Below are 54,371 nucleotides of genomic sequence, written 5' to 3'. Positions count from 1 at the left end.
AGGAGGACATCCAGCCCCTCAGGGTCGGGGGGCGCGACAGAATCGCTACACACTCCCACTCGGCTTAGCGACTACCGACCGGCCGTGGCTGATCTAGAGGGGTGGCTGCGATGGGGGCTGATCTAGAGGAGTGGCTGTGATGGGTTTGCCGGGAGTTCGAAGACGAGGTCGATTCCGTCGGTCTCGTTTCCCCGCTCGGCGACGCGGGTGAAGCCGAAGCCCGCGAGGGTGGCCAGGGAGGCGGTGTTGTCGGATCGGATCGTGGCCCGGACGGTCCTGACATCGGGCTCTTCGGCGGCCCTGGCCAGCAGGGCGGTCAGCATGGCGCGGGCGTAGCCCTGGCGGCGGTAGGTGGAGACGACGCTGTAGCCGATCTCGACCACGCCTGCTTCGTCCGGCGGGCCGTGGAAGCCGGCGTCGCCGATGACCGTTCCGTCCGGCTCTGACACTGCGGCCCGAGTGGTCCAGGGCGCGGCGGACGGGTCCTTGGTGAGCTGGTCGGCGCGGTAGCCGAAGATCCAGCGGGCACGGTCGGATACGAAGTATTCGTCGAGGGCGATCCCGGCCTCGGCGCTGCCGCCTGCGAGGTCACCGTCGGCAAGAGCCCGTAGGGCCTTTGCGTTGAGCTTGACGAAGCGGACGCGTTTGGGGAGAAGTTCATTGCTCATCGCGGAGATGCTCACCCAGCGGGCGAGGGCTGTCCACCGCTTTACGGACCGCCGATCACGCCACCTTCGCGTCGTTCTTCCGGCGTACCAGCTCGGTGATCCAGGTGGGCGCGTACGGAGAGGTGCAGCCGGGGGGTGTCGGGTAGTCCTTCAGGACCTCCAGGCGCTCGCCGATGGCGAGTGCGCGGGCGCGGTACTCGGCGTGCTCGATGCCGATCTGGGCCAGGCAGTGGTTCATCGCCCACTGCAGGCGGTCAGGGGCGTCCTTCATCTCCGCCTCGATGACGTCGAGGAGTCCCGCGAGATCCAGCTCAGCGGGCTTCTTCGCCACCCGCTCGGTGGTCAGCGCCCACCCGGCACTCGCGACCACGGGATCAGGATCGGCGAACCACAGGAGACGCAGCTCTTCCGCGTGCGGGCTCTTCTTCACCACGTAGTTCACCAGCCAGTCGTGCACCTTGGGCCTGCGCGCCTCGCGCAGCATGGCGTCCAGCTCGTCCCGCCCGAAGGCCTTAGGGCGGCAGATCAGGATCGCCAACAGCCTCGCGGCCGTGTCACCCGTCTCCCAGAGCCGACAAGCCAGCTCCTGCTGCGTCTTCAACCGCTTCGCGACCGCGCGCAGCTTGCCGAGGTTCACACCGTGATCGTCACCGTGCTTCTCGTTCACCGCACGCGCCTTAGGGTCCTCCAACGCGGCCAGCTCAGCCATCACCTCGGCCAGTACCTCCGCCATCTCCTCCGCCATCACCTCGGTCGTTTCCGTCTCACCCACCGCAGCCTCCTCTCCCTCACGCCGAGATTCACCCTACGAGGGAGGCACCCGCAGCCCCCTCTCCGCCGCACCCCCTCTCCATCGCAGCCACCCCTCTAGATCAGCCACGGCCGGTCGGTAGTCGCTAAGCCGAGTGGGAGTGTGTAGCGATCTGTCGCGCCCCCCGACCCTGAGGGGCTGGATGTCCTCCTCTCGCTCGTGGTGGCGGTCGACGGTCTCGGGAAGGGTGTTCAGGCGCCCGGCCCTGGATGCTCTGATCGCCCCGCGCGTCCGTACCGACCGAGGTCACGGTCCTGCCGGGGCCGTGTCCTGATGACCCTCGGCCGGAGGGGGCTGCGCATCTCAGACGAGGCCGCTCCTCCCCTCTCCTCCCCCCGGCCGTTCCCCGGGGGGATCCCGGAAGTCTTGTGGCGTTTCGGGGTGGGTCGGTCGGTCAAGGGTGGCCGAAGGCCATCGCGAAGCGACGCGACCGCAGGGAGCGCCCTTGAGGGACCGGCCCGCACCGAAAGGACACTGGACTGCCGGGACGCCCCCCGAAACCCCACGCAGCCAAGGACCGGCCCGCAGCCCAAGCCCATCCCCAATCCCCAATCCCCAACCCCCAACCCCCTACCCCGCCTGCAACGCCAGCGTCGGCGACAGCTTCGCCGCGCGGACCGCCGGGTAGAGGCCGGCCACCGTGCCGATGGCCAGGGTTGCTGCGAAGCCGCCTGTGACGGCCCAGAGGGGGATCACCCAGGGGAGGTCGCCGGCTCGGGCGTACACCGCCGTGGCCGCGCCGCCCAGTGCGATGCCTGCCAGGCCGCCCAGGCCCGACAGGAGCAGGGACTCCGTGACGAACTGGATGCGGATCTGGCCCTTGGTGGCGCCCAGGGAGCGGCGCAGGCCGATCTCGTGGCGGCGTTCCAGGACCGAGATGATCATGGTGTTGGCCACCCCGACCCCGCCCACGAGCAGGGCGATGCCGCCCAGGCCGAGGAGGAGGGTGCTGAAGGCGCCCTCGGTGGCGGCCTTCGCCTGGAGGGCCGCCGACGGGTCCGTGACCGAGACCGTGCTCGGGCTCTGCGGGTTGGCCGTCTTGGCGATCAGGTCCCGGACCTGCTGGACGCGGTCGTCGGCGGAGCGCTCGTAGACGGACGTGGGATGGCCGTCGAAGCCCAGGATGCTCTGGGCGGCGTCCCAGCCGATCAGCGCCGCGCGTTCGATCTCCGGCGCGAGCGGGATCGGGTCGAGGATGCCGATGACGGTGAAGTACTGGCCGCCGATGAAGACCTGCCCGCCCGGCCCCGTGATGCCCAGGCGCTCGGCGGTGACGTGCCCGAGGACCACGGACGGGTAGCGGCCCGTCGCGTCGTTGAGCCAGCTCCCGCTGTGCATCCGGGCCCGCAGCGTCTTCAGGAGCTCGTCCTTCGCAGCCTTGAGGGCGATGCCGTTCGTCTCCTCCTTCGGAATGTTCTCGCTGCGGCGGACGGACTCCATCACGTCGCCCGTCGTGCCGACCGATTCGACCCCGTCGATCCGGGCGATCATGCCGGGGGCGTCCTTCGGCAGCTTGGTGTCCTGTCCGGAGAACATCGACGGGGCGGGTGTGGCGACCATCATGTTCGTGCCGAGCTTGTCGAGTTCCTGGAGCAGCTTGGCCTGGCTCGACGAGGAGATGCCGACGACCGCGATCATCGTCGCGATGCCGATCGCGATCCCGAGCGCGGACAGGAACACGCGCATGGGCCGCGAGCGCAGCCCCGCCGATCCCACGTGGAACACGTCGCGGGGGCCCAGCCGGGGAGGTGACAGCTTGCGCGCCCTCCTGCCGGCGGCGCGCGCCTCCTTCTCGGCCGCCTCGGCCGCGCGGGACTTCGTACGGGAACCGGAACCCATTACGCGCCCACCCCCAGCGCGTCCGCGTTCCACAGGTCCGCCACGATCTCGCCGTCGCGGATGCGGACCTGCCGGGGCAGGCTCGCCGCGATCTCGTTGTCGTGGGTGATCACGGCGATGGTGGCCCCGTCCTGGTTGAGCTCGTGCAGCAGTGCCATCACCGACTCGCCGGACGCCGTGTCCAGGGCGCCCGTCGGCTCGTCGGCGAGCAGCAGGTCCGGTTCGCCCGCCACCGCGCGGGCGATCGCCACGCGCTGCTTCTGTCCGCCGGACAGTTCGTGCGGCCGGTGGTCCATTCGGTCGCCGAGGCCGACGCGCTCCAGGGCGCGTTCCGCCCGCCGTCCGCGTTCGGCGCGGGACAGGCCGGAGTACAGCAGCCCTTCGGCGACGTTGGCCCGGGCGCTGATGCCGGGGACGAGGTGGAAGGACTGGAAGACGAAGCCGACGTGGCGGGAGCGCAGGGCGGAGAGGGAGCGGTCGGAAAGGCTCGCGATGTCGTACCCGGCGATGGCGACGCGGCCGGCGGTCGGCCGGTCCAGCGTCCCCACGATGTGCAGGAGCGTGGACTTTCCCGATCCCGACGGTCCTACGATGGCGAGGAGTTCGCCGTTCAGGACGGTGAGGTCGACTCCGCGCAGGGCCGCGACCCCGCCGGGGTACTCCTTGGTGACTCCGGTCAGTTCGACGACCGCGTGGGCGTGCTTGTTCATGACGAGGGGACTCCTACGAGCATGCCCTCCTTGAGGGCGTCCCCCTTCACCTCCACCCGGCCCTGGCCGAACATGCCGAGCTCGACCTTGACCTCGCGGACCGTGCCGTCCTCGACGACCTGGACTCCGAAGCCGCCCTCGGCGAGGGCGAGGAGCGAGTTGACCGGTACGGAGAGCACCGCCTTGCGGACCTCGCCCGTCAGGCTCACCGAGACCGGGGACCGGTCGGGGCCCGTGGCCTCGGCGGGGTTGTCGAGGGCGATGTCGACGTCGACCTTCGGCTTCTTGTCGCCACCGCCGCCACCTCCGCCGCCACCTCCGCCCCCGCCGCCCGAGGACGGGTCGTCGCCGTTGGCGGTGGCGCCGACCGAGCTGATCTTGCCCTTGGCGGTGCCCCCGCCGGGCAGGCTCACGGTCACCGGGTCGCCGGTCTTGACCTTGCCCGCCTTGGCCACGTCCAGCTGCACGCGGACCATCCGCTCGGTGCCGGTCAGGGTCATGACGGGCTTGCCGGCGGCGGCCTCGTCGCCGACGGCCATGTCGTTCTTCTGGATCCGCTGGGGTCCGGAGGCGAAGGCGATGTCGTCCTTGCCGACCTCGCCCGTCTCCTTCACCTTGTGGGACTTCTGCCAGCGCTCGACGGCGGTGGCCGTCCCGGCGGTGAAGGTGCCGTCCGAGGTGTCCAGGCCGGTGCCGAAGCCGAGGGCCTGGAGGTTCTGCTTGAGCTGTTTGACGTCCTCGCCCTTGTCCCCGGACTTCAGGGACCGGTACATGGGCGTGGCGCCGTACATCAGGCGCACCGGCTTGCCGTTGACCTCGTAGAGCTTGCCGTCGCGCTCGACGGAGGATCCGGCGGGCGCCACCCAGGTCAGGGTCGCGGAGCCGGGGCCCGACCCGGACCCCGCCCCGCCCGAGCCGGAGGCTCCGCCGGTCCCGCCGGTCCCGCCCGTCCCGCCCGCCCCGCCCGCCGAGTCCGCGCCCACCGCGTTGAGCTTGCGTTCCTTCGCGAAGCCGAGCGTCCCGTCGACCTTGAACCCGGAGGTCAGGTCGCCGCGCGTGACCGGCGACGTGGCCCCCGGCAGCCCGCCCGCACGGCCCTGCTTCGAGCCGTCGCCGCTACCGTCGCCACCACTGCCGCCGCTGCCGCCGTCCGTCCCGGCCTGGGCGACGACCGCGTACCCGCCGCCCGTGACGGCGAGTACGACGGCCAGCGAGCCCAGGAGCCACCTCCCGCGCTTCCTCACTGGTCGGCGCTGCACTTGTTCAGCTGGGCCATGAAGGCGTCCTTGTCGGCGCCCTCGGGTATGGAGAACCCGGTCCGCGCGTTGCCGTTGAACTCCGGGTCCGGCATGTCGAAGCCGTTGTCCCGCATGCACTTGGCCTGCTTCAGGGCCTTGTCCTTCTCCGCCTGCGGGATCTCGCCGCCGGAGCCGGGGCCCTTCATCCCGCACTTGTCCATGGCCTTCTTCAGGACCTCCTGGTCCATGCCCGCGCCGAGCGTCATGCCGCGCGGGTCCTCGCCGGGCTTCGGGTCCGGCATGTCGACACCGTTCTCGCGCAGGCACTTGCGCATCTTGAGGGCGTTGTCGGCGTCCGCGCCGCCACCGCCACCGCTGCCGCCCGCGCCGCCCGTGCCGCTCGAGTTCGAGGAGTCCTTCTTCTCGTCCTTCTTTCCGTCCGAGCCGCCGGCGCCGCCCGTGCACGCGGTGACGAAGAGGGTGAGGCCGGTGAGGAGCGCGGCCGTGGTCATGGTCGTGGATCGCTTCATGGGCCCGAGACTGCGCGAACAGCGGGTTTCGCTTCTCTAACGGCTCGTGCTTACAACGGCGAAATGTCGCTCTCCGGTAAAGAGGACGCCATGCGAGTTCTGGTGGTGGAGGACGAGGAGTTCCTGCGGGAGATGATCGCCGAGGGGCTCCGGGGTGACGCGCTGGCCGTCGACGAGGCGAGCGACGGCCTGGAGGCCTTGAGCCGCCTGCGCCTGGGTGCGTACGACGTCCTCGTCCTCGACCGCGACCTGCCCGGCCTGCACGGCGACGAGGTCTGCCGCCAGGTGGTGCGCGAGCGGCTGCTGACCCGCGTCCTGATGCTGACGGCCTCGGGGACCGTACGCGACCGGGTGGAGGGCCTCGGCCTCGGCGCCGACGACTACCTCACCAAGCCCTTCGCCTACGACGAGCTGCTCGCCCGCGTCCTGGCGCTGGGGCGGCGCGCCCAGCCGGCCCTGCCGCCGGTGCTGGAGCGGGCCGGGGTGGCCGTGGACGTCGCGCGGCGCACCGCGACCCGCGAGGGGCGCAGGCTGGCGCTCTCCCGCAAGGAGTTCGCCGTGCTGGAGTCGCTGCTGCGCGCCGAGGGCGCGGTCCTCAGCAGCGACGACCTGATCGAGCAGGTGTGGGAGGAGGACACCTCGTACAGCACCAACGCGGTACGGGTGACCCTGAGCAAGCTGCGCGCCAAGCTGGGGGAGCCGCCGCTGATCGAGACCGTCCCGGGCGCCGGATACCGGATCGGTGATCCACGATGAGAGCAGTGCTCCACTCCGAGCGCGCCCGTCTCACCGTCCTCTACGGCTCCCTGCTGCTCCTCGCCGGCGGCGGTCTCATCGCACTGATCAACATCCTGCTCCGCAACGGCCTCTACAGCCGCATCAGCGGCGCCGTCATGACCACCCGGCCCGCCTTCGAGGGCACCCCGCCCCCCGTCGTCCCGGGCCAGCGGGTCCCCGGACCCGTACCCGCCGAAAGGCTCGACCCGGGCACCGGGCTCATCCCCGGCACCGGAACCGCCCCGACCCCCGAGCAGCTCTCCCAGTGGCAGGCCACCCGCACCCTCACCACCGCCGTCGAGCAGGCCACCCTCCACGAGCTCCTGGTCGTCTCCCTCCTCGCCCTCGCCGTCTTCGCCGTCCTGTCCATCTGGCTGGCATGGTGGATGGCCGGCCGGGTCCTGCGCCCCGTCGGCGTGATCACCGAGACGGCCCGGCGCCTGTCCGGCGCGAACCTCCACGAGCGGATCGGCCTCCAGGCCCCGCCCGGCGAACTCAAACGGCTGGCGGACACCTTCGACGGGATGCTCGACCGGATGGAGGACCTGGTCGGGGCGCAGCGCCGGTTCGCCGCGAACGCCGCCCACGAGCTGCGCACCCCGCTCGCCGTCCAGCGGGCGGCCGCCGAGATCGGGCTGGCGGGGGAGCCGCCGCCGGAGAAGGTGGCCCGGATCCGTTCCAAGCTCATCGAGGTCGCGGACTCCAGTCAGCACCTCGTCGAGTCGCTGCTCCTGCTCGCCGTCTCGGAGGAGGGCCTGGAGGCGACGGAGCCGGTGGACCTGGCGGGGCTCGCGGAGGCGGAGCTGGCGGGCATCGAGGGGACGGCCCCTCAGGACCTGGCGGTCGTACGGGATCTCGCGCCGCTGACCGTCGCGGGCGACCGGACGCTGCTGGGCCACCTCGTACGGAACCTGCTGGCCAATGCCGTACGTCACAACCGCGCGGGCGGCCGCCTGGAGGTGGCGACCTCCCGGGAGGGGGTGCTGACGGTCTCCAACACCGGTCCGGTGATCGAGCCGGGGGACGTGCCGCGGCTGCTGGAGCCCTTCCGGCGGCGGGCGGAGCGGCAGCATACGGCGGGCGAGGGCGCCGGGTTGGGGCTCTCGATCGTCGCGTCGATCGCGCGGGCGCACGGCGCGGAACTGACGGCGCGGGCCAACCCGGCGCCGGGCGGCGGGCTGATGGTCAGGGTCTGGTTCCCGGACGCGCCACCGGCGGCGCGACCCGCCGAGGAAACGCCGGGCGCTTGACCGGTCAACAAAAATGAAGATCGGCTGTGTACGGTCGGGTCAATGAGCAAGCACGCCCGAGCCGGCTCCCGCGCGTCCCGTCCGTCCCGCACGCCCGGGGCGTCCGGCCCGACCCGGCGCTCCCGCGCCGGAGGTGCGCGGCGCGCCGGGGGCGCCCCGCGCGGTTCCCGGCGTGCCCGCGGCTCGCGCCCGCTCGCCCTCGCGGCCGCCCTGGGCCTGCTCGGCTTCGGCGCGGGCTGGGCGTACCTCGCCCAGGACCCGCCGGCCAACGCCGCGGCCCTGGCCGCCGCCGACGCCCGGCCGCCGGCCGAGGAGCGGGCCGCGCGGGCCGCCGAGCGCGACCCCTTCCAGGGCCTGCCCGAGGTCAGCGAGCAGACCCGGGCGAAGATCCCCGCGGACGCCCGCCAGCTCATCCTGGTCACCGGCAAGGCCAAGGACTCCTCGGAGTCCACCGCGGCCCTCTACACCCGCCCGGCGACCGGTGCCGACTGGCTGAAGAGCGACAGCTGGCCCGCGCGCAACGGAGCCAAGGGCTGGTCCACGGAGCGTACGTACGGGGACCTGACCTCCCCCGAGGGCGTGTTCGCGCTGACCGACGCGGGCGGGCTGCTGGCGAAGCCGGCGGGCACCAAGTTCCCGTACGACCAGGACGGCTCCTTCGTGGCGACGGGCCGCGGGGTCAACGGCGAGTCGCTGCGAGGCTCCTTCGACTACGTCGTCGCCATCGACTTCAACCGCAAGTCCGGGGTGAGTCCCCTCGACCCGACGAAGCCGGAGGGCGAGGAGAAGGGCGGCAACATCTGGCTCCACGTCGACCACGACGGCCCCTCGCAGGGCTGCGTGGGCATCCCGAAGGCCGCGATGCACAAGGTCCTGGCGACCCTCGACCCGGCGGCGAAGCCGGTCATCGTGATGGGGCCGCGGGGCTTCTGACGGTCCCGCCGGAGTAGTCCCCGCCCGCCGGGTTCTTGGCCAGCAGCGCGACGTAAGCGAGGTCGAAGACGGCGCACAGCAGCCCCAGCCCGAGGATGAACGGCGCGTCCTCGATGACCCCGAAGAGGAAGGTCGGCGCGAGCGTGCCGAGCCATTTGGCGACCGCGATGACGAGGGACTGTCCGAGCGGGCCCCGCCGGCTCGTATAGAGGGCGATGAACAGCCCCGACATCAGCAGGTTCTGCAGGAACGCCGAGTACCGGCTCGCGTCGTGCGCGCCGAAGTGGGCGAGGAAGAGCCACTGCACGGCGAAGGCGCTCGCGAAGACGAGGACGCTCCAGAAGGCGAACAGCGGCCGGGTCACGAAGCGGGGCAGCTCGGCCCGCCCGTAGCGCAGGTACGTGTACACGATGACGATGTCGGCGACCGCCCACACCACGTTGACGACGCCCTGGGCCGAGAGGCCGGTACGGAACTCGTTGACGGCGTAGGTCGATTCCCACGCGAAGTTCAGCGCGAGCGCCGCGACCGGCATCGCGTACGTCCGGTCCCGCAGCCCCACCCGGATCGCCTCGACGTACACGAGGGTCCACGCCACCCCGCTGACCAGGGTCAGAAACAGTTCCACGCGCGGCACCCTAGCGGTCGGCCCCGCGCTCGCACATCCCTTCGTGCGCGGCCTATCCGTGGCTCCGCCGTCACATCCTGATGCCGGTGGCCCACGGGTCCCGGCGGAAACAGGCCAGGGCTAGAATCCACACACTCGAATCCGCGTTCCAGGGGGGCCGGCTCCTGCGGGCCTGTGAGAACGCGGCTGTGCCACACACATCCGGGGGGATCTGTGACCCTTTCCGTTCCGCGTGCCGTCCGCGGCGCGCTCCTCGCCGCCGCCACGGCGCTCGCCACCACCGCCGGCCTGCTCGGCGGCGCCTCGGCCGCCCAGGCGGCCAGCGGTTACGACCGCTGTCCCTGGGGCGAGGTCTGCGTGTTCAGCGGGCCCGTCGGCACCGGCGAAATGAAGATCGTCAAGAGCAGTCTGGCCCGCCTCGGCACCTGGGACAACCGCATCAGCTCGCTCGTCAACAGCAGCGAGTACACGGTGTGCGTCAGTTCCGAGCCCGACTACGGCTGGGAGGGCGCCACCCACTACTACAGCGGCCGGGTGTCCTTCGACGAGAGCTCGCGCCCGGACCTGGACGACGCCATCAGCTCGATCGAGCTCCTGCCGGACGCCGAGGACTGCGGGACCTTCGCCACCTACCCGTCCTGGTGGTGGAACGAGGAGCCGCAGACGCGTCCCGCTCCCACGGCCGCCGAGACGGCCTTCGGCGACCTCGACGGCGACGGCCGCACCGACCTGCTCGGCCGCAACCGGTACGGCGCGCTCTGGTCCGTGACCGCGGCGGAGGACAACAAGACCCACCGCCTCGGCACCGGCTGGAACGCGATGACCCAGTTGCTGCGCCACGGCGACTACAACACGGACGGCAAGGAAGACGTCTTCGCCCGGGACAAGGACGGCGCCCTGTGGTTCTACCCGGGCACCGGCTCGGCCCTCGGTACGCGCGTCGGGCTCGGTGGCGGCTGGAACGCGATGCGCGACCTCGCCGCGGTCGGCGACCTCACCGGTGACGGCAAGCGGGACCTGCTCGCCCGTGACACGGCCGGTGTGCTGTGGTCGTACCCCGGCAACGGCAAGGGCTCGTTCGGCACGCGCAAGAACCTCGGCGGCGGCTGGGGCGTGATGAACGAGCTCGTCGGCGCCGGCGACATGAACTCCGACCGCATCTGCGACCTCGTGGCCCGTGACACGTCCGGGCGGCTCTGGTTCTACCCGGGCAACGGCCGCGGCGGCTTCGGTGCGCGCAGCCTGATCGGCACCGGCGGCTGGAACGGCTTCAAGGAGCTGGTGGGCGTCGGCGACTACAACGGCGACGGGCGACCCGACCTCCTCGCGCACTCGTACAGCGACAACTACCTGCGCCTGTACCCCGGGACGGGCGCCAAGGACGGCCACCTCGGCGGCGCGAAGGTCATCGGCAGCGCCTCGGACGCGCACCTCGTGTTCTGAGCCCGCGGCCCGGCCACCCGGTTCGCACCACCCCCTTCAGTCTTCAGACCTCGCAACTCAGTTCAGAACGGACTGCCTTCCTCATGACCCGACCCGGTTCCGGATCCCGTCCCCTGCGCCGTCCCCTGCGCCGCGTCCTCGGCGCGGCCGTCGCCACGGCCGCCTCGCTGGCCGCCCTGGTCACCGCCGCGCCCACCGCCGCCGCGGCCGAGAACTACGAGCGCTGCCCGGCGGGCAAGTTCTGCGTCTTCACCGGCGACTACTTCACGGGCGAGATGAAGACCTTCTCGTCCCCCCAGGCCTCGCTCGGCACCTGGGACAACAAGATCTCCTCGCTGGTCAACAACAGCGGCCTGTACGCGACCGTGTACCCGGACGCGAACTTCTCGGGCGACTACCTCTACGTGACCCCGTACAACGGCCCCAACGACCTCAACGGTTCGATCATGGGCCGGTTCGACAACGCGATCAGCTCCATCCGGATCGCCACCACCTCATACGAGGCCATACAAGGCGTCCCGTACATGGACTGGACGCCCTGGCCCGACCAGCCGCGGCCCGCGCCGGTTCCGGCCGTCGCGAACTTCGCCGACCTCAACAACGACCGCATCGCCGACCTCCTGGAGCGTGCCGACGACGGCCGCCTGTGGTTCCTGCCCGGCACGAGGGACGCCCAGGGGCGTGCACAGGGCAAGTTCCTCGGCAGCGGCTGGAACGCCATGACCCAGCTCGTCCGCCACGGCGACTACAACGCGGACGGCAAGGAGGACGTCTTCGCCCGCGACAAGGCCGGCGTCCTGTGGTTCTACCCGGGCCTCGGCACCGGCGCCCTGGGTGCGCGGCTGAGCCTGGGCGCCGGCTGGAACGCCATGCGCGAGATCAGCGCGGCCGGCGACCTGACCGGTGACGGCCGAGGCGACCTGCTCGCCCGCGACACGGCCGGTGTGCTGTGGATGTACCCGGGCAACGGCAGGGGCTCGTTCGGCACGCGCAAGAACCTGGGCGCCGGCTGGGGCGTCATGAACCAGCTCGTCTCGCCGGGCGACCTGTCCGGCGACGGCCGGGCGGACCTCCTGGCCCGGGACGGCTCGCGACGACTGTGGCTCTACCCGGGCAACGGCGCGGGCAGCTTCGGCGCGCGCAAGCAGCTGCCGTACTCCTGGCCGTCGGACTCCCCGATCGTGGCCACCGGCGACTCCACCGCCGACGGCATCAGCGACGTGATGCGGCCCATCGACTGGCAGGCCTTCGTGTACCCGGGCACCGGAACAGGCAGCCTGCGCGGCCCGGAGGCCAACATGGGCTGGGACACGGCCGACCGGGTCCGCGTCTTCTGACCCGAGGGGCTGCGGCCCCGAGTGTTCCGAACTCCGGGTGTTCCGACCCCGACTGTTCCGACCCCGCGCCTCCGGGCGCGGGGTCGGACGTGTTTCCGGGCCCGTTCTCCGGGCCCGTCTTCGCGCCGCCCCCTTGCCTGACGACCCGTCAGCTACGACGATGGCCCCCGCACCGGTATGACGAATCGGCAGTCGAGGACGAGGCGGGTACGGCCCATGGCGCGCGTGTTTCCTGAAGGTCGGCTGGTCTACGGGATGCAGCTCCCGATCCAGTCGCAGAGCACCATCTACGCCGAGCCCTGGGAGGCCACGGCCGGCGCGGCCGATCTCGCCGCGGTGGCCGGGGCGGCCGACCGGGCCGGCTTCGGCTACGTCGCCACCTGCGACCACGTGGCCATCCCGCGGCACATGGCCGGCCCCATGAGCACCATCTGGTACGACCCGGTGGCCACCCTCTCCTTCCTGGCCGGGATCACCGAGAACGTGCGGCTGCTGAGCCACGTCGCGATCCTGGGCCTGCGCCACCCGCTGCTCAGCGCCAAGCAGTACGCGACCGTCGACCACCTCTCCGGCGGCCGGCTGATCCTCGGCGTCGGCGCCGGGCACGTGAAGGAGGAGTTCGAGGTGCTCGGCGTGGACTTCGCGCGCCGCGGCGCCGTCCTCGACGAGACCCTCGACGCGCTGCGCGCCGCCCTCGGCCCGGAGGAGTACCCGGAGTTCGAGGGCGAACTGTTCTCCTTCAAGGACCTCGGGCAGCTTCCCCGCCCCGTCCAGTCGCGGATCCCCGTCTGGGTGGGCGGCTCCTCGCCCGCCGCCGTCCGCCGGGCCGCCGTGCGCGGCGACGGCTGGCTCCCGCAGGGCGACCCGCTCGACAAGCTCCCGGCGCAGATCGCCCGGATCAAGGAACTCCGCGCCGAGGCCGGGGTCACCGGACCGGTGGAGTTCGGTGCGATCACCGCGCCGCTGTACGTCGGCGAGCCCGGCTGGGACACCGGTCGGCGGACCCTCACCGGCAAGGCGGAGGCGCTCGCCGAGTCGCTGCGCGCGTACAAGGCGATCGGCATCGACCAGATACAGGTCCGCTTCCGCAACCGCGACCGGGCCGAACTCATCGACCAGATCACGGCTTTCGGGTCCGAAGTGGGCCCCCTCCTCAACGATTAGCGACTAGCGACTAGGGGTCAACGCATGGGCAAGCCAGGCAAGCTGGACGGACGCGTCGTCATCATCACGGGTGCTGCGCGCGGCCAGGGCGAGCAGGAGGCCCGGCTCTTCGCCGCGGAGGGCGCCAAGGTGCTCCTGGGCGACGTGCTGGACGAGCAGGGCGCGGCGGTCGCGAAGGAGATCGGCGAGGACCGGGCCCGGTACGTACGGATGGACGTGAGCCGGGAGGAGGACTGGGCTGCCGCCATCGCGGCGGCGAAGGAGGCCTTCGGCCCGGTCAACGGGCTGGTCAACAACGCGGGCATCCTGCGCTTCAACGAGCTGACCGCGACCCCGCTGGAGGAGTTCCAGCACGTGGTCCAGGTCAACCAGGTCGGTGCCTTCCTCGGCATCAAGTCGGTGGCCCCGGAGATCGAGGCGGCCGGCGGCGGCACGATCGTCAACACCTCCTCGTACACGGGCCTGACGGGCATGGCGTACGTGGGCACGTACGCGGCGACCAAGGCGGCGATCCTGGGCCTGACGCGGGTGGCCGCGCTGGAGCTGGCCGCGAAGAACATCCGGGTCAACGCGATGTGCCCGGGAGCCGTGGACACCGCGATGGCCACTCCGGGGAACACCAATCCGGCGGACCTGCCCCAGGAGGCCCGGGACGCCATGGCGGAGCTCTACAAGCGCGTCGTGCCGATGGGCCGGGTGGGACAGCCCGAGGAGATAGCCAAGCTGGCGCTGTTCCTGACCAGTGAGGACTCCTCGTACATCACCGGCCAGCCGTTCGTGATCGACGGCGGCTGGATGGCGGGCGTCAGCATCCTCTAGCGGCCGTCGAGTACCCCCGTGGCTGTATCTGATGGAGCGTCAGGTATTGACGCTCCCGCCCTCGCGATGGAACAGTCGTGACATCGAATCTGACGCAACGTCAGAAACAGAAGGACGGTGAATCCCCTTGGAATTCGGGCTCTTTGTGCAGGGATACGTGCCTGAGGCACGGTCCAAGGTCGACCCCGAGGCAGAGCACAAGGCGCTGATCGAGGAGACCGAGTACGTCATCCAGGCGGACAAGTCCGGGTTCAAGTACGCCTGGGCCTCCGAGCACCACTTCCTGGAGGAGTACTCGCACCTGTCGGCGAACGAGGTGTTCCTCGGGTACCTCGCTCACGCCACCGAGCGCATCCACCTCGGCTCCGGCATCTTCAACCCGCTCGCCCCGGTCAACCACCCGGTCAAGGTGGCCGAGAAGGTCGCCATGCTCGACCACCTCTCCAAGGGGCGTTTCGAGTTCGGCACCGGCCGCGGCGCCGGCAGCCACGAGATCCTCGGCTTCCTTCCCGGCATCGAGGACATGAACGGCACCCAGGAGATCTGGGAAGAGACCATCGCCGAGTTCCCCAAGATGTTCCTCCAGGAGGAGTACGAGGGGTTCCAGGGGAAGCACTGGTCGCTCCCGCCGCGCAAGATCTTCCCCAAGCCGTACGGCAAGGCCCACCCGGCCATGTGGTACGCCGCCGGCTCGCCCTCCTCGTACGCCATGGCCGCCAAGAAGGGCCTCGGAGTCCTCGGCTTCAGCGTCCAGAAGGTCTCCGACATGGCCTGGGTGCTGGAGCAGTACAAGACCGCGATCCAGGAGGCGAAGGCCATCGGCGCCTTCGTCAACGACAACGTCATGGTCACCTCGACCGCGATCTGCGCCGAGACCCACGACAAGGCCGTCGAGATCGCCGTCAACGCCAACATGAACCGCTTCCAGTCGCTGGTCTTCCGCTACCACGACACCTTCCCGCGCCCCGAGATGATCCCCGAGTGGCCCGAGATCCTCCCCGAGTACAACGCGGAGATCATCGAGCTGCTGATCGCCGAGGAACTGCTCATCTGCGGCGACCCCTCCGAGGTCCGCGCGCAGTGCAAGCGCTGGGAGGAAGCCGGCGCCGACCAGCTCTCCTTCGGTCTGCCGACCGGCGTCTCGCCCGAGGACACGATGACCACCATCAAGCTCATCGGCGAGCACGTCATCCCGCACATCGACACCGACCCGGTGCACCGCACCACGCGCTTCCGCGAGGCTTCGGGCGCCTGAGGAACGGGGGCGGCGTCTTCCCGGACCGCCGCCCCGCAACCGGCCCCGGCCGGAGGTCGTACGGAGGCCGCGGCCGGCCGAAGACCCCCGACCGGGGCCCTGGGCTGCGGCGCTGCACGTGCGGCGCCGTTGCCGGGGACCAGCCCCCGGACCCCCGCTCCTCAAACGCCGGAGGGGCTGAAAGATCCGGGGCTCCGCCCCGCACCCCGCTCCTCAAACGCCGGAGGGGTTGGATTTGGCAGGAGTCGGCCCGCACATGAGCGCCGGGGGCTGGGAAAAACCAGCCCCTCCGGCGTTTGAGGAGCGGGGTCTGGGGCGGAGCCCCAGGACACGGCGCGCAACGCGAGAACCGGCAGAGAGGACGTCATGCTCGACCATCTGATCAAGGGCGCCACCGTCGTGGACGGGACCGGCGCCCCGGCCCGCGTGGCCGACGTAGGGATACGCGACGGCCGGATCGCCGTCATCGCGGAGCCCGGCACCGTCGCCGAAGAAGCCAGGAGCACCGAGGACGCGACCGGCCTCGTCCTGACCCCCGGGTTCATCGACCCCCACACGCACTACGACGCCCAGCTGTTCTGGGACCCGTACGCGACCCCCTCCATGAACCACGGAGTGACCACCGTCGCGGGCGGCAACTGCGGATTCACCCTGGCCCCCCTCAACCCCGCCCGCCCCGAGGACGCCGACTACACCCGCCGCATGATGAGCAAGGTCGAGGGCATGGCCCTGGCCGCACTCGAGGAGGGCGTCGACTGGACCTGGTCCACCTTCGGCGAGTACCTCGACGCACTCGACGGCCGCATCGCCGTCAACGCCGGTTTCATGGTCGGCCACTGCGCGCTGCGCCGGCACGTCATGGGCGAGGACGCCGTCGGCGGCCAGCCCACCGAAGAGCAGATGCAGGCGATGCTCGACCTGTTCCACGACGCCATGAACGCCGGCGCCTGGGGCCTGTCGACCACCCAGTCCTCCACCCACTCCGACGGCTCCGGCGCGCCCGTCGCCTCCCGGCACGCCAAGCCCGAGGAGCTCCTCGCGCTCTCCCGGGCGGTCGCCGAGCACGAGGGCACCCAGCTCGAAGCGATCGTCGCGGGCTGCCTCGACCAGTTCGCCGACGAGGAGATCGACCTCTTCGTCGAGATGAGCGCGGCCGCCGGACGGCCCCTGAACTGGAACGTGCTCACCATCGACGCCTCCGTCCCCGAGCGCGTGCCGCGCCAGCTGATCCCCAGCGAGCGCGCCCGCAAGGCGGGCGGCCGCATCGTCGCGCTGACGATGCCGATCCTGACCCCCATGAACATGTCGCTGGGCACCTTCTGCGCCCTCAACCTCATCCCCGGCTGGGGCGAGATCCTGGGCCTGCCCGTCCCCGAGCGCATCGCGAAACTGCGCGACGCCGACGTGCGTGCCGAGATGCTGGTCCGCGCGGCCAGCAAGGAGGCCGGGGTCTTCCGGCGGCTGGCCAACTTCGGGCGCTACGTCATCGGCGACACCTACAGCGAGACGAACGAGGGCCTGTCCGGCCGCGTCGTCAACGACATCGCGGCCGAGCGCGGCCAGGACGCCTTCCAGTGCCTGGTCGAGATCTGCGCCAACGACGACCTGCGTACGGTGCTCTGGCCCATGCCGACCGACAACGACCCGGCGAGCTGGGCGCTGCGCGCCGAGACCTGGCAGCACGAGGACGTCATGCTCGGCGGCTCCGACGCCGGCGCCCACCTGGACCGGATGTGCGGAGCCCCGTACACGACCCGGTTCCTCGGGGACTGCCTGCGCGGCCGCAAGCTGGTGCCGCTGGAGCAGGCGGTACGGATGCTCACCGACGACCCGGCCCAGCTGTTCGGCCTGCGCGAGCGCGGCCGGATCACCGAGGGCTTCCACGCGGACCTGGTGCTCTTCGACCCGGAGCGCATCGAGGCGGGACCGGCCACGCTCGTGCACGACCTGCCCGGGGACAGCCCGCGGCTGGACGCGCGGGCGATCGGCATGGTGTCCGTACGCGTCAACGGCGTGGAGACCATCCGCGACGACGAGGTCACGGGGGCGATCCCGGGGATCGTGCTCCGTTCGGGCCGGGACACGAGGACGGTGAGCACCAGGTGAGCAGCGCTACGGACAACCCGCAGAAGCTCTACATCGGCGGCGAGTGGGTCGAGCCGGCGGGCGGCCACTACGACGTGGTCAACCCGGCGGACGAATCCGTCGTCGGCCTGGCGCCCGAGGCCTCGCGCGGCCAGGTCGAGGACGCGGCGCGCGCCGCGGCCGCGGCCTTCGAGGGCTGGTCCCGGACGATGCCGGAGGAGCGGGCCGCGATCCTGGACCGGGCCGCCGACATCATCCAGCGGGAGTACGAGCCCTGGGCGGCGCTCGCCCAGGCCGAGACGGGCGCCCCCACGGGGATCGCGCGCGGCATGCAGGTCGGGGTGGGCGTGGCCCGCTTCCGCCGGTACGCGAAGGGCGCGCTGGAACCGGTCGAGCGCGGGCTGCCGCCGCAGGTCACCGAGGCGGGCCCGATGGGTGCGGCGAGCATCCTCGGCGCCCTGGAGGTGCGCCAGCCGGTCGGGGTCGTCACCTGCATCACCTCGTACAACAACCCGTGGGCCAATCCGGCGGGCAAGGTGGCCCCGGCGCTGGCCATGGGCAACACGGTGGTGGTCAAGCCGGCCCCGCAGGACCCGCTGTCGGTGTTCCGGATGGCGCAGGCGCTGCACGAGGCCGGGGTCCCGGCGGGCGTGGTGAACGTGGTCTCCGGTACCTCGGTGGAGGTCGGCGAGGCGGCCGTGGACTCCCCGGACGTGGACATGGTGTCCTTCACCGGCTCCACGGGCGTCGGGCAGCGCATCGCCGAGGTCTGCGGCCGCACGATGAAGCGGCAGCTGATGGAGCTGGGCGGCAAGGGTGCGGCGATCGTCCTGGCGGACGCCGACCTGGACGCGGCGGTGATGGGGATCGGCACGACCTTCTCCTTCTACTCCGGGCAGATCTGCACGGCTCCGACCCGGGTGATCGTCCACCGGTCGGTGTACGAGCAGCTGGTGGAGAAGCTGCAGGGCTACCTGGCCTTCATGAAGGTCGGCGACCCGTCGGTGCGCGGCACCGTGGTGGGCCCGGTCATCTCGGCGGCGCACCGGGACCGCGTGGAGTCGTACATCGAGCTGGGCAAGAAGGAGGGCGCCCGGATCGCCTTCGGCGGTGAGCGGCCGGTGGTCGGTACGGAGGGGAAGGGCTTCTACGTGGCCCCGACCCTGCTGGTCGACTGCACGAACGACATGCGCGTGGTCCGGGAGGAGATCTTCGGGCCGGTCGTGGTCGTGGTCCCCTTCGACGGAGCCGCCGGAGACGACGACGAGGCGGTGGCGCTGGCCAACGACAGCGACTTCGGCCTGATCAGCTACGTGTGGTCCGCGGACGCGGCGCGCGCCTTCCGCGTGGCGCGGCGGCTGCGGGCGGGCGGGGTCGGGGTGAACACCATCGGGCGGAACATGGAGGCGCCGTTCGGCGGCTTCAAGCGCTCGGGGGTCGGCCGGGACGTGGGCTCGTACGCACTGCACGCCTACAGCGAGATGCAGTCGATCGTCTGGACGACGTAGCGGGTACTAGGAGTGGGCGCGAGGCGGGGACCCGTTCACGGGCCCCCGCCCCTGGCTAGTGCTGTGACCGGAAAGGTTCACCGGGTCGCGACGCCCGGCACGGCACCTCGCCGCGTTGTCGGACCACGCCGGTACGTCCAGTACGAGGCGCGGTCCTCCGCCTTGCGATGCACCGCACCGAACGCCGCGACCCGGCAAACCTTTCCGGCCACAGCACTAGCGGCCCTTCCCGAAGCTCCTCGGGTCGGTGGTCGCGAGCCGCTCCAGCGCGGCGGCCGACTGGACCTCGGGCGGACGGCCGTCGTCCGGCAGCTCCCAGTGGAAGTACCGCCGCGATCCGCCCTCCGTTTCGGGTTCCGGCGGAAGGCTGAAGCCCACGTCCACCGTGTCCGGCTCGCGCCAACTGGTGCCGACCCAGCCCGGTGTGACGTCCCATCGGGTCAGCAGATCCGGGCGCTCGCGCAGACCGGCCTTGATCAGTCGGGCCGTGTTCCGCGCCGGCCAGCACCAGGAGTGGTCCCGCTCGGCACGCCTGACCTCGGCTTCGTACGCGGCCGCGTCGAAGCGGTGCTCGGGCGGAGTCGGCCCGGCTGTCCCGCGCCACTCGCCCCACACCACCTCGGCGCCGTCGCGGCGGATGGTGACGTACAGCGCCCCGCAACAGCCCTCGGTGCAGCCGGCCTCGGCGAGCTGCACCTCCCGAGGCTCGGCCCCGGCTCGGAGTCCGCCGGTGTCGAGCAGATACTCGGGGCAGTGGGCGGGGCCCTTGTCGAACAGCTGAGGCAGCAGGGGTAGGCCGTCGACCAGGATTCGGGTCTCGACGGCGGGGGAGTCGGCGGGCTCGTCGACGACCACCTCGATACGGAACCGCTCCCCGGCCGCGGCGCGGACGAAGGGCTGCCTCCCGGTTCGCCGGATCCACGCGGCCGTGCGACGGCCGTCGTCGCTGTCGTCGGCCGCTCCGGCGGACGGCAGCCGACGTTCCAGCAGCTCCAGCACCGCGTCCCGCTCGCCCGGCGGCCAGTCGAGCAGCCCGCCAGGGCCGCTGTGCAGGTCGAGGGCGACCGACAACAGCAGCGCGTGGTGGTCCAGGGTCGCGGGAAGCAGGTCCGCACGCGCGGCCAGGGCCTGGTACGTCACCCTGGCCGGCCCGTAGTCGAGGATGTCGGCCCGGTGCTCATGATGGCCGGCCATCCGGTGCAGCAACCGGCCGGCGGCGGCGAGCAGGGCGCCGTCCTCGGGGTGCGCGCGAAGGAGGCCCTCCAGGTCCGCGGCCTCGGCGATCCGCCGGGCGAGCCACATCACCTCCCGTTCGTGCGACAGGTTGACCAGCGCGGTCCGTACGGCTTCCGTGTCCCCGCCGGCGACGGCCTGGATCAGCGGAGTCAGCGCCCCGGCCCTGCTGCGGTGGGCGAGCAGCAGCAGCGCGGCCGCCTGCCGGTCGAGCGGGTCGAGCGCGGCGGCAGCCACCTGGCCGAGGCCGCGCAGGAGGCCGAGGATCTTGAGATGGGGCACGTCCTCGGGTTCACCGAGGCGGATCAGCAGGGCCAGGCCGACGCTGACGGCCGCCATGCTCGTGCCGGTACGGGTCAGCCGTCGGGCAGTGCGCCGGGCGCCGGCCTCGTCCTTCAGCGGCAGCCTTCCGACGTGCGCGCGGAGGGTTCGGTACGGCATCCGCAGCGCATCGGCGGCGAGGTGGACGGCTTCGGCTGCCCGTACGGGATCCGGATCGGCCAGCAACGGGGTGAGGGCGGCAGCCACCTCGTCCCCCGCCTGAGCCCAGGTCAGGTCGCTGCGGCTGGGTTCGGGTGGTCCGTCGGGCAAGGGGTGGCCGCGGCGCGGGAACGGGCCGTCGGCGTCGACGCCCTGTCGGAACAGGGCGTAGTCGTACAGCGAGGTTCCGGGAGTGAGCGGGACGCGCTCTTCGCGGACGCTCACAGGGCGGGGTGGGACTCGATTCCGTAGGTCATGGGGGGAGCCTGCCAGGCCTGGTCAGGGCGCGTCCAATGAAAAAACGGCCTCGCCCCGCACCCGGCCGTTGACCTGGAGCTGCACCAGGTGTTCGCCGGAGTGGTAGCGGCGGGTGGTGATCGGCTTGAAGGAGTGGCGCTTGGTGCCGGTGAGGGTTTCGCCCGGGCCCAGTGTGCGGGTGGTGAGTTTGAAGACCTTGGGGGTACGGGTGCCGTTCGCCTTGGTGTGGTGGACGACGTAGTCCACCACCAGTTCGGCCGGGAGCGGGCCGGGGTTGGTGACCGCGTAGTCGAAGGCGAGGTACTCGCCCACGGCGATCCGCGGGGTGGTGACCACCGGCCCCTTCACGGCGACCGGGACGTCGGGGGAGTGCCCGAGGAGGGTCAGTGCCTCGGGCCGCCCTGCCTTGATCAGGGTGCGCAGGCCGTGCCGTACGACGCGATTCGTCGTCCCGGTCGGCGCGGCCGCGGCCAGCCAGCGGCCGGCGGTCTCCACCGCCGTCCCGGGGTGGTCGCGGCTGATGTCGTTGAGGTGGTTGGCCACGGAGCGGCGTACGTACTCGGAGTCGTCGCGGTAGAGGGCGTCGAGCAGGGGCAGGGCCGGTCGCGGGTCGGCGACGAAGGCCGGCAGCTGCGGCGCCCACGGCAGCCGGGGCCGGGTGCCCTCGCTGGCGAGCCGGCGTACGTGAGGGTCGGCGTCGGCGGTCCAGCCGGAGATCACGGCCAGTGCCCGGGCCGGGTCCGCGCGCAGGAAGGGGCGTACGGCGGATTCCGCGGTCAGCCGTGGGGTGAGGTCGTGCAGCAGAACGAGGCCTTGCTCGAAGGCGCCGGTCTCCAGGGCGCGTACGGCCACGGCCTCGTTGACGGGGAAGGTCATCCAGCCGTCGAAGGCGGGACCGGCGAGGGCGGTGCGGACGGCCGTCTCGAAGCCGGGCCAGCCAGCGGGGAGGTCGGTGAGCACCGCATCGCGGACGGCGGCGACGCGGCCGCTGTAGCTCAGCCCGTCGAGGGCCCCCGCGCACGCCCGAACAGCCGGGGCGGAGCGCCGGCCGGCCGCCGCGGCGAGCTGCCGGGCCAGGTTGCTGACGGTATCCGCGCTGAGGAGTTCGTCTGCGGTGGGCATGGGGTCAGTCTGGTGGATGCCGCCCCGGTTTGGCCGCGCTTCCTTGCAGCCGAAAAATTGCCACGGGAAAGTTTTGAATGGGGCAAAACGGGCGTGGCTGCGGTTTCCGCATGCCGGAAGGTTTGGGCTTGGGCCTGTCGATGCGCGGATGGATGCCCGAGTGAACCTTGCATTGCAGCCACATGAACAGTCTTGATCTCGGTATTCTAAGGAATTTAGACCTGCGGAGTACCGGACTTAAGTCTTCCGGATGTGGAAAACGCAGCGTCTAACGTCCTGACTCATGACACAGATGGACGTTCGGCCCACGGTCGGAGACACGGTAAGCGGCGTAACCCCTGAGGGCGACGTACGCGGCAAGGGCCTCGGCAAGGGCTCCGTCGGCCTCGTGGGAAGTGCCGTCATCGGCATCTCCACCGTCGCCCCCGTCTACTGCCTGACCTCGGTCCTCGGCCCCACCGCTGGTGAGGTCGGCATGCAGATGCCGGCGATCTTCCTGGCGGGTTTCCTCCCGATGCTCCTGGTCGCCTTCGCGTACCGCGAGCTCAACAAGGCCATGCCGGACTGCGGCACCTCCTTCACCTGGACCGTGAAGGCCTTCGGCCCGCGGATCGGCTGGATGTGCGGCTGGGGCCTGGTGGTCGCCACGATCATCGTGCTCTCCAACCTGGCCGGCGTCGCCACCTCCTACTTCTGGCTGATGGCCGGCGAGGTCACGCACAACCCGTCGATCGCCGCCCTGGACGACAACAAGCTCGTCCACATCGTCACCTGCCTCACCCTCATCGCCGCCGCGACCGCCATCAGCTACCGCGGCATGACGGCCACCAAGGGCGTCCAGTACGCGCTGGTCGGCCTCCAGCTCGCCGTCCTCGCCATCTTCGTGGCGATGGCCTTCCAGAAGGCCTCCGCGGGCACCTTCGACACCGGCCTGGACTTCTCCTGGTCCTGGATGAACCCCTTCGCGGTCGAGTCCATGGCGGCCTTCACCGCCGGACTCTCGCTCTCGATCTTCATGTACTGGGGCTGGGACGCCTGCCTGGCCACCAACGAGGAGACCACCGGCTCCACCAAGACCCCCGGCCGCGCCTCGCTCATCGCGATGGTCGTCCTCGTCGGCTCCTACCTGGCCACCGGCATCGCCGCCCAGATGGCCGTCGGCTCCGGCGGCGAAGGCCTCGGCCTCGCCAACGAGGAGACCTCCGACAACGTCTTCGCCGCCCTCGCCGGCCCGGTGATGGGCCCGACGCTCGGCATCCTGCTCTTCGGCGCCGTCCTGGCCTCGGCCGCGGCGTCCCTGCAGACCACCTTCATCCCGGTGGCCCGTACGGTCCTGGCCATGTCCGCGTACGAGGCGCTGCCGCCCTCCTACGCCAAGGTCCACCCGAAGTTCAAGACCCCCGGCCGCGCCACGATCATGGCGGGTGTCGCCACAGGCGTCTTCTACACGGTCATGACCCTCGTCAGCGAGAACGTCCTGACCGACACGATCTTCGCGCTCGGCCTGATGATCTGCTTCTACTACTCGCTGACGGCCTTCGCCTGCGCCTGGTACTTCCGCAAGGACCTGCGCAACTCCGCCCGCGACCTCTTCTTCAAGGGCGTCTTCCCGGTCCTGGGCGGCGTGCTGCTGGCCGCGGTCTTCTTCAAGACCCTGTATGACGCGTGGGACCCGTCCTACGGCTCCGGCTCCACGCTCCCCGGCCTCGACGTCGGCAACGTCTTCGTCATCGGCGTCGGCCTGCTGGCCCTCGGCCTGGTCGTCATGTTCGTCACCGAACGCCGCAGCCCCGCCTTCTTCCGCGGCGAGGTCCTCACGAAGTCCACCCCGTCCCTGGTGGTCCAGGACTGACCCCAGGGGGCCCGGCGCCCCCACCCCTGCTGTGTCATGCACGCCCGCGGCCCCGGATCGATCCTCCGATCCGGGGCCGCGGGCGTTGTCAGCCGCAGGTCAGCCGAGGGTGTACTGCTCGTCGCCGAACTCGGCGACGATCTTCAGTTTGCCGCCGAGCGCACGGACGTAGGCGGCGAGGGTCTCGACCTCGCTGCGCTCCAGCTCGCCGTTCTCGATCCGGGAGACGCGCGCTTGGGTGACCCCCATGGCTTCCGCGACCTGGACCTGGGTGGTGTGCTGCCGCTTGCGGACCTCCGCCAGCCGGTGGGCGCGCACGACGGAGATCATCTCCGCCGCCCCCCGGTCGATCTCCGCCTGCTCGGCGGGCGAGAAGGCGAACTCCTCGACGAGGTCGTCCCAGCGGGCAGCCTTGGCGCTGCGGTCGGGTGTCGGGCTCATGGGGTGTCCTCCTCCTGCAGTGTCACGTAATCCTGGTACGCCGCCTCGGCCAGTGGGATGGACCAGCGGTACCAACCTTGCCAGTCGCCGGCCTTGTCCCCGCCGACGAGGAAGACCGCCCGCCGCAGCGGGTCGAAGACGAACAGCAAACGCACCTCGGTCGCTCCGGCGGATCCGGGTCTGAGTTCCTTGAGGTTGGCCAGCCGGGACCCCTTTACGGTGTCCACGAGGGGGCGCCCCATGGCGGGGCCCTCCTGCCGCAGGGCCGTGATGGCCTTGCTGATCTGGATGAGCGTAAGCCGATCGCTCTGGCGCAGGGTGTGCAGCCATGAGAGAGCGGGTTCCACGACGATCACTTCCCAGTCCACGGACCTTCCCCCCGAGTATGACTCGTGCGGCATATTATGCAAGAGTTATATCGCGAGTGGGCCGCAGACGGCTGCCGACCGATGTGCGGGAATGGCGGGGCTGGGTGGTGACCCGGGGTCGGGCGGGTCGTTCTGGTCGGCATGAACAGTTATTTCGGTTACCGACGATTTCGAGGAGGCCGAGATGGCGGCGCGTACGAGCGTGCCCGCAGCGGAGACGTACCTGACACCGGCCGGGGCCGCCGAGCTGCTCGGTCTGTCCCGGCCCTTCGTGGCCCGCCTGCTGGACTCGGGTGATATTCCGTCGAGCCATCTGCCGGACAGTCGGCACCGCATCGTGCGGCTCGCCGACGTCCTTGCCTTTCAAGCTCGGCGGGCACGCCGCCGAGAAGGCCGCCGACGGATCGCCTCGGCCGCGGAAGACGCTGGACTGCCGTACTGAGCCGCGTGAGCGAGGGGGTCTCACGCGTGTCGTCCTGGACAGGCTTGGCAAGGCGGGGTTGACACGGTTCGCGGATCGGCTGGGGGAGACCGGTGACCCGTAGCCGCTCGGGGTCGTTGGGCCTGGCATGAACGCCATCAAGCGCAGCCTTGCCGCCCTCGTCCTGTCCGGAGGAGCGGCCCTCGCCCTCACCCCCGCCGTCGCGCACGCCGCCGACGAGCCCGCCGTCCAGGGGCCCCCGATCACCCAGCGCGTCGGCGAGATCGTCGACCACCCCGGGGGCGCCGTCAAGGACGCGAAGACGGCGGTGGAGATCACCGCCTCGGCCGCCGGGTCCGCCTCGAAGGCGACCGACGCCTCCCTCGGCGGAGCCGGGAACGCACTGTCGTCCGGGCTGCCGAAGGCGCCGAAGGTGGGTGCCTGAGCGACCGGGCGACTGGGCCGCCGGGCAACCGCGGGTCAGCCGTCGGTACGGGTGACCAGGACCAGCGGGACTTCGCGGCCGGCCGTCCGCGCGGCCGCGTCCCGGTAGGCCGCGTACGAGGGCATCGCGGCCACCACCACCGGCCACAGCCGCTCCGCCTCCGACGGGGTCGCGGGGCGGGCGAGCGCCGGGAAGGTCCCGGCGCCGACCTGGAGCGTGACGGCCGGGTCGGCGCTCAGATTCAGGTACCAGGCCGGGTGGCGCTCGGCTCCGGCATTGGACGCCGTGAGGACGTAGGAGTCCCCGTCGGCCACGTAGGCCAGCGCCGTGCGCCGCAGCACCCCGGAGCGGCGCCCCCGCGTGGTCAGCAGCAGATCGCGGATCCCGGGGCGCGGTACGCCGCCGGTCTCCTCGAAGCGGCGGATGTGGTCCGCCACCCAGGGGTTGGGGCTGTCTGTGGCGGAGGGGGCGGTGGGGGCGGGTGTGGCGCCGGTCATGCCCCCGTCACCCCCGCGTGCGCGCGGTGCACGGTCGGGGCGAGCACCTCGTCGAGGACGGCCCGGGCGAAGTCCGCGTGTGGGATCCGGGCCCCGGCGTCGGCGGGGGCGAAGGCATAGCCGTCCCCGGGCCCGTCCCCGCCCCCGGGCTCGCCGTCGGAGGTGAAGTCGCCGGACGGGCTCAGCACCGCCCAGTCCAGGCCCGCCGGCGCGGCCGCCCGCAGGGCCTCGGTGCCGGCGCCGTGGCCGACGTAGAACTCCCGCCACTCCTGCGGGTAGCCCGGGGTGTCCATCAGCAGCGTCCCGGACCGCGTGGGCAGGACGGACGCCAGCCCGACGGACACGAGCCGCCCCACCCCGGCCCCGCTCAGCCCCGCCGCCAGCGCGCGGGCGGCCGCCGGGAAGAACTCGCCCGGGACGGCCTCCATGTCGTACACCGCCGCCACCGCCGCGTCGTGCCCGGCGGCGAGCCGCGCCACGTCCGCCGCCGAGGTGACGTCCCCGTCGCGCCGCCCCGCCTCGGTGACCTCGTGCCCCCGCGCCCGCGCCTCGGCGACGACGGCCCGGCCCACGCGGCCGCCCGCACCGAAGACGATGAGCTTGAGCTTGATCTGTTCGTCGATCCGTCCGTTCCCCTGGTTCGTCATGTCCCGGACCCTAGGGGGAGGGCTGGTTACCGATCGGATACCGGCCTACCGTGTGGATCATGACGCAGAGGCCGCCGCTCACGCCCCCACCCCTCGACCCCGAGATGTTCGACCCCGTCTGCCCCTCGCCCCTGGTGCCGTTCCGGATCGGCGACAAGTGGGCCACGCTGATCCTGCGCTGCCTCCAGGACGGCCCCCGTCGCTTCTCGGAGCTCAAGGTCCCGCTGCGCGAGATCACCGCCAAGTCCCTCACCCAGTCCCTGCGCGGGCTGGAGCGGGACGGCTTCGTGGCGCGCACGGAGTACGAGACCCCGGCGCGCCGGGTCGAGTACGCCCTCACTCCGCTCGGCCGGGGACTGCTGGGCCCCTTGGACGCGGCGTGCGCGTGGACGCGGGAGCACTGGGACGAACTGCTCGACGCCCAGGAGGCAGGGGCGGCAGCGGCAGAGGCAGCAGAGGCGGCAGCGGCGGCAGGCCTCCCCCGGGCGAGCGGCTCGCGCTGATTTCGGGGCGGGCCCTCCCGGCGGGGTGGTCGTTGGGCAGGACATGATCCTCTGGTTGCTCAATCACCTCAGCACGTTCTTCCTCGGAGTCCTCCTCGTCGGCGGCTTCGTCGCCCTCGCCATCGGCGGCAGCCTGGCCGCGCGCCGCCGCTTCCCGCACCTCGCGAACGGCGACCACAACGAGATGGTCGGGGTGGCCCTCGGAATGTTCGGCGCGATCTACGGCATCATCCTGGCCTTCGTCGTCGTCACCCTGTGGACGCAGCTGGAGAACACCCAGACCATCGTCGCGACCGAGGCCACCGACCTGGCCCTGGTCGTCCGCAGCGCGGAGGTCTTCCCGCCGGCCGAACGCGCCCGCGTGGACCGGGCGGTGGACGACTACGTCCACGCCGTCGTCGAGATCCAGTGGCCCCTCATGCGCGAGGGCCGGCCCAGCTACGAGGCCACCGCCGGCCAGACGCACGCCCTGTACACGGCACTCCAGGCCTACGAGCCCTCCGGTCCCCGGAGCGAGACCTTCTACGGGGAGGCCGTCGGCCGCCTCAACGACGTGGCCGCGCAGCGCCGGGCGCGCGTGACGATGGCCGAGACCTCGCTGCCTCCGCTGCTCCAAGTGCTCGTGTACGGCGGTGCGCTGGTGATCCTCCCGCTCACCTTCCTCTTCGGACTGCGGAGCCTGAAGATGCAGCTCCTCTTCGTCTCGGCGGTGGCGGGACTGATCGGCTTCAGCCTGCTGCTGGTGCTGGCCCTCGACCGCCCCTTCGCCGGGGAACTGAGCGTGAGCCCGGCACCGTTCAAGGACGCGGCCCTGGCGCAGTTCTGGCGCTGAGGCGGCCGCTTGCGCTCAGCCCCAGCTGCGGGAGGAGAGCACGAGCTGGTAGCCGTCGGGGTCGGTGACGGTGACCCCGTAGGTGTCCCAGTACGGGTTGTGGGCGGGCGTACGGGTGCCGCCGTGCTCGACGAGCCGGGCCACGAGGGCCTCGTCGGGCTCCTTGCCCAGGTAGACGACGAAGAGGTCCTCGGCCGTGGGGGAGGGGGCCACCGGGTTCTCGGGGTCGTGGGTCAGCTCGAAGTGCCAGCCGCCCCCGAGGGGCCCGACCATCAACAGGTCGTGCTCCCCGGAGACCCGCTCGGTGGAGCGCCACTGCACGTCGAGCCCCAGCCCTTCCACGTAGAACCGCTCGGCGGCGGCGAGATCGAGGGAGGGCCGGGCTATCCGGATGTGCGCGTGTGAGTCGATCATGGAGGAGAGGGTACGGGCGGGCCGGGGCCGGAGCGTCAGGTGAGGGGACCGAGGTCGATGGCGTCCAGCCGGTCGGGATCGGTGAGCACGTCGATGGCGGTGATCCGGCCGCCGGTGACCGTGAAGGCCATCACCGACATCAGCCGGCCCTCGACCACGCACAGCACGCCGGCGGCCCCGTTGACGAGCACGGGGCGGACGAACGGGGCGAGGCCGCTGTAGAGGGCCGCCTGCGACCCCACGGTCCGGGCACCGGTCAGAACCACCGACTGGCCGGCGCGCACCGTGCCGCCGTCGGAACGCAGGACGACGTCGGGGTGGAGCAGGGCGAGGAGCGCGTCGAAGTCTCCGTCGCGGGTGGCCGCGAAGAACGCGCTGACGGCCTCGCGCTGCCGGGCCAGGTCCGGATCCGGCGCGTGCGCCTGCCCCTGGACGCGGCGCCGCGCACGGCTGGCGAGCTGCCGGGTGGCCGTCGGTGTCCTGTCGAGCATCAGGGCGATCTCGTCGAACGGCACGGAGAACATGTCGTGCAGGACGAACGCCAGCCGCTCCGCCGGAGCGAGGGATTCGAGCACCACGAGGAGAGCGAGCCCGACGGAATCGGCGAGGAGCACTTCGTGCTCGGGGTCGACCACCCCGCCCTCCCGGGCGAGGACCGGGTCGGGCATCCGGGGAGCGGCGTCGACCCCGCCCGTCCGGTCCAGCCGGTCGTCGAGGGAGTCCTCGCGGCGGGTCTCCCGGGCCCGCAGCCCGTTCAGGCACAGCCGGGCCACGACCGTCGTCAGCCACCCGCCGAGGTTCTCCACGTCACTGACGTCGCTACGGCTCAACCGCAGCCAGGCCTCCTGGACCGCGTCCTCGGCCTCACCGATCGACCCGAGCATCCGGTAGGCGACGGCCCGGAGATGGGAGCGGTGCTCCTCGAAGCGGAGGGCCAGCAGGTGCTGGCCATCGGCGTTCGCGTCCACGCCCGTATCCACACCCGTATCCACGCCCGTGTCCACGCCCATGTCCATGCTCGTACCCCCGTACTGAGTCCCCGACCGGTCGGCTCAGTAGATCATCCGGCCGCGCCGAAACCCCGTTACTTCCAGGGGTCTTCGGTCGGCGTGCAGCCCAGCGCGCGGAGCTGGTCGTCGGTCTCCTTGAGCGCCTGGATCCCCTCGCCGATCTCCGCCCAGCCGGTTGCGGCCGCCTCCTCGACCTTCTTCTTGTCCGTCGCCGACACGGAGAGGGCCGACGCGTTCAACACCCTGTCCGTGCCGTTGGAGAGGCTCTCGCGGGCCTTGGTCCAGGAGTCGTGGGTCTTCTGCTCGGGGATGTAGGCGACGTTGTACCCCCGTGCCTCCTCCAGTCGGGAGGACAGCGGGCCCAGGTCGATGATGAACTTGCCTTCCTCGTGCTCGGTCTGGGCGCTCCGCGCTGCGGAGATCAGTCCGTGCAGCAGCTTCTCGCCGCCGGTGTGGTACCACTGGATCACGGCCGGGCCGGGGTTCAGCGGCGCCGTGGCGCTGGGGGTCGGTGCGGTGAAGGTCGGCGCGGGCTTGAAGCTCACGTTCGTCTTCGGCGGCGTGACTTCGGGCTCGCCTGCGCATCCGGTGAGCAGGGCGGCGCCGATGGCGATGACGCCAATGACCGATACGAGCGGTAAGCGGACGCGCATGGTTCCCCCTGGGGAGTCTTCGGGTCGTGCTTCGGAGCGGGTTTCGGATCAGGCTTCGGATCAGTCCTTGCGCCCGGTCGCGGCGACGGTCACACCCAGACCGATCATCGCGAGCCCGCCGGCCCCACCCACGGCGGAGAGCCGCTGCGGCGACCGCGAGAACCAGCTGCGGGCGGTCGCGGCGACCATGCCCCAGGCGCTGTCGCAGACGACGGCGATGAGGTTGAACACGAGCCCGAGCAGCAGCATCTGGGCGGTGACGTGCCCCTGATCGCGGTCCACGAACTGCGGCAGCACGGCGGCGAAGAACACGATGGTCTTCGGATTGGCCACTCCGACGGCGAAGCCTTCCCACAGCGACCGCCAGTTCCCGTACTCGGCTGCGCCCGCCCCGAACTCCGCACGGAGTGAATGCCGCTGCCGGAAGGCCTTGATCCCCAGGTAGACGAGGTACGCGGCCCCCACGAGCTTGAGCCCGGTGAACACGAGCACGGACCGCTCCACGACGGACCCCACACCGAAGGCCACGCCGACGACGAGCACGTACGCCCCCAGCGTGTTCCCGGCCACCGTGATCAGCGCGGCCCGCCACCCCTGGGACAGTGCCCGCCCGATGACGAAGAGCACGCTCGGCCCGGGGATGAGGATCAGCAGCAACGACATGGCGGCGAACGCCAACAGCCGGTCAGTGGACACCATGCGGTTCATCGTTCCGGACGGGGGGCTGGGAGGGGAAGGGGATTTCCGGCGGGCGCATCATGAAGACGTCGATCGGGTCCTGGGCTTCCACGACGAATCCGTGACGCTCGTAGAGCCGACGGGCGGCACTGCCCTGCAAGACGTTCAGGCCCACGGTCATGCCCTGCGCGTCCGTCCGCTCCAGCACCGCCCGCAACACGGCGGATCCGAGCCCTCGGCCCTGATGGTGCGGAGCAAGGTAGAAGTGCTCCAGCCACAGCCTGCCCTCGGCGGGCCGGACCGTGACGCATCCCGCGAGCTCACTGTCGATCATGACGATCGACGTGTGCTGCGGCGAGAAGGAGTCCCGCAGCCGCTGCCGTACCCGGTGCTCGTCGTAGCGCCCGAGGCGTTCCAAGTCCCCACGCATGACCCCGGCCCGCAACTCCGCGATCACCTCGACGTCCGCCGCCACCGCAGAACGCAGCACCCACATCCCCTCTGCATCCATGGCCGGAGTATCTCAGTGCGCCTGCCGTGAACCGGCAGACGGGTGCCTTCCGTTGATCTATCGGGTTGCCGTCGCACGGCCCGGTCGGATAGGAACCTTGCATGCTAAAAGGCAACACGGTGGGGCTCAGGGCCCGGCACGAGGACGACATCCCGATCCTGCATGCCGGTCTCCACGACGACGTGGTCACCGCATCGAGGTCTACGGGCCACCCGTGGCGGCCGCTCATGGCCGGTTCGGAGGCGCTGCCGTTCGTGGTGGACGACAAGGAACAGGGCCACGTCCCGTTCTCCGTGGTGGACCTGGAGAGCGGCGCGCTGATCGGCACCGCGACGCTGTGGGGGATCGACAACCACAGCCGGGCCGCGCACGTCGGCCTCGGGCTGTTGCCGTCCGCCCGCGGCAAGGGCTACAGCACCGACGTGGTCGCGGTGCTCTGCCACTACGGCTTCGTCGTACGCGGCATGCACCGGCTGCAGATCGAGACGCTGGCGGACAACGCCCCGATGCTCCGCTCCGCAGAGCGCAACGGCTTCGTCCGCGAGGGCGTACTGCGTTCCTCGGCCTGGGTGATGGGCGAGTTCCTGGACGAGGTCCTGCTCGGCCTCCTCGTCGAGGACTGGGAGCCGAAGCGATAGGGCCTGCTGACAGGGGGCAAGCTCACTGGTGGCGGCGGTGGGGCTGCAGTCCGAAGAATGCTTGCTACGTCCGCCGCCCCCAGGACGCGAGGATCAGCAGCACGGCCGGCACCAGACCCAACAGGAACCCCGACGGTCCCAGGATCCACCCGGCCAGCACCACCCATCCCGCCACGACCCATCCCACGTAGCGCGGGACCTCCTGGCCGGTGCGGGCCATCCGCGACAGCAGCAGGCCCAGCAGAATCAGCGGCACCGCGAAGCCGCCCGGCAGCGCCCAGAACAGACGCACCGCCTCGGCGTGGGTGTCGGGGTCCGCGCCACGCAGCTCGCCCGACAGCCAGCCGCCCCACTGCGACCGGGACACGACGGCGAAGAGCGCGGTGTGGAGGACGCCGATGGACACGGAACTGCGGCCTGCCCACAGGGTCAGGGTGCGGGCGCGATCGCTGCCGCCCGCGGAACAAGTTTCGATACGCTCGGTTCCGATACTCATAGTTCCGTATGATGGGCCAATGCAGCCTCCGAAGCAACCCGCCGGCCGCCCGCGCGAGACCCGCGTGGACGCCGCAATCCGCGACGCGGTACGCGAGTTGGTGCCACGCGTGGGATACGCCGGCCTGACCATGGACGCCATCGCCGCCAAGGCGGGCATCGGTAAAGCGGCCATCTACCGCCGCCACACCTCACGCGGCGAACTCGTCTTCTCCGTACTCGTGCACGGGAGGAAATCGCAGCCCCTGCCCGACACCGGAACACTCGCCGGCGACCTCACAGCGCTCGCGAACCTGATCCTGGGGATCTTCTCCGACCCGGTGACCGCCGCAGCCACCCCCGGGCTGCTCGCGGACCTGCAGCAGCAGCCCGACATCGCCGCGCGGTTCCAGGAGACCTTCATCGCCGAAGAACGCGCACAGATCACCGAGTTGCTGGAACGCGCCCACCAGCGAGGCGAACTCACCACACCGCCAGACCCCGCCTTGGTGCACGCCGCCGTACTCGGCACCGCGTACGCCTGGCTGTTCCTCCTCGCCCAGCCACCCACCCCCGCCCTCGCATCGCGCATCGCCGCGCTCGCCGAAGCCGCCGCCCGGGGCAATTGACCGACCGGGGGAAGGGGTAGCCCGCAGCTCAGGCCCCGGTGACCCCGCCCACGAACGCGGCCCAGGTCCGGGGGGAGACCGCCAGCTCGGGGCTGGTGGTCAGCTTGGAGTCCCGGATGTGGACGGAGTCGGCGCAGCTCGCGACCTCTACGCAGTTGTCGCCCTCGCTGCCGCTGTACGTGGACTTGTGCCAGGAGAGGGCGACCTCGACGCAGCTGTCGCCGTCGCTGCTGCTGTAGCTGCTCTTGAACCACCGGAGCCGGGAGCTGTTCACAGGGATCCTCGCATTCGCATCAACAGGCCCGCACTGTCCGCAGGGTTGAGGGCCTGGATGCGAAGTTTGGCATACCGCTGGTGGAGGTCGCTGACGTCTTTCGGGTCGGAGATGACCCGGCCCGTCTTCTGCCCCTCGCTGTACCCCAGCCACTGGTGCTCCTGGGTTTCGAGGAGTTGGAAGGCGCCGCCTGGGCCCGCGTGTTCCAGGCTGACCGTAGGCATGATCTGCAGATCCACATTGGGCAGCCTCCCCGTCTCCAGCAGGTGGTCGATCAGCTCGCGCGTCACCTCCGGCCCGCCCGTCTGCCGTTCGATCACCGACTGCTCGATGATGAAGCTGAAGGCGACGTACGGGGTCTTGAGGAGCACCGCCTGCCGGGACAGCCGGAAGATGATGCGGGCCTCCACCTGTTCGGGTGTCGGCAGTGGTGGGACGTCTCGGATCTGGGCCCGGGCGTAGGCCTCCGTCTGTAACAGGCCTGGAATGGACCTGCACTCGTACGTGTTGAGGGCGACCGCGTCCTCCTCGAGCTCCGCCCACCGCCTGAACCACTTCGCCAGTCCCCGTCGCCTCGTCAGCTGCTTCGCGGCGATGCGGATGACGCCGAAGGCGTCCAGTACCTCCTCCACCTTCTCCACGAACCGCGTGGACGGGTGCCGCCGCCCCTGCTCCACCGACCCGATGTACTGCACGGAGTACCGGATCAGAGGGTGCAGTTGCTCCTGGGTCAGGCCGGCGCGCTTCCTGAAGGCCTTGACCATCTCGCCGAAGTTGCGCAGGTCGGCGTCCGGCTCGACCTCGTTGTCACCGCTGTCATCGACACTCGCCATGGAGGTCACCTCCCCGGCATCATGTTCACTGTCGGTGACCGAGACTGTCCAGAGCGCGAACTCGTACAGATGAAAAGTAGCGGTTCACTTGCTGGGGAACACCCCACCTCGCACGGGACTTTGCTCCCATGACCACACCTTCGGGCGCCGCCCAGACCCTCGCACGCACGTTCACTCAGCGTTTCAGTTCCACCCGGCTCGGCGCCCGCCTGGCGCGGCAGCTGGCGCTCGTCGAGCTGCACGACTGGGGCATCCCCGACCGCACCGGGCTCTCCGAGGACGCCGGGCTGCTCGTCGCCGAGCTCGCCGCCAACGCGGTGGCCCATGGCCGGGTCCCCGGGCGGGACTTCGAACTCCGGCTGAGTCTGCTCCCCGGGGCGCTGCGCATCGAGGTGTCCGACGCGCGCCGGGACCGCCGCCCGGCCGTCCGGCCGCACGAGTACGGGGCCGAGTCGGGCTACGGCATGCGCATCGTCGACGCCGTCGCCGCCGACTGGGGGGTCAGGGACCGGGTGGTCGGGAAGACGGTCTGGGCGGAGCTGACGGTTCGGGCCGGGGCCGGGGCCCCGGACCCGGCGCCCGTGTCGCAGACGGCCTATCAGGTCGTCCGGCACGCGTAGCGCGGCGCCGAGGGCGGTGGCGCTCACTGTTGGCGATGCGCCTCGCGGTGGTGCCGGGCGTCGGCGACGACCCAGATGACGAGCCGGCCGTCCTCGATCGTGTAGACCACGCGGTAGTCGCCGACGCGGAGGCGGCGGCGTGATGCGTGCCCGTGCAGGGCCCTGATGTCGAAGGCTGCCGAGTCCCCCGCCGCGAGGGCCCCCTCGAACTCGGCGAGTCGTTGCAGGATGTGCAGGGCGTCAGGGCGGGGGACCGAGAGCAGGTCGCGTTGTCCGTGCCGGGTGAGGCGGATGGTGTGGGTCATCTGTCAGCACTCTTCGTGACGGAGGACGGCGGCCATCTCCTCGAGCGTGGCGGACCCTGCGGACCCTGCGCGCTCGGATTCGTCGGCCCTTTCGTTCAGCCATGAGTCCTCGGCTTCGTCCGTGAGCCGGCGCAGCAGCCGGTACTCCTCGATGCCGATCACGACCGCCTCCTGCTTGCCGCCGCGCGTGATGACCGTGGGGACGCCTTCGCGGCACGCGCGGGCCATGGCGTCCGCCAGGTGGCTGCTCACTTCTTCCATGGACTCGATCACAGGCTCACTCATGCAGCGAATGTACCGAATGTGCCTGCGGGGCTCTCAGAGGTTCAGAGGTTCAGAGATTCAGAGGTACTGGCCGAACTCGTCCAGGATGCGCAGGATCGCGGGCTCCTCCTCCGAGGGGAGCTGGAGGACGACCTCCTCGATGCCCAGGTCGGCGTAGTGGGACATCTTGCCGGGGGTCGGCTGGACGGCGTACGGGACCACCTGGAGGGACTTGGGGTCGCGGCCCGCGGCCTCCCAGACCTGGCGCAGGGCCGGGAGGGACTCCGTCAGGCCGCCGCCGCCGATCGGGAGCCAGCCGTCGCTGTGGTCGGCGATGGCTGCGAACAGCTTCGGGCCGGCCTGGCCGCCGATCAGGGTGCGCGGGCCGTACAGGGGGACGCCCGGGGCGAGCTCGCGCGGGGTCTGGACCGGCTTGGGGTGGGCCGAGCTGGCCTGGACGGAGGAGAACTGGCCCACGTACGCCGTGGGGTGCGGGGACCACAGGGTCCGCATCAGGGCCATGCGGTCGCGGACCAGTTCGCGGCGGGTGCGCCACTCGACTCCGTGGTCGGCGGCCTCCTCCACGTTCCACCCGTAGCCGATGCCGAGGGTGACGCGGCCGCCGGACAGGTGGTCCAGCGTGGCGACCTGCTTCGCGAGGTCGATGGGGTCGTGCTGGGCGACGAGGGTGATGCCGGTGCCGAGGTGGAGCCGCTCGGTGACGGCGGAGGCCTGGCCGAGGGCGACGAAGGGGTCCAGGGTGCGGCCGTAGCGGTCGGGGAGCTCACCGCCCATGGGGGCCGGGGTGACGCGGCTGACCGGGATGTGGGTGTGCTCGGGGAGGTAGAGGCCGGAGAAGCCGCGTTCCTCCAGGGCTCGGGCGAGGGGTACGGGAGCGATGGTGCGGTCGGTGAGGAAGACGGTCGTGGCGATCCGCATGTGCGCTGACACCTCCGTGGTGTGGGGAGGGCCAAAGTACGGCTTCGCGCGTGCGGAGGGCAGGGGCGCGCGTCGGCCACGGCGCCCGGTCCTGGCCACGGCCGCGGCGGTCCGCCCGGGATCACCCCCGCGGGTACCGGGTCAGCCAGGTGGCCGAGGCCGCCGCGGGGCCGTGGAGGGCGGGGCCCTGGGTCATCTCCAGGGCGAAGTCGTCGGCGAGTTCCAGGACCGTGGCGCGGCCTTCGAGGCCGGCGAGCCAGGCCGCCGGGAGGGCCGTTTCGCCGTGCTGGGCGCCGAGCAGGGAGCCGCACAGGGTGCCGGTGGCCGCGGAGTCGCCGCCGTGGTTCACCGCGAGGCGCAGGCCGTGCGCCACGTTCTCGGCGACGAGGGCGCAGTACACCGCGATGGCGAGGACCTCCTCGGCGTGGCGGCCGTGGCCGGGGGAGCCGGGGGACAGGCCCTCGACCGTCTGCGGCGACGGGACCCCCGTGGTGACGGCGCCGAGCGCGCGCTGCAGGGCGTCCGTGACGGGCTGGTGGCCGGGGCGGACGCCGAGCAGGCCCAGTGCGCGCTGGACGGCGGAGTCGAGGGACTCGCCGCGGGTCAGGCCGTGGACGATGACGGCGTGGGCGCCGGCCGACAGGTAGGCGGTGGGGTGTCCGTGGCTCTGCGCGGCGCACTCGACGGCGAGTTGGAGGACCAGGGCCGGCTCCCAGCCGACCAGGAGCCCGAAGGGGGCGGAACGGGTGGCGGCGGCCGGATCCAGGGCGGTCGGGTTCTTCGGCTGGGCGAGCGTGCCGAGGACTCCGTCGGCGAAGCCGGTCAGGCAGGAGCGGTCGGGGGAGCGGCGGGCGTAGAGCCACTCCTCCTGCGCGAGCCAGCCGTTGTCCTCGCGGCGCTCGTCGGGGCCCCAGTCGTGCTGGGTGAGGGCCCAGCGGAGGTACGCGCGGTGCACGTCGGTCGGTGGGTGCCAGGCGCCGGTGTCGCGGCGCACGTGAGCCCGTATCAGGCCGTCCACGGTGAAGAGGCCGAGCTGGGTGGCGGCGGTGATCTCGGCGCGGGGGGCGGCCGCCGGTCCGGTGAGGCCCGCCGGGCCGTGGGCGGTGAGGAGTTCGGGGAGGGAGAGGGCGGCGACGGGTGCGCCGAGGGCGTCGCCGATGGCCGAGCCGAGGAGGGTTCCCCGGACGCGGCTACGGAAGTCCTGCTGCTCGGTGCGGCCCCAGAGGCCGGTGGTGACGGCGGCGCGGCCGCCGAGGGTGGCGCCGGCGGCGGGGCCCGTGGCGGGGCCGAGGCTGGTTCCGGTGGTTCCGGTGGTTCCGGTGGCTCCGCCAGTGGCTCCGCCGGTGGTTCCAGGTGCTGCCTGGAGGGGCTGGGCGGCCCCGGGCCTGCCCTGTTGCTCCCCGGACGTTTCCGTCGCCGTGTCCATTTCGATCCCCCCGGACTCCCGCGCGTGCTCTGGCGGGCACTGTAGTGGACAGTACCGATCGGGTCCGGAAGCAGTCGGTCATGCGGACGCCTGTGGACCGGGAACGGCTGAAATTCCGCCGCTCCCCTGCGGGGTGCGAAGCCCGATGTCCGGGCCCCCTGGGGCTCCGCCCCAGACCCCGCTCCTCAAACGCCGGAGGGGCTGGATATGGCTGACGCCGGCGAAAATCCAGCCCCTCCGGCGTTTGAGGAGCGGGGGTGCGGGGGCTGGCCCCCGGAACGGCGCCGCACGCGGCAACGGACTCTGCCCGGGGTGCGTTCCCGCGCCGGCCAGGTGGGTGGCACGTTTTGACAGTGGACTTACGCCCGGTCGATTTCGGCCATGCAGAGTTCACACTGCGTTATTCGCAGGCCAAGAGTCTCGGGGGCATGAAGAAGGCACTGCTCGCCGCGACCGTCGTCGCCTCCACGCTCACCGTCGCCATCGCCGCGGCCCCCGTCGCCTCCGCCTCCGGGTGGGACCTCTCCTGGGGCGGCCGGCACCACGGCAACGGCAACTCCTCCATCCCCTTCACCGAGGCCACCGTCACCGCCGGTGCCGACGGCGCGTACACCCTGAAGTGGAACGCCAAGGGCAGCACCAAGCACGTGGAGATCAAGGCGAACGGCAAGGTCGTCGCCCAGGGCGGAGCCCAGGGCGAGGCCGTGGTCAGCGGGCTGCCCGCCGCCGACCGGCAGTGGTTCGACTTCGAGCCCGAGCGCGGCGAGGGCCTGCGCCTGGCCGACCGGCTGATCAAGCTGGACGGCACCACCAACTTCCGTGACGCGGGCGGCTACCGCACCACGAACGGCCAGTGGGTCAAGATGGGCGAGATCTACCGTTCCGACGCCCTCAACAAGCTCACCGAGAACGACCTCGCCAAGCTCCAGCGCCTGCGCGTCAAGACGGTCTTCGACCTCCGCATGGAGAGCGAGCGCACCACGGACGTGGACAAGGTCCCGGCCGGCGCGAACTACGTCGTCGCCGACGTCTTCGCGGGCTCCGGCTCCTTCCAGACCATGCCCAAGACCCCCGACGAGGCCGTCAAGGCCATGATCGACGCCGAGAAGGTCATGGTCAGCGGGGAGGGCGGGAAGAAGGCCTACACGCAGGTCTTTGAAGGCATCGAGCGCGACCGCGACCGCAACCGCGACCGCAACCGCGACCGCAACCGCTCCGTCCTGTTCCACTGCACCGCGGGCAAGGACCGTACGGGCTGGGCGAACGCCTCCCTGCTGACCGCCCTCGGAGTGCCGAGCGAGACCGTGATGGCCGACTACCTGGCCAGCAACGACTACCGCAAGGCCGCCAACGAGGCGATCCTCTCGCACCTGCCGGCCTCGCACGCCGCCGTCTACAAGCCGCTGCTGGACGTGCGCCCCGAATACCTCAACGCCGGGTACGACGAGGTCACCGCCACGTACGGCACCTTCGACAACTACCTCAAGACCGGCCTCGGCATCGACGGCCACGAGCTGAAGCAGCTGAAGAAGGACCTTCTCGTCGGCTGATCAGCCCGACCCCGACCCCGACCCCGACCCCGCGCATGCGCACGCGTGCGCGGGGTCGGTCCGCGTCAGTCCAGGACCGGCAGCAGCTCCGGCAGGTGGCCGTCCGAGGCGCGGGCCGCCGCCTGGCGTTCCTCCGGGACCTCCCCGTAGAGGGTCGTACGGGCCTTCGCGGGCCGGCCGGCCGCCTCGGCGACGGCGATCAGGTCCTGGACCGACTTGTACGAGCCGTAGCTGGAGCCGGCCATCCGGGAGATGGTCTCCTCCATCAGGGTCCCGCCCAGGTCGTTGGCGCCCGAGCGCAGCATCTCGGCCGCGCCCTCCGAGCCCAGCTTCACCCAGCTGGTCTGGATGTTGGTGATGTGCGGGTGGAGCAGGATCCGGGCCATGGCCGTCACCGCGCGGTTGTCGCGAACCGTCGGGCCGGGGCGGGCGATGCCCGCCAGGTAGACGGGGGCGTTGGTGTGGATGAAGGGCAGCGTCACGAACTCCGTGAAGCCCTCGACACCCTTCGCGTGCGCGTCCTGCTGCATGCGGGCCAGCGTGCGGAAGTGGCCCAGCCAGTGCCGGGGCTGGTCCACGTGGCCGTACATCATGGTGGAGGAGGAGCGGATGCCCAGTTCGTGGGCGGTGGAGACCACGTCGATCCAGTCCGCCGTAGGCAGCTTGCCCTTGGTGAGGACCCAGCGGACCTCGTCGTCCAGGATCTCCGCCGCCGTGCCCGGGATCGAGTCGAGGCCGGCCTCCTTGGCCGCCGTCAGCCAGTCCCGTACCGACATCCCCGTGCGCGTCGCGCCGTTGACGACCTCCATCGGGGAGAAGGCGTGCACGTGCATGCCGGGCACGCGCTCCTTCACCGCCCGCGCGATGTCGAAGTAGGCCGTGCCGGGCAGGTCCGGGTGGATGCCGCCCTGCATGCAGACCTCGACCGCGCCCACGTCCCAGGCCTGGGCGGCCCGGTCGGCGACCTGGTCGAGCGAGAGGGTGTACGCGTCCGCGTCCGTGCGGCGCTGCGCGAAGGCGCAGAAGCGGCAGCCGGTGTAACAGACGTTGGTGAAGTTGATGTTGCGGGTCACGATGTACGTGACGTCCTCGCCCACCACCGACTTGCGCAGGTCGTCCGCGATCCGGCAGAGGGCGTCCAGCGCCGGGCCGTCCGCGTGCAGCAGGGCGAGCGCCTGCTCGTCGGTGAGCTTCGTCGGGTCGTCGGCGGCCTGCGCGAGCGCCGCCCGTACGTCGGTGTCGATGCGCTCGGGATCGGGGACCATGCCGGGGGCCGCGGCCTCGCGCAGGGCCTCCCAGTTGCCGTAGACCTCGTCGAAGTCGTCGCGCCGGTCGCCGGTACGGCCCTGCGTGTCGATGGTGGTGTGCAGGTCGGTGCGGCCGTAGGCGGTGAAGGCCTCGTCCGGCTCCTGCCACGGCCGGCCCTCGACCTTCGCGGCCTCGTCCGCGAGCCCGGTCTGCGCATCGGCCAGGGCGCGTACGTGCGGCAGCAGGCGCGGGTCCAGCCAGGGCTCGCCGCGCTGGAGGAACTCCGGGTAGATGGTGAGCCGTTCGCGGAGCTCGAAGCCGGCGGCCGCGGTGCGCTCGGCGAGCTCCTCGATGTGCGGCCAGGGGCGCTCGGGGTTCACGTGGTCGGGGGTCAGCGGGGAGACCCCGCCCCAGTCGTCGATGCCGGCGCCGATGAGCAGCGCGTACTCGGAGTCCACCAGGTTCGGCGGGGCCTGGATGCGGGCGCTGGGGCCGAGGATGTGGCGGGCCACGGCGATGGCCGCCGCGAGCTCCTCCAGCTCCGCGTCGGGCATGCCGCGCATGGCCGTGTCCGGCTTGGCCCGGAAGTTCTGGACGATGACTTCCTGGATGCCGTGGTAGCTGCGCTGGATGCGGCGCAGCTCGAAGAAGGCGTCCGCGCGCTCCTCGTAGGATTCGCCGATGCCGATCAGCACCCCGGTGGTGAAGGGCACGTTGGAGCGGCCCGCGTCTTCGAGGACGCGCAGCCGCACGGCCGGGTCCTTGTCGGGGGAGCCGTGGTGGGGGCCGCCGGGCTCGGACCACAGCCGGGTGGCGGTCGTCTCCAGCATCATCCCCATCGAGGGGGCGACGGGCTTGAGCCGCTGGAGATCCGACCAGCTCAGGACGCCGGGGTTGAGGTGGGGGAGGAGACCCGTCTCCTCCAGGACGCGGATGGCCATGGCGCGCACGTAGGCGAGGGTGTCGTCGTAGCCGTGCGCGTCGAGCCACTCGCGGGCCTCGGGCCAGCGGTCCTCGGGCCGGTCGCCGAGCGTGAACAGGGCCTCCTTGCAGCCCATGGCCGCGCCCTGGCGGGCTATGTCGAGGACCTCGTCGGGGGAGAGGTACATGCCGTGGCCCTCGCGGCGGAGCTTGCCCGGGACCGTGACGAAGGTGCAGTAGTGGCACTTGTCGCGGCACAGGCGGGTGAGGGGGATGAACACCTTGCGCGAGTACGTGATGACGCCGGGCCGGCCGGCGGCTTCGAGTCCGGAGTCCCGCACCCGGGCGGCGGACGCGGCGAGGTCCTTCAGGGCCTCGCCGCGCGCCTGCAGGAGTACGGTCGCCTCGGTCGCGTCGAGCGCGACGCCGTCGCGGGCGCGGCGGAGCGCGCGGCGCATCGAGTTCTCGGTCGGAGCGTCACTCGGAGTGGTCATGGCCCGAGCATACGATCCGCTCGCGGGGGTGCGGTGGGGCTCATCGCATCAGCTCTCCGGCGTTGACCAGCAGGGACTGGCCGGTTATCGCCCGTGCGCGGTCCGATGCGAGGAAGGCGGCGGCGTCCGCGACGTCCCCGTCGGTGGCCAGATCGGGCAGCGCCATGCGGTCGGTGAGGCGGGAGTGGACGTCGGCTTCGGGGACGCCTTCGGTGTGCGCGGTGAAGGTGACGAAGGCCTGCACCGGGGGCCCCCACATCCAGCCGGGGAGCACGGTGTTCACGCGGATGCGGTGCGGGCCGAGCTCGCGGGCCATGGAGTACATGGCGGAGGTCAGGGCGCCCTTGGAGGCGGCGTAGGCGGCCTGCTGCACCTCGTTGGGGGCGGCGATGGCGGACTGGGTGCCGATGATGACGACGGAGCCGCCGGTTCGCTTCAGCGCGGGCAGGCAGGCGCGGGTCATGCGCAGGGTGCCGAGGAGGTTCACGTCGAGGATCTGCTGCCAGGTGCCGAAGTCGGCGTCCTGGAGGCCGCCGAAGTACGAGTCCCAGGCGGCGACGTGGACGACGGCGTCGACTCCGCCGAAGCGGTCCTGGGCGAGGGCGGCGAGGGCCTCGCACTGGCGCTCGTCGGAGATGTCGGTCGGCAGGTACGCGGTGTGCGTGCCGTCGGGGTCGATCTCGGCGGCGGCCTTGGCGAGGTTCGCCTCGGTCCGGGCCCCGAGCACGGCGTTGCCGCCGTCGCGGACGACGGTGGCGGCGACCTGGTGGCCGAGGCCGGCGCCTACGCCGGAGACGATGACGGTTTTGCCTTGCAGCAGCAGCGACATGGTGCGGGCCTCCTGGACGCCGGTCTGTTTCTGACGGTGCGTCAGGCTACGGGGCGGGGGGCGGGGAGGGAAGGGGTGGGGTGGGGGCGGTCGCCTCGTGCGGCGCCGTTGCCGGGGACCGGTCCCCGGGCCCCTGCGCCTCAAACGCCGGCGGGGCTGGGGTGTGGCCGGCGTGGGCCGGGGCTGCGGGGGTGGGCCGGTGCCGGGGTCGGGGTGGGGTGTCGGCCTGGACTGCATGATTTAGGCGCCCTGTGCTTTACGTTCGACAGGGCGCGGGATGTACCTGCGCCACAAATCACGCTTTACGTCCAGGCCAACACCCCACCCCGCCCCCGTCCCCGGCCCGGGCCGACCCCCAGCCCCGCCGACGGGTGGGCTTCTCAGCCGTCCGGCCCGGCGGGATCCTTTGCGCCGTCCGGCGTTGAGGGCCGGGGCCCGGCTTTTCAGTCCTCCGGTCCGGAGTTGAGGGCCGGGGGTCGGGCTTTCCGGCCGTTCGTCCGGTGTTCGCGGCGCGGGGTCCGGGGCGTTCCAGCCCGCCCGCGCTAATCCAGCCGTCCGATGTTTGAGGACCGGACCCCTGGGGCGGAGCCCGGGGCCTCGCCTTCGGGCTGTCCGGCGTTGAGGCGCCGGGTCTGGGGTTGTCCAGCCCGCCCGCGCTAATCCAGCCCGCCCGCGCCAATCCAGCCGTCCGGCGTTTGAGGACCGGGGTCTGGGGCGGAGCCCCAGGGGTCTGGGCGCAGCCCGGGACCCCTTCCCAGCCGGTCCGGTTCCCAGCCCGTCCGGCGTTTGAGGACCGGGTTCGGGCGGAGCCCGGTGGCATCCCCAGCCTCGCCGGCGTTTGAGGCGCGGGTCCGGGCTGGCCCGGCTGGGGGTCCCCCCGGACGGAGTCTGGGGGATGGTGGAAGGGCGGGTCGGGGACTCTGCCCCGCAGGGCGGCTGGGCGGCGGCAGGCGGGCAGCTGGGCAGCTGGGCGGGCAGGTGGGCAGGCAGTCCGGGCAGCGGCAGGCGGCCGGGCAGCCGGGTGGGCGGGCAGCCGGGCAGCCGGGTGGGCGGGCAGCCGGCCGGGCAGCCGGGTGGGCGGCCGGGTAGGTGGCTACTGGGTCAGGCGGTGTAGGCCTTCCTTGATTTCTTTTGGCGTGTGCGTCGTGAACGACAGGCGCAGGGTTCGGGGGTCCGGGGTCGCGGCGAAGAAGGGGGCTCCGGGGACGAAGGCGACGCCCCGGGAGGTCGCCGCGCGGAACAGGGCGCTCGCGTCGTGGCCCTCGGGGAGGCGGGCCCAGACGAACATGCCGCCCTCCGGGCGGTTCCACGTGGAGCCCGGCGGGAGCGCGGCGGCCAGGCCCGACAGGAGGGCGTCGCGCCGGATCCGGTACGCGTCGCGCACGCGGGCCACGTGCGCGTCCAGGTCCGCCGTCCGCAGGTACTCCGCCGCCGCCAGCTGGTCGAGCGTCGAGGTGTGCAGGTCCGCCGCCTGCTTCGCGAGCACCGCGCCGCGCAGCAGCGCGGCCGGGGCGCGCAGCCAGCCGAGCCGGAGCCCGGGGGCCATCACCTTCGAGAAGCTGCCGAGGAGCACGGTGCGGTCCTCGGCCCCCGGGTGCGCGGCGAGCCAGGGCAGTTCGCGGCCCTCGTAGCGGAGGTCTCCGTACGGGTCGTCCTCCAGCAGCCACAGTCCGAGACGGGCCGCGAGCGATGCGATCTCCGCGCGGCGGCCGGCGGGGAGGGTGCGGCCGGTCGGGTTCTGGAAGGTGGGGATCGTGTAGAGGAGTTTGGGGCGTTCGCGGGCTACGAGCTCCGCCAGCGCGTCCGGGAGGATGCCCTCGTCGTCGCAGGGGACGGGGATGACCCGGGCGCCGGCGAGCTGGAACCCCTGGAGCGCCGCCAGGTAGGTGGGGTTCTCGACGAGCACCGCGTCGCCCGGCTCGATCAGCGCGGTCGTGAGCAGATTGAGTCCCTGCTGGGAGCCGGTGGTGATCAGCAGGTCGTCCCCGGTGGTCGCCAGCCCCCGGCGGCCGATCCGGGCCGCCACCGCCGCGCGCAGCTCGGGGACGCCCTCGGTGGTCGAGTACTGGAGGGCGCGGCGGGCGGACCGCGCGAAGGCGGAGTCGTACGCGGTCCGCAGGCCCTCGGCGTCGAAGAGTTCGGGCGCGGGCAGGCCGCCGGCGAAGGAGATCATGCCGGGCTGGGCGGTGACGGCGAGGATCTCGCGCACGGCGGAGGGGGAGGTCGTACGGATCCGGGCGGCGAAGGGCGGCGGAGGGGCGGGGGCGGGGGCGGGGGCGAGGACGGCGCCGGCTGTGGGCGCTGAGGCGGGCACGGGAGCGGGCACGGGAGCTCCTTCGGGAGGCGGGTGCGCGCATCGTAGCGGCGGGAAGGTGTAGACGGCACCTATGTATCGGATACTGAACGGCCGCTAGGGGCTCCCTATCTGACGTTGCATCAGCTAGACCGTCTCCCATGACAGCAGACGAGCGGAACACCCGGGCCGACGACTACGCCGAGCTCGCCTCGGTCGGCCCCTACGGAGTCCACCCCGGCCACGCGCTGATCACCATGGTCGAGCCGCACCCGGGCCACGAGTTCGCGTACAACCGCTGGTACGAGGACGACCACTACTACGCCGGCGCCATGGCCATGCCCTGGATGTACGCCGGCCGCCGCTGGGTCGCCACCCGCGAGCTCCAGGAGCTGCGCTACCCGGAGAAGTCGGCCGTGGCCCAGCCCGTGACCGCCGGGTGCTACATCTCCACCTACTGGGTCACCGAGGGCCGCTACGACGAGCACATGAAGTGGACCGTCGGCATCAACAAGCGCCTCAACCGCGACGGCCGGGTCTATCAGGACCGCACCCACGTCTTCACCGCGTTCCAGGACCACGAGGCCACCGTCTACCGGGACGGCGCCGCCGGCCCCCGCGACTTCCACGCCCTCGACCACCCGTACGGCGGGCTCGTGGTCCAGGTCATCGACGCGGAGGGCCCGGAGCGGCGGGCCGAGCTGCTGGAGTGGCTGCGCTCGCGCGCCCTGCCGAAGCGGCTGGCCGGGTCACCGGCCGCGATGGTCACGGTCTTCCGGCCGACGCCGCTGCCCGGGGACCGGATGACGTACGTCAAGCAGGTGGAGGGGGTCGACACCCGGCTGACCCTGCTGTGGTTCCTGGAGGCCGACCCGCGCGAGTGCTGGGACCGCTTCCAGGGGTTGGACACGGAGGTCGCGGAGTCGGGGCTGGGGCGGGTGGAGCTGGTGGCGCCCTTCATCCCGACGGTGCCGGGTACGGACCGGTACGTCGATCAGCTGAGGTAGGGCTGGGGCTGGGGCTGGGGTCCGGGGGCTGGGGTCCGGACATGGCCGAGCCCCCTCGGCAGGCGACGGCGGGCCGGTCGAGAGGGCTCCAGTCAGTGGTGCAGGTGGTTCTGGTGGTGCAGGTCGTGCGATGGAGCTGGTGGCGCTTGTCGTGTGACGGTTGGCTGGGAGGGGCGCCTCGATGTTCAGGCGAGGCGTCCCAGGCGGCCCTCGGTCACCTCGGTGACGAACGAGGTCCAGGAGCCGGGCGCGAAGGTGAGGGACGGACCGTCCTGCGCCTTCGAGTCGCGGACCGCGATGGCTTCCATGACGGGGGACTTGACCTCGACGCAGGCGCCGTTGGCGGAGTACGAGGACTTGGTCCAGTTTTCCGTTGCACCTTGACGAATAGCCATGTTTCTCTCCGGTTCAGCGAGTGGTTCCGGTGTCATGTCGGCCATTGCTCCGGCTGACGTGATCGACGCTACCCGCAGCTCCCGTTGTGCGAAGGGGGCGTTCACCCGACCGAGTGGCATATTCCATTCAGGTCTTCTGCCGCCGGGGAGTGACGGTGTACCGTACCGGCCTTTTCGCAGGACCTCATTTCCCCTTGCCCGCGAAGTCCTCGATGATCTGCGCGATGAACTGCCTCGTCTGGTCCACGTTGTGGGCCTGTGCGCGCAGATGTTCGTACATCACGCTGTATTTCTGGACGTCGTTGGCCTTCTCCAGGTACAGGTCGCTCGTCACGCCTTCGATGTAGACCACCGTCGAGTCCGACGCGTCCGGGAATTCCAGAATGGCGTACTGGCCGTTGACGCCCGGGTGGGCGCCCACCGAGAACGGCATCACCTGGACCGTGACGTGCGGCTTCTCCGACTGCTCTATCAGGAACTCCAGCTGCCGGATCATGAGCTGCGCATCGCCCACGTGCCGTCGCAGGGCGGCCTCGTCGATGACCGCCCACAGGCGCAGCGGTCCGATCTCGGGATTGCTGTTCTCGGTCTCGTGGAGCCGCTTCTGGCGGTGCATCCGGACCTGGACGCGCTTCTCCACGTCGACGGGAGCCGTCTCCGGCCACGCGCCGCGGACGAGCGACTGGGCGTACTCCGGGGTCTGGAGCAGGCCCGGGATCACCAGGGGTTCGTAGGTGCGCAGGCTGGCGGCGTCCGTCTCCAGGCCGATGTAGACGCTGTACGGGATGTCGCCGAAGGCGTGCCACCAGCCCTGCTGGCGGGAATCCTTGGCCATTTGCATGAGGGAGTCGACGAGCCGCCGGTCTTCGACCTCGTAGACGTCGCACAGATCGCGGACGTCGCGCTGACTGATGGAACGGCGGCCGTTCTCCAGCCGGCTGATCTTCGACTGGGAGACGAGCAGGCGTTCCGCGACCTGCTCGGCCGTCATGCCTTTGTCCTCGCGCAGTTTGCGCAACTCCATGCCCAGTCGGCGGCGTCGGACGGTGGGATTGACATTGGACGCCACGTGAACGGCACCTCCGCCTTCTTCTCGTGCTGTCTCTCTGCGTGTCTGATGGTGAGCAGACTGCCACCGAAGCGTGTGACCTCGCTGGGGAACGGTCCGGATCGGTCCGGATCGGCCCGGAAAAGCAAACGCGCGGGGCGGCGGGGCCGGCGTACCGGCCTCGCCACCCCGCGCGCTGGCGGCTTCCGGGCCGGGTCCTGGGGACGTCGGCCACGGTGATGGCGTTACGTGTGCTGCGGTCCTGCGGGTGGTGCTTGTACTGGCTTGCGCTGGCTTGCTGTCCTGCCTTGCCTTGCCCTGTCCTGCCCGTGCTGCGTGCCCCGCCGGTGGGTCAGTGCGCGGCCGCGCGGGCCATCGCACCGGTCCGGCGCGGCTGCAGCGGAACGGCTGCCGCCGTTGCCCGGGCGGGCTGGGCCGGTGCCCGGTCGCGGCGCGGCTGTGCGGCCACGCCGTTCTGGACGTCCATGACGGCGTGAGCCACCAGTCCGCCCATCGGGTCGTGCCGGATCAGGTCCCGGAGCCGGGACCTGGACGACCGCCCCTCGTTGCCGGGGTACAGGTGCTTGCCGAGTCCGACCGCGTGGGCCAGTGCGGCAAGCGCCGCGGTCCGCGGGTCCGGCGGTACACCGGTGCGGATCGCACTGTCCAGCCGGCCACGGATCTCCCGGCTGATCGCTGTGTCGGTCGCTTGGTAGCGAGTCGTCGGCAGCACCCCGCACATCTGGCCCGCGACGGCATGGACCATGCCGCAACGCTCCAGGTGAGCGAGGTAAATCTGACGGAGCCCCAGTCGGGGTCCGCCGATCCAGTGGACCGCCCGAACCGGGCTGCCGCGCCTGCGCAGCAGTTCCAGTGCGGAGTCCAGAGTCGGATCTCCTGTCGGCCGTGGCATCACCACGGCGATACGATCCCCATCAGGGGCTATCCGTCCTGCCAGAGCCAGCTCCACTAGCTGTGCCCCGGCCAGGCCGAGGTCGAGCGACTGCGGCTGCGCCGTGGTACCCGTGGCCGGGTCCAAGGCGAGCAGCAAAAGCTCCTCCGGAATCGTTCTGCGGCTCTTGCCCATCCATGCCTCCCCGCGTGGATGAGTGACAGGGTGACGCCTCTCACATTCATCTGTCGAGAGCGCCTGGCCGCTTTGTGGGGGAACTATCAGCTATGTCGTTCTCGTCTAGCACGGGGGCGATGCCCCCTAGACGGGACACTGTTAGACATTCGGACAGCCGGACGTGAAGGCGATCGAGGAGGAACTGGTGGCGGGCGAGTCCCCCGACAAGTCGGTTGATGAAGGAACGTCGGGGACGGCGGAGTCGTCCGAGGGGCGTGACCCGAGGGCGTCGCTGTTCCGGCCGAGGGAGTCGGAGGACGGGTCCGCGGAGCGCGATCCGCTGCGGGAGGCGGTGGCCGCGTGGGTGGCCACGGCCGGGGACGGGGACGAGCCGTCCGAGCAGGCCGCGCCGGCCGCGCCGGGCGAGCAGACCGAGGTCTCCAAGGCCCTGCCCGCGGGTGCGGGTGCGGGTGCCGGTGCCGCGGGTTCGGCTCCTGGCTCGGCTTCGCCGTCGCCTTCGCCTTCAGAATCCGCTTCGGGGTCCGGGGGTGGCGAGTCCGCTGCCGCCGGCCCGGCCGAGAGTGAGCGCACGGCGGTGTTCCGCACCGTGACGCCCCCGACCGCCGATTCCGCTCCTCCCGTTCCCTCTCCCTCTGCTGATTCCGCTTCAGAGCGTGAGGGCGCCTCGGGTGCCCGGGGCGCAGCCGCCCCCGCCGATGGTGGGAGCACGGCCAAGTCCCGTACCGCGACACCTCCGGCACCCGCCGACCAGCCTGCACCTTCCGCTTCCGCTTCCGGTTCTGCTGCGGGGGCCGACTCCTCGGCAGCTGCCGTGGGCGGCGAGCGTACGACTGCGTTTCGTGCCGTGACTCCGCCGGCCGATGTGGGCCGCTCCGCGGGTTCCGGTTCTGGTTCTGCTGCGGGGGACGACTCCTCGGCAGCGCCCGTGGGCGGCGAGCGTACGACTGCCTTTCGTGCCGTGACTCCGCCGGCCGATGCGGACCGCTCCACGGGTTCCGCTTCGGGTGTTGCCCAGGGCGTGCCCGCGGCTGCCGCCGAGCCGGCCGGGAGCGACCGTACGGCCTCGTTCCGCACGGTGACGCCTCCCGCCGGTACGGGTCTGCCCGCGGATTCCGCTTCCGGCGCCGACCGGGCGCGCGGCGCCTCGGGCGAGCCCGCGGCAGGCTCCGGCTCGGTCGATAGCGAGCGCACCGCGGTGTTCCGTACGGTCACGCCGCCGCCGGCCACCACCGGCCGCCCGGCGGGTTCCGCTTCGGCGCCCGCGCCTGCACCCGCCGACAGCGAGCGCACGTCCGCGTTCCGCACGACGACCGCCCCGACTTCGGGCACGCCGGCCCCCGGTACTCCGGCTTCGGGTACCAAGGGCTCGGGTACTCCGGGCTCGGGTATTCCGGCTTCGGGTACCAAGGGCTCGGGTACTCCGGCCTCGGGTACTCCGGCCTCGGGTACCAAGGGCTCGGGTACTCCGGCTTCGGGCATTCCGGCTTCGGGTACCAAGGGCTCGGGTACTCCGGCTTCGGGTACCCCGGCCCCGGGCACGCCGGCCTCTGGTACTACCCGGACCCCTTCGGGCGCCCCGGGCGGCCAGAGGGCCCCCGGTGGGCAGACGCCTTCGCGTACCCCTGCCGCCTCCGGTGACCCGCGTACCCCGGGCGCCTCCGGTGACCCGCGCACCCCGGGCGGCTCCGGCTCCGGCTCCGGTGAGCCCGTCGACAGTGAGCAGACCGCCGTGTTCCGGGCGGTCAAGCCCGGCTCCGGGGCCGGGTCCGCTCCGGGCGGCCAGGCGGAGGACAGCGAGCGGACGGCTGTGTTCCGGGCGGTCAAGCCCCCGGCTCCGGCCGCTCCGGCCGCAGGCGAGCCAGCCGACAGCGAGCGGACCGCCGTGTTCCGGGCCATCAAGCCCGGGACGGCCGACCCCGGCGCAGCCCGGCAGGGCAGCGGCACCGCCGACCCCGGCACCGCCCGGCAGGGCAGCGGCACCGCCGACCCCGGCACCGCCCGGCAGGGCAAGGGTGCCGCTCAGGCGGGGGCCCCGCGTGGCGTTGGCGGGGAGCGGGCGAGCACCTTCGTACCGCTGCGCGGCGACGACGTGCCCGCGCGGCCCACCCCGGGCGCGCCCCCCGCCCCCGGTACTCCGAGGACCGCATCCACCCCGGCTCAGGCGCAGGCTCCGGGTGCGGCTCCGGGACGGACCGGGGTACCCGCCGGGATGCGGACCCCCGTCACGCACGAGTCCCCGGAGCGGACCACGCAGCAGCCGCTGCCGCCCAAGCCGCCGCTCGACATGCTGGCGGACCTCACCAACAACCCGCCCCCGCCGCCGAGCGCGGCCCGCACCGCCGTCCGCCGGTTCAAGATCTACGCGCCGATCCTCGTGCTCCTCGCGGTGATCCTCGCCGTCGTCCAGCTCGTGCGCCCGCTGCCCACTCCGACGCTGAAGGTGACCGCCAACACCTCGTACACCTTCGAGGGCGGCGCCCCGAACCTGCCGTGGCCGAAGGAGGGCCAGGCCTACATGGCCGCGGCCGGCCTCGGCACCGTCGGGTCCTTCGGCGAGCAGAAGCCCGTGGCGATCGGCAGTGTCGCCAAGGCCATGACCGCCTACGTCATCCTCAAGGACTTCCCCATGAAGAAGGGGGAGGCGGGGGAGATGATCCCCGTCGACAAGACGGCGGTCGAGGACGGCAAGAAGGAGACCGAGGGCGAGTCCACGGTCAACAACCTGAAGGAGGGCGACAAGATCTCACAGAAGGACGCCCTCTCCGCGATCATGATCCCGTCCGCCAACAACGTCGCGCGGCTGCTCGCGCGCTGGGACGGCGGGCAGGAGGCGTTCGTCAAGAAGATGAACGACACCGCCAGGGAACTCGGCATGACCAACACCACGTACACGGACCCCTCGGGTCTGGACGCGACCACGGTCAGCACCGCCGAGGACCAGGTCAAGCTCGGCCTCAAGATCGTCGAGATGCCGGAGCTGATCGCGATCACGAGGCAGCCGTCGTGGACCGACCCCTCGGGCAAGAAGTGGCGGAACTACAACGACCTGGTTCCGTACAACGGCTCGCTCGGCATCAAGACCGGCTCCACCACCAAGGCCGGCGGCAACCTGCTCTTCGCCGCCCACAAGGAGGTCGGCAAGACCGACCAGCTGATCGTCGGAGCGGTCCTCGGCCAGCACGGCGTGCCGATCCTCGGCACCGCGATCGCGGCGAGCAAGGACATCCTGCTCGCCACGCAGAAGATGCTCAAGGCCGCGCCCGTCGTCAAGAAGGGTGATGTCGTCGGCTACGTGGACGACGGACTCGGGACCCGCGTCCCGGTCGTGGCCACCGCCGACGTGGAAGCGGTCGGCTGGCCGACCCTCACCATCTCCACGAAGCTGGCAGACGGCGCCGGCCAGCTCCCGCAGACCGCCAGGGCGGGCTCGGAGATCGGCATGCTGACCGTCGGCGAGGGCGCCAGCCAGGTCAAGGTGCCGGTGGCGCTGCAGAGCGACCTCATCGCACCGGGCCTCGGCAAGAAGCTGACGCGCGTCGGCTGACGCGCCGGCCGAGCCGACCGCCCACGCGTCGGCCGACGCCGCGCACGAGCGAGCGAGGAGCGGGTCCGGCGCTCCGGGGGCAACCCCGGGGTGCCGGACCGCGTCTACGAACCGAGGGACGCACCCGAGGCGACCGGAGTGGGGAGTACGTCGGCGTGACCACCGCTGAGCGGCAGGAACAGGGCCACGGCCAGGAACAGGGCCACGGCCGGGACGAGGCTGCGCTCCGAGACCCCGAGGCCCTGGCAGCGGAGGGCAGTGCCTTCGGCCATGCCCTCGGAGGTCCCCTCCGAGGGCCCCTCGTCCGGCCCCTCGTCCGGGCCCTCGGCTGGGCCCGTCGGCATCCGGTGGCCGTGGCCACCGCGCTGGCCGGGCTGCTGCACCTGATCTGGTTCTTCGCCGTGGCCAACAGCGGCGGCGACCTGGCCGCGCAGGACGCCTGGGCGGAGTTCGTGGGCCGCCATCCCGACTCCGCGTACAACCTGGCCTGGTACGGCGGCATGCACCCGGTCTCGTACAGCGTGGTCTCGCCGTACGTGATGCACGTGCTCGGCGTCCGCACCACGATGATGATCGCCGGTACGGTCTCGGCCGGGCTGCTCGCAATGATCCTGACCCGCTGCCGCGGCGCCGTCCGCGAGCCGCTGTGGCCCGCCCTGGCCGGGGTGTACGGGCTGCTGTGCAACGCCGTGTCGGGCCGGGTCACCTTCGGTCTCGGCGCGATGTTCGCGCTCGGGGCCGTCGCCGCCGTCTTCTGCTGGCCCCGCAAATGGGCCGAGCGGCGCTGGGCGAAGGCGGCCGTGGCGGCTCCGCTCGCGGCGGTCGCCACCGCCTCCAGCCCGGTGGCCGGGCTGTTCCTCGGGGTGATCGCGGCCGCGCTGTTCCTGAACGGCCGGCGCCCGGGCGCGTACGCCCTCGGCCTGGCCCCCGCGGCGGTGGTCGGGCTGTCGTCCTGGCTGTTCCCCTTCTCGGGGACGCAGCCGATGAAGCTGATCTCGGCGGCGCTGCCGTTCGCGTGCGCGCTGGCCGCGCTGTTCCTCGTACCGAAGAGCTGGAAGTCGGTACGGACCGCCTCCGCGATCTACGCCCTGGGGGTGGCGCTGACCTGGGCGATCGACTCCCAGGTCGGTTCGAACGTGACCCGGCTGGCGATGCTGTTCGGCGGGGTGGTGCTGCTCGCGGCCCTCCCGTACGAGGCTCCGCGCACGCGCCGCTGGTACGGGCTGCTCCTCGCGCTCACCGGGGTGACCGCCTGGATCACCGTCAACAGCGTCACCGACATCGTCCGCACCACCCCGCTGGCCTCCTGGAGCCGGGAGCTCGCCCCGCTGGTGGACCAGCTCCAGAAGGCGGGCGCCGACCGGGGCCGCGTCGAGGTGGTCCCGGCCAGCAGCCACCGCGAGTCCTCCGCCTTCCCCGCGTACGTGAACCTCGCGCGCGGCTGGAACCGGCAGGCCGATCTGGAGCGCAACCCGGTCTTCTACGACGACACCCTGACGCCCGGCAGCTACCGCGAGTGGCTGGAGCGCTGGGCCGTGCACTACGTGGTGCTGCCCGCCGACAGACCCGATGAGGGCGGGCGGGACGAGGCGAAGCTGGTGCGCGAGGGGCTCCCGTACCTCCAGCAGGTGTGGGGCGACGCGAACTGGCAGCTCTTCAAGGTCACGGACCCGACGAACCTGGTCGCCGGCCCCGCGACGGTGGTGCGCGCCGGCGCCGACCAGCTGGTCATCGACGTGAAGCAGGCCGGACGGGTCATGGTGCGCATCCCGCATTCCCCGTGGCTGGGCCTGGTGGACGGCGCGGGCAAGCCGGTGGAGCCGCCGCAGGAGACGGAGGCCTCGAAGGCCGCCGCGAAGGCCGCGCCGAAGGGTGCGGTCGCCTTGCCCAAGGTCTTCGCGAACACGGCCGGGTGCCTGTTCAAGGCGGCCTCGGACGGTACCGGGGACGAGTGGACGGAGCTGCTGGCCCCGGCGCCGGGGGAGTACCGGATCGCGGCGAAGTACCAGCTCCCGCGGGGCACCCCGTGCCCGGACGAACTGCTCTACGAGGTACTCGGGCCGCCGGAGCGCCCGGCTCCGGCGCGTCCTTGATCGACCATTCTTTACGTCCGGTCCGGGTGCGTCGGGCCCTTTATGTGCATACCATCCGAGTAGTCCGATTGGGTGCCCCGAGTCTTTTTAGGGAGTG

The 54,371-nt window shown here is 71.7% G+C and carries 54 protein-coding genes; 22 read left to right on the top strand and 32 right to left on the bottom strand.

Annotated elements, in window-relative coordinates; genetic code table 11:
* Positions 1 to 122 precede the first annotated feature (122 nt).
* The 6 genes from AC3IYI_RS17900 to AC3IYI_RS17875 form a co-directional block, all read right to left on the bottom strand.
* Positions 123 to 668: a GNAT family N-acetyltransferase gene (locus AC3IYI_RS17900; protein WP_489411128.1), complete on the bottom strand. Its 546-nt coding sequence runs from the start codon at positions 666 to 668 to the stop codon at positions 123 to 125.
* 55 nt (positions 669 to 723) lie between these two features.
* Complete coding sequence (locus tag AC3IYI_RS17895) at positions 724 to 1,401, bottom strand: DNA alkylation repair protein (RefSeq protein WP_489411570.1); 678 nt, start codon at positions 1,399 to 1,401, stop codon at positions 724 to 726.
* 648 nt (positions 1,402 to 2,049) lie between these two features.
* Positions 2,050 to 3,318 (bottom strand): ABC transporter permease, encoded by a 1,269-nt coding sequence (locus AC3IYI_RS17890; RefSeq protein WP_489411127.1) that lies wholly within the window; start codon positions 3,316 to 3,318, stop codon positions 2,050 to 2,052.
* Entirely contained in the window at positions 3,318 to 4,028 is a 711-nt protein-coding gene (locus AC3IYI_RS17885; RefSeq protein WP_489411126.1) for an ABC transporter ATP-binding protein, read from the bottom strand. The genes AC3IYI_RS17890 and AC3IYI_RS17885 overlap by 1 nt, the downstream gene beginning before the upstream one ends.
* Positions 4,025 to 5,272 carry a peptidoglycan-binding protein gene (locus AC3IYI_RS17880; protein ID WP_489411125.1) on the bottom strand — a complete coding sequence of 416 codons (1,248 nt, stop codon included), beginning with the start codon at positions 5,270 to 5,272 and terminating at the stop codon, positions 4,025 to 4,027. Before AC3IYI_RS17880 ends, AC3IYI_RS17885 begins: the two co-directional genes overlap by 4 nt.
* The gene (locus AC3IYI_RS17875) at positions 5,269 to 5,796 is read right to left on the bottom strand and encodes a hypothetical protein (RefSeq protein WP_489411124.1); all 528 of its coding nucleotides are present in this window, start codon (positions 5,794 to 5,796) and stop codon (positions 5,269 to 5,271) included. Before AC3IYI_RS17875 ends, AC3IYI_RS17880 begins: the two co-directional genes overlap by 4 nt.
* Before the next feature lie 90 nt (positions 5,797 to 5,886).
* Between AC3IYI_RS17875 and AC3IYI_RS17870 the strand changes: the two genes are divergently transcribed.
* Genes AC3IYI_RS17870 through AC3IYI_RS17860 form a run of 3 tightly spaced genes read left to right on the top strand, consistent with a single transcriptional unit; the run spans position 5,887 to position 8,756 of the window.
* On the top strand, positions 5,887 to 6,552 hold the full coding sequence (locus tag AC3IYI_RS17870; protein WP_489411123.1) for a response regulator transcription factor: 666 nt from the start codon (positions 5,887 to 5,889) through the stop codon (positions 6,550 to 6,552).
* A complete protein-coding gene (locus tag AC3IYI_RS17865) occupies positions 6,549 to 7,823 on the top strand; it encodes a sensor histidine kinase (RefSeq protein ID WP_489411122.1) in 1,275 nt (424 codons plus the stop codon). The genes AC3IYI_RS17870 and AC3IYI_RS17865 overlap by 4 nt, the downstream gene beginning before the upstream one ends.
* Positions 7,824 to 7,865: 42 nt before the next feature.
* Positions 7,866 to 8,756 (top strand): L,D-transpeptidase family protein, encoded by an 891-nt coding sequence (locus tag AC3IYI_RS17860; protein WP_489411121.1) that lies wholly within the window; start codon positions 7,866 to 7,868, stop codon positions 8,754 to 8,756.
* Here AC3IYI_RS17860 and AC3IYI_RS17855 read toward each other — a convergent pair.
* Positions 8,728 to 9,384, bottom strand: a complete 657-nt coding sequence (locus AC3IYI_RS17855) for a transmembrane-type terpene cyclase (protein ID WP_489411120.1) — start codon at positions 9,382 to 9,384, stop codon at positions 8,728 to 8,730. The genes AC3IYI_RS17860 and AC3IYI_RS17855 overlap by 29 nt on opposite strands.
* A 213-nt stretch (positions 9,385 to 9,597) precedes the next feature.
* Here AC3IYI_RS17855 and AC3IYI_RS17850 point away from each other — a divergent pair, with 213 nt between their 5' ends.
* The 7 genes from AC3IYI_RS17850 to AC3IYI_RS17820 all read left to right on the top strand — a co-directional run bounded on the left by AC3IYI_RS17850 (position 9,598) and on the right by AC3IYI_RS17820 (position 18,995).
* Positions 9,598 to 10,827 (top strand): FG-GAP-like repeat-containing protein, encoded by a 1,230-nt coding sequence (locus tag AC3IYI_RS17850; protein ID WP_489411119.1) that lies wholly within the window; start codon positions 9,598 to 9,600, stop codon positions 10,825 to 10,827.
* Between the two features lie 83 nt (positions 10,828 to 10,910).
* Complete coding sequence (locus AC3IYI_RS17845; protein ID WP_489411118.1) at positions 10,911 to 12,164, top strand: FG-GAP-like repeat-containing protein; 1,254 nt, start codon at positions 10,911 to 10,913, stop codon at positions 12,162 to 12,164.
* A gap of 216 nt (positions 12,165 to 12,380) precedes the next feature.
* Positions 12,381 to 13,328, top strand: coding sequence for an LLM class F420-dependent oxidoreductase (locus AC3IYI_RS17840; RefSeq protein WP_489411117.1), 948 nt, complete (start codon positions 12,381 to 12,383; stop codon positions 13,326 to 13,328).
* Positions 13,329 to 13,352: 24 nt separating this feature from the next.
* Entirely contained in the window at positions 13,353 to 14,147 is a 795-nt protein-coding gene (locus AC3IYI_RS17835; protein WP_489411116.1) for an SDR family NAD(P)-dependent oxidoreductase, read from the top strand.
* Positions 14,148 to 14,274: 127 nt separating this feature from the next.
* On the top strand, positions 14,275 to 15,402 hold the full coding sequence (locus AC3IYI_RS17830; RefSeq protein WP_489411115.1) for an LLM class flavin-dependent oxidoreductase: 1,128 nt from the start codon (positions 14,275 to 14,277) through the stop codon (positions 15,400 to 15,402).
* Positions 15,403 to 15,768: 366 nt separating this feature from the next.
* A complete protein-coding gene (locus AC3IYI_RS17825; protein ID WP_489411114.1) occupies positions 15,769 to 17,508 on the top strand; it encodes an N-acyl-D-amino-acid deacylase family protein in 1,740 nt (579 codons plus the stop codon).
* A complete protein-coding gene (locus tag AC3IYI_RS17820; RefSeq protein ID WP_489411113.1) occupies positions 17,505 to 18,995 on the top strand; it encodes an aldehyde dehydrogenase family protein in 1,491 nt (496 codons plus the stop codon). Before AC3IYI_RS17825 ends, AC3IYI_RS17820 begins: the two co-directional genes overlap by 4 nt.
* A gap of 216 nt (positions 18,996 to 19,211) precedes the next feature.
* Here AC3IYI_RS17820 and AC3IYI_RS17815 read toward each other — a convergent pair whose 3' ends face one another.
* Positions 19,212 to 20,933: a hypothetical protein gene (locus AC3IYI_RS17815; RefSeq protein ID WP_489411112.1), complete on the bottom strand. Its 1,722-nt coding sequence runs from the start codon at positions 20,931 to 20,933 to the stop codon at positions 19,212 to 19,214.
* Between the two features lie 54 nt (positions 20,934 to 20,987).
* Entirely contained in the window at positions 20,988 to 22,088 is a 1,101-nt protein-coding gene (locus tag AC3IYI_RS17810) for a DNA alkylation repair protein (RefSeq protein ID WP_489411111.1), read from the bottom strand.
* 283 nt (positions 22,089 to 22,371) lie between these two features.
* Here AC3IYI_RS17810 and AC3IYI_RS17805 point away from each other — a divergent pair, with 283 nt between their 5' ends.
* Positions 22,372 to 23,940, top strand: coding sequence for an APC family permease (locus AC3IYI_RS17805; RefSeq protein ID WP_489411110.1), 1,569 nt, complete (start codon positions 22,372 to 22,374; stop codon positions 23,938 to 23,940).
* 99 nt (positions 23,941 to 24,039) lie between these two features.
* Here AC3IYI_RS17805 and AC3IYI_RS17800 read toward each other — a convergent pair whose 3' ends face one another.
* Together AC3IYI_RS17800 and AC3IYI_RS17795 are read right to left on the bottom strand one after the other, a co-directional pair.
* Positions 24,040 to 24,381 (bottom strand): helix-turn-helix domain-containing protein, encoded by a 342-nt coding sequence (locus AC3IYI_RS17800; protein ID WP_382756828.1) that lies wholly within the window; start codon positions 24,379 to 24,381, stop codon positions 24,040 to 24,042.
* Positions 24,378 to 24,749: a type II toxin-antitoxin system RelE/ParE family toxin gene (locus tag AC3IYI_RS17795; protein WP_489411109.1), complete on the bottom strand. Its 372-nt coding sequence runs from the start codon at positions 24,747 to 24,749 to the stop codon at positions 24,378 to 24,380. Before AC3IYI_RS17795 ends, AC3IYI_RS17800 begins: the two co-directional genes overlap by 4 nt.
* A 184-nt stretch (positions 24,750 to 24,933) precedes the next feature.
* On the opposite strand from AC3IYI_RS17795, the gene AC3IYI_RS17790 reads away from it, so the two are divergent.
* The gene (locus AC3IYI_RS17790; protein ID WP_489411108.1) at positions 24,934 to 25,191 is read left to right on the top strand and encodes a helix-turn-helix domain-containing protein; all 258 of its coding nucleotides are present in this window, start codon (positions 24,934 to 24,936) and stop codon (positions 25,189 to 25,191) included.
* A gap of 127 nt (positions 25,192 to 25,318) precedes the next feature.
* Positions 25,319 to 25,615: a hypothetical protein gene (locus AC3IYI_RS17785; protein WP_489411107.1), complete on the top strand. Its 297-nt coding sequence runs from the start codon at positions 25,319 to 25,321 to the stop codon at positions 25,613 to 25,615.
* Positions 25,616 to 25,650: 35 nt separating this feature from the next.
* Here AC3IYI_RS17785 and AC3IYI_RS17780 read toward each other — a convergent pair whose 3' ends face one another.
* Positions 25,651 to 26,112 (bottom strand): nitroreductase/quinone reductase family protein, encoded by a 462-nt coding sequence (locus AC3IYI_RS17780; RefSeq protein WP_489411106.1) that lies wholly within the window; start codon positions 26,110 to 26,112, stop codon positions 25,651 to 25,653.
* A complete protein-coding gene (locus AC3IYI_RS17775) occupies positions 26,109 to 26,759 on the bottom strand; it encodes an NAD(P)-dependent oxidoreductase (protein WP_489411105.1) in 651 nt (216 codons plus the stop codon). The genes AC3IYI_RS17780 and AC3IYI_RS17775 overlap by 4 nt, the downstream gene beginning before the upstream one ends.
* A gap of 59 nt (positions 26,760 to 26,818) precedes the next feature.
* Here AC3IYI_RS17775 and AC3IYI_RS17770 point away from each other — a divergent pair, with 59 nt between their 5' ends.
* Positions 26,819 to 27,262, top strand: coding sequence for a winged helix-turn-helix transcriptional regulator (locus AC3IYI_RS17770; RefSeq protein WP_489411104.1), 444 nt, complete (start codon positions 26,819 to 26,821; stop codon positions 27,260 to 27,262).
* A 43-nt stretch (positions 27,263 to 27,305) separates the two neighbouring features.
* The gene (locus AC3IYI_RS17765; protein WP_489411103.1) at positions 27,306 to 28,094 is read left to right on the top strand and encodes a bestrophin-like domain; all 789 of its coding nucleotides are present in this window, start codon (positions 27,306 to 27,308) and stop codon (positions 28,092 to 28,094) included.
* Positions 28,095 to 28,109: 15 nt separating this feature from the next.
* Here AC3IYI_RS17765 and AC3IYI_RS17760 read toward each other — a convergent pair whose 3' ends face one another.
* The 5 genes from AC3IYI_RS17760 to AC3IYI_RS17740 form a co-directional block, all read right to left on the bottom strand.
* Entirely contained in the window at positions 28,110 to 28,508 is a 399-nt protein-coding gene (locus AC3IYI_RS17760) for a VOC family protein (protein ID WP_489411102.1), read from the bottom strand.
* A gap of 35 nt (positions 28,509 to 28,543) precedes the next feature.
* Positions 28,544 to 29,518 carry a sigma-70 family RNA polymerase sigma factor gene (locus tag AC3IYI_RS17755; protein WP_489411101.1) on the bottom strand — a complete coding sequence of 325 codons (975 nt, stop codon included), beginning with the start codon at positions 29,516 to 29,518 and terminating at the stop codon, positions 28,544 to 28,546.
* A gap of 74 nt (positions 29,519 to 29,592) precedes the next feature.
* Positions 29,593 to 30,171 carry a hypothetical protein gene (locus tag AC3IYI_RS17750; protein WP_489411100.1) on the bottom strand — a complete coding sequence of 193 codons (579 nt, stop codon included), beginning with the start codon at positions 30,169 to 30,171 and terminating at the stop codon, positions 29,593 to 29,595.
* A gap of 60 nt (positions 30,172 to 30,231) precedes the next feature.
* Positions 30,232 to 30,870 carry a LysE family translocator gene (locus tag AC3IYI_RS17745; protein WP_489411099.1) on the bottom strand — a complete coding sequence of 213 codons (639 nt, stop codon included), beginning with the start codon at positions 30,868 to 30,870 and terminating at the stop codon, positions 30,232 to 30,234.
* Entirely contained in the window at positions 30,857 to 31,360 is a 504-nt protein-coding gene (locus tag AC3IYI_RS17740) for a GNAT family N-acetyltransferase (protein ID WP_489411098.1), read from the bottom strand. Before AC3IYI_RS17740 ends, AC3IYI_RS17745 begins: the two co-directional genes overlap by 14 nt.
* A 101-nt stretch (positions 31,361 to 31,461) precedes the next feature.
* Here AC3IYI_RS17740 and AC3IYI_RS17735 point away from each other — a divergent pair, with 101 nt between their 5' ends.
* Positions 31,462 to 31,998 carry a GNAT family N-acetyltransferase gene (locus AC3IYI_RS17735; RefSeq protein ID WP_489411097.1) on the top strand — a complete coding sequence of 179 codons (537 nt, stop codon included), beginning with the start codon at positions 31,462 to 31,464 and terminating at the stop codon, positions 31,996 to 31,998.
* 64 nt (positions 31,999 to 32,062) lie between these two features.
* On the opposite strand, the gene AC3IYI_RS17730 is transcribed toward AC3IYI_RS17735, so the two are convergent.
* The gene (locus AC3IYI_RS17730) at positions 32,063 to 32,494 is read right to left on the bottom strand and encodes a DUF6463 family protein (RefSeq protein WP_489411096.1); all 432 of its coding nucleotides are present in this window, start codon (positions 32,492 to 32,494) and stop codon (positions 32,063 to 32,065) included.
* Between the two features lie 19 nt (positions 32,495 to 32,513).
* On the opposite strand from AC3IYI_RS17730, the gene AC3IYI_RS17725 reads away from it, so the two are divergent.
* Entirely contained in the window at positions 32,514 to 33,101 is a 588-nt protein-coding gene (locus AC3IYI_RS17725) for a TetR-like C-terminal domain-containing protein (RefSeq protein WP_489411095.1), read from the top strand.
* Between the two features lie 28 nt (positions 33,102 to 33,129).
* On the opposite strand, the gene AC3IYI_RS17720 is transcribed toward AC3IYI_RS17725, so the two are convergent.
* Together AC3IYI_RS17720 and AC3IYI_RS17715 are read right to left on the bottom strand one after the other, a co-directional pair.
* On the bottom strand, positions 33,130 to 33,375 hold the full coding sequence (locus AC3IYI_RS17720; protein WP_489411094.1) for a DUF397 domain-containing protein: 246 nt from the start codon (positions 33,373 to 33,375) through the stop codon (positions 33,130 to 33,132).
* Positions 33,372 to 34,208, bottom strand: a complete 837-nt coding sequence (locus AC3IYI_RS17715) for a helix-turn-helix domain-containing protein (protein WP_489411093.1) — start codon at positions 34,206 to 34,208, stop codon at positions 33,372 to 33,374. Before AC3IYI_RS17715 ends, AC3IYI_RS17720 begins: the two co-directional genes overlap by 4 nt.
* Before the next feature lie 128 nt (positions 34,209 to 34,336).
* On the opposite strand from AC3IYI_RS17715, the gene AC3IYI_RS17710 reads away from it, so the two are divergent.
* Positions 34,337 to 34,828 carry an ATP-binding protein gene (locus AC3IYI_RS17710; protein WP_489411092.1) on the top strand — a complete coding sequence of 164 codons (492 nt, stop codon included), beginning with the start codon at positions 34,337 to 34,339 and terminating at the stop codon, positions 34,826 to 34,828.
* Between the two features lie 23 nt (positions 34,829 to 34,851).
* Here the strand turns inward: AC3IYI_RS17710 and AC3IYI_RS17705 are convergent, their stop codons facing one another.
* The 4 genes from AC3IYI_RS17705 to AC3IYI_RS17690 all read right to left on the bottom strand — a co-directional run bounded on the left by AC3IYI_RS17705 (position 34,852) and on the right by AC3IYI_RS17690 (position 37,762).
* Positions 34,852 to 35,133: a type II toxin-antitoxin system RelE family toxin gene (locus AC3IYI_RS17705; protein ID WP_489411091.1), complete on the bottom strand. Its 282-nt coding sequence runs from the start codon at positions 35,131 to 35,133 to the stop codon at positions 34,852 to 34,854.
* 3 nt (positions 35,134 to 35,136) lie between these two features.
* Positions 35,137 to 35,418 carry a type II toxin-antitoxin system Phd/YefM family antitoxin gene (locus AC3IYI_RS17700; RefSeq protein ID WP_489411090.1) on the bottom strand — a complete coding sequence of 94 codons (282 nt, stop codon included), beginning with the start codon at positions 35,416 to 35,418 and terminating at the stop codon, positions 35,137 to 35,139.
* 57 nt (positions 35,419 to 35,475) lie between these two features.
* Positions 35,476 to 36,336, bottom strand: coding sequence for a TIGR03619 family F420-dependent LLM class oxidoreductase (locus AC3IYI_RS17695; protein WP_489411089.1), 861 nt, complete (start codon positions 36,334 to 36,336; stop codon positions 35,476 to 35,478).
* A gap of 121 nt (positions 36,337 to 36,457) precedes the next feature.
* Complete coding sequence (locus AC3IYI_RS17690) at positions 36,458 to 37,762, bottom strand: ADP-ribosylglycohydrolase family protein (protein WP_489411088.1); 1,305 nt, start codon at positions 37,760 to 37,762, stop codon at positions 36,458 to 36,460.
* A gap of 428 nt (positions 37,763 to 38,190) precedes the next feature.
* Between AC3IYI_RS17690 and AC3IYI_RS17685 the strand changes: the two genes are divergently transcribed.
* Positions 38,191 to 39,312: a tyrosine-protein phosphatase gene (locus AC3IYI_RS17685; protein WP_489411087.1), complete on the top strand. Its 1,122-nt coding sequence runs from the start codon at positions 38,191 to 38,193 to the stop codon at positions 39,310 to 39,312.
* 65 nt (positions 39,313 to 39,377) lie between these two features.
* Here AC3IYI_RS17685 and AC3IYI_RS17680 read toward each other — a convergent pair whose 3' ends face one another.
* From AC3IYI_RS17680 to AC3IYI_RS17670, 3 genes are all read right to left on the bottom strand, one after another.
* Positions 39,378 to 41,975 carry a bifunctional FO biosynthesis protein CofGH gene (locus AC3IYI_RS17680; RefSeq protein WP_489411086.1) on the bottom strand — a complete coding sequence of 866 codons (2,598 nt, stop codon included), beginning with the start codon at positions 41,973 to 41,975 and terminating at the stop codon, positions 39,378 to 39,380.
* Between the two features lie 40 nt (positions 41,976 to 42,015).
* Positions 42,016 to 42,804 (bottom strand): SDR family oxidoreductase, encoded by a 789-nt coding sequence (locus AC3IYI_RS17675; protein WP_489411085.1) that lies wholly within the window; start codon positions 42,802 to 42,804, stop codon positions 42,016 to 42,018.
* A gap of 1,093 nt (positions 42,805 to 43,897) precedes the next feature.
* Entirely contained in the window at positions 43,898 to 45,130 is a 1,233-nt protein-coding gene (locus AC3IYI_RS17670) for an aminotransferase-like domain-containing protein (protein ID WP_489411084.1), read from the bottom strand.
* Positions 45,131 to 45,258: 128 nt separating this feature from the next.
* Here AC3IYI_RS17670 and AC3IYI_RS17665 point away from each other — a divergent pair, with 128 nt between their 5' ends.
* Entirely contained in the window at positions 45,259 to 46,104 is an 846-nt protein-coding gene (locus AC3IYI_RS17665; RefSeq protein WP_489411083.1) for a hypothetical protein, read from the top strand.
* A gap of 185 nt (positions 46,105 to 46,289) precedes the next feature.
* On the opposite strand, the gene AC3IYI_RS17660 is transcribed toward AC3IYI_RS17665, so the two are convergent.
* From AC3IYI_RS17660 to AC3IYI_RS17650, 3 genes are all read right to left on the bottom strand, one after another.
* Entirely contained in the window at positions 46,290 to 46,499 is a 210-nt protein-coding gene (locus AC3IYI_RS17660) for a DUF397 domain-containing protein (RefSeq protein WP_489411082.1), read from the bottom strand.
* Between the two features lie 184 nt (positions 46,500 to 46,683).
* Entirely contained in the window at positions 46,684 to 47,568 is an 885-nt protein-coding gene (locus AC3IYI_RS17655) for a helix-turn-helix domain-containing protein (protein ID WP_243341875.1), read from the bottom strand.
* A gap of 331 nt (positions 47,569 to 47,899) precedes the next feature.
* Positions 47,900 to 48,634 carry a GOLPH3/VPS74 family protein gene (locus AC3IYI_RS17650; protein ID WP_250742596.1) on the bottom strand — a complete coding sequence of 245 codons (735 nt, stop codon included), beginning with the start codon at positions 48,632 to 48,634 and terminating at the stop codon, positions 47,900 to 47,902.
* 1,732 nt (positions 48,635 to 50,366) lie between these two features.
* Here AC3IYI_RS17650 and AC3IYI_RS17645 point away from each other — a divergent pair.
* Positions 50,367 to 52,181 carry a D-alanyl-D-alanine carboxypeptidase family protein gene (locus AC3IYI_RS17645; RefSeq protein ID WP_489411081.1) on the top strand — a complete coding sequence of 605 codons (1,815 nt, stop codon included), beginning with the start codon at positions 50,367 to 50,369 and terminating at the stop codon, positions 52,179 to 52,181.
* A 104-nt stretch (positions 52,182 to 52,285) separates the two neighbouring features.
* Here AC3IYI_RS17645 and AC3IYI_RS17640 read toward each other — a convergent pair whose 3' ends face one another.
* Entirely contained in the window at positions 52,286 to 52,525 is a 240-nt protein-coding gene (locus AC3IYI_RS17640; RefSeq protein WP_489411922.1) for a hypothetical protein, read from the bottom strand.
* On the opposite strand from AC3IYI_RS17640, the gene AC3IYI_RS17635 reads away from it, so the two are divergent.
* A complete protein-coding gene (locus AC3IYI_RS17635) occupies positions 52,424 to 54,274 on the top strand; it encodes a DUF8823 domain-containing protein (protein ID WP_489411569.1) in 1,851 nt (616 codons plus the stop codon). The genes AC3IYI_RS17640 and AC3IYI_RS17635 overlap by 102 nt on opposite strands.
* The last annotated feature ends 97 nt before the right edge of the window (positions 54,275 to 54,371 follow it).

The organism is Streptomyces sp. GL_148 (assembly GCF_057834205.1).
Note: the sequence above shows the minus strand (reverse complement) of the source record. Positions and strands in the feature narration are given on the sequence as shown.

Coding starts and splice junctions, on each gene's coding strand:
- AC3IYI_RS17900 (WP_489411128.1), bottom strand. CDS start 668: ATGAGCAATGAACTTCTCCCCAAACGCGTCCGCTTCGTCAAGCTCAAC.
- AC3IYI_RS17895 (WP_489411570.1), bottom strand. CDS start 1,401: ATGGCGGAGGTACTGGCCGAGGTGATGGCTGAGCTGGCCGCGTTGGAG.
- AC3IYI_RS17890 (WP_489411127.1), bottom strand. CDS start 3,318: ATGGGTTCCGGTTCCCGTACGAAGTCCCGCGCGGCCGAGGCGGCCGAG.
- AC3IYI_RS17885 (WP_489411126.1), bottom strand. CDS start 4,028: ATGAACAAGCACGCCCACGCGGTCGTCGAACTGACCGGAGTCACCAAG.
- AC3IYI_RS17875 (WP_489411124.1), bottom strand. CDS start 5,796: ATGAAGCGATCCACGACCATGACCACGGCCGCGCTCCTCACCGGCCTC.
- AC3IYI_RS17870 (WP_489411123.1), top strand. CDS start 5,887: ATGCGAGTTCTGGTGGTGGAGGACGAGGAGTTCCTGCGGGAGATGATC.
- AC3IYI_RS17865 (WP_489411122.1), top strand. CDS start 6,549: ATGAGAGCAGTGCTCCACTCCGAGCGCGCCCGTCTCACCGTCCTCTAC.
- AC3IYI_RS17860 (WP_489411121.1), top strand. CDS start 7,866: ATGAGCAAGCACGCCCGAGCCGGCTCCCGCGCGTCCCGTCCGTCCCGC.
- AC3IYI_RS17845 (WP_489411118.1), top strand. CDS start 10,911: ATGACCCGACCCGGTTCCGGATCCCGTCCCCTGCGCCGTCCCCTGCGC.
- AC3IYI_RS17840 (WP_489411117.1), top strand. CDS start 12,381: ATGGCGCGCGTGTTTCCTGAAGGTCGGCTGGTCTACGGGATGCAGCTC.
- AC3IYI_RS17835 (WP_489411116.1), top strand. CDS start 13,353: ATGGGCAAGCCAGGCAAGCTGGACGGACGCGTCGTCATCATCACGGGT.
- AC3IYI_RS17825 (WP_489411114.1), top strand. CDS start 15,769: ATGCTCGACCATCTGATCAAGGGCGCCACCGTCGTGGACGGGACCGGC.
- AC3IYI_RS17810 (WP_489411111.1), bottom strand. CDS start 22,088: ATGCCCACCGCAGACGAACTCCTCAGCGCGGATACCGTCAGCAACCTG.
- AC3IYI_RS17805 (WP_489411110.1), top strand. CDS start 22,372: ATGACACAGATGGACGTTCGGCCCACGGTCGGAGACACGGTAAGCGGC.
- AC3IYI_RS17800 (WP_382756828.1), bottom strand. CDS start 24,381: ATGAGCCCGACACCCGACCGCAGCGCCAAGGCTGCCCGCTGGGACGAC.
- AC3IYI_RS17790 (WP_489411108.1), top strand. CDS start 24,934: ATGGCGGCGCGTACGAGCGTGCCCGCAGCGGAGACGTACCTGACACCG.
- AC3IYI_RS17785 (WP_489411107.1), top strand. CDS start 25,319: ATGAACGCCATCAAGCGCAGCCTTGCCGCCCTCGTCCTGTCCGGAGGA.
- AC3IYI_RS17780 (WP_489411106.1), bottom strand. CDS start 26,112: ATGACCGGCGCCACACCCGCCCCCACCGCCCCCTCCGCCACAGACAGC.
- AC3IYI_RS17775 (WP_489411105.1), bottom strand. CDS start 26,759: ATGACGAACCAGGGGAACGGACGGATCGACGAACAGATCAAGCTCAAG.
- AC3IYI_RS17770 (WP_489411104.1), top strand. CDS start 26,819: ATGACGCAGAGGCCGCCGCTCACGCCCCCACCCCTCGACCCCGAGATG.
- AC3IYI_RS17765 (WP_489411103.1), top strand. CDS start 27,306: ATGATCCTCTGGTTGCTCAATCACCTCAGCACGTTCTTCCTCGGAGTC.
- AC3IYI_RS17760 (WP_489411102.1), bottom strand. CDS start 28,508: ATGATCGACTCACACGCGCACATCCGGATAGCCCGGCCCTCCCTCGAT.
- AC3IYI_RS17755 (WP_489411101.1), bottom strand. CDS start 29,518: ATGGGCGTGGACACGGGCGTGGATACGGGTGTGGATACGGGCGTGGAC.
- AC3IYI_RS17750 (WP_489411100.1), bottom strand. CDS start 30,171: ATGCGCGTCCGCTTACCGCTCGTATCGGTCATTGGCGTCATCGCCATC.
- AC3IYI_RS17745 (WP_489411099.1), bottom strand. CDS start 30,870: ATGGTGTCCACTGACCGGCTGTTGGCGTTCGCCGCCATGTCGTTGCTG.
- AC3IYI_RS17740 (WP_489411098.1), bottom strand. CDS start 31,360: ATGGATGCAGAGGGGATGTGGGTGCTGCGTTCTGCGGTGGCGGCGGAC.
- AC3IYI_RS17735 (WP_489411097.1), top strand. CDS start 31,462: ATGCTAAAAGGCAACACGGTGGGGCTCAGGGCCCGGCACGAGGACGAC.
- AC3IYI_RS17730 (WP_489411096.1), bottom strand. CDS start 32,494: ATGAGTATCGGAACCGAGCGTATCGAAACTTGTTCCGCGGGCGGCAGC.
- AC3IYI_RS17725 (WP_489411095.1), top strand. CDS start 32,514: ATGCAGCCTCCGAAGCAACCCGCCGGCCGCCCGCGCGAGACCCGCGTG.
- AC3IYI_RS17715 (WP_489411093.1), bottom strand. CDS start 34,208: ATGGCGAGTGTCGATGACAGCGGTGACAACGAGGTCGAGCCGGACGCC.
- AC3IYI_RS17710 (WP_489411092.1), top strand. CDS start 34,337: ATGACCACACCTTCGGGCGCCGCCCAGACCCTCGCACGCACGTTCACT.
- AC3IYI_RS17705 (WP_489411091.1), bottom strand. CDS start 35,133: ATGACCCACACCATCCGCCTCACCCGGCACGGACAACGCGACCTGCTC.
- AC3IYI_RS17700 (WP_489411090.1), bottom strand. CDS start 35,418: ATGAGTGAGCCTGTGATCGAGTCCATGGAAGAAGTGAGCAGCCACCTG.
- AC3IYI_RS17695 (WP_489411089.1), bottom strand. CDS start 36,336: ATGCGGATCGCCACGACCGTCTTCCTCACCGACCGCACCATCGCTCCC.
- AC3IYI_RS17690 (WP_489411088.1), bottom strand. CDS start 37,762: ATGGACACGGCGACGGAAACGTCCGGGGAGCAACAGGGCAGGCCCGGG.
- AC3IYI_RS17685 (WP_489411087.1), top strand. CDS start 38,191: ATGAAGAAGGCACTGCTCGCCGCGACCGTCGTCGCCTCCACGCTCACC.
- AC3IYI_RS17680 (WP_489411086.1), bottom strand. CDS start 41,975: ATGACCACTCCGAGTGACGCTCCGACCGAGAACTCGATGCGCCGCGCG.
- AC3IYI_RS17675 (WP_489411085.1), bottom strand. CDS start 42,804: ATGTCGCTGCTGCTGCAAGGCAAAACCGTCATCGTCTCCGGCGTAGGC.
- AC3IYI_RS17665 (WP_489411083.1), top strand. CDS start 45,259: ATGACAGCAGACGAGCGGAACACCCGGGCCGACGACTACGCCGAGCTC.
- AC3IYI_RS17660 (WP_489411082.1), bottom strand. CDS start 46,499: ATGGCTATTCGTCAAGGTGCAACGGAAAACTGGACCAAGTCCTCGTAC.
- AC3IYI_RS17650 (WP_250742596.1), bottom strand. CDS start 48,634: ATGGGCAAGAGCCGCAGAACGATTCCGGAGGAGCTTTTGCTGCTCGCC.
- AC3IYI_RS17640 (WP_489411922.1), bottom strand. CDS start 52,525: ATGCCGACGGGCCCAGCCGAGGGCCCGGACGAGGGGCCGGACGAGGGG.